This window comes from Sulfurimonas sp. NWX367 (genome assembly GCF_039667065.1).
Taxonomy (GTDB): Bacteria; Campylobacterota; Campylobacteria; order Campylobacterales; family Sulfurimonadaceae; genus Sulfurimonas; species Sulfurimonas hydrogeniphila.
The window spans coordinates 230687-287784 of record NZ_JALCZM010000001.1; the positions used below are offsets into that span (position 1 = coordinate 230687).

The 57098-nt window shown below is 38.0% G+C and carries 60 protein-coding genes (2 of these 60 running past the window's edge); 33 read left to right on the forward strand and 27 right to left on the reverse strand.

All coding sequences use genetic code 11. The annotated features are described in order from the left end of the window. On the forward strand, nt 1-496 hold the 3' portion of the coding sequence (locus MNY28_RS01130; protein ID WP_346388640.1) for a DUF695 domain-containing protein. It extends 278 nt beyond the left edge of the window; the window shows 496 of its 774 coding nt (coding positions 279-774); its start codon lies off the left edge, out of view; its stop codon occupies nt 494-496. Nucleotides 497-562: 66 nt separating this feature from the next. On the opposite strand, the gene MNY28_RS01135 is transcribed toward MNY28_RS01130, so the two are convergent. Next, nucleotides 563-1816 carry an NAD(P)/FAD-dependent oxidoreductase gene (locus MNY28_RS01135; RefSeq protein WP_346388641.1) on the reverse strand — a complete coding sequence of 418 codons (1254 nt, stop codon included), beginning with the start codon at nt 1814-1816 and terminating at the stop codon, nt 563-565. A gap of 26 nt (nt 1817-1842) precedes the next feature. On the opposite strand from MNY28_RS01135, the gene MNY28_RS01140 reads away from it, so the two are divergent. Further along, a complete protein-coding gene (locus tag MNY28_RS01140; protein ID WP_346388642.1) occupies nt 1843-2496 on the forward strand; it encodes a tRNA-uridine aminocarboxypropyltransferase in 654 nt (217 codons plus the stop codon). Here the strand turns inward: MNY28_RS01140 and MNY28_RS01145 are convergent. From MNY28_RS01145 to pgsA, 4 genes are all read right to left on the reverse strand, one after another. Beyond that, nucleotides 2493-2888: a DUF6858 family protein gene (locus MNY28_RS01145; protein ID WP_346388643.1), complete on the reverse strand. Its 396-nt coding sequence runs from the start codon at nt 2886-2888 to the stop codon at nt 2493-2495. The genes MNY28_RS01140 and MNY28_RS01145 overlap by 4 nt on opposite strands. Before the next feature lie 70 nt (nt 2889-2958). Continuing rightward, nucleotides 2959-3633: a YggS family pyridoxal phosphate-dependent enzyme gene (locus MNY28_RS01150; RefSeq protein ID WP_151900554.1), complete on the reverse strand. Its 675-nt coding sequence runs from the start codon at nt 3631-3633 to the stop codon at nt 2959-2961. A gap of 4 nt (nt 3634-3637) precedes the next feature. After that, nucleotides 3638-4690: an RIP metalloprotease RseP gene (gene rseP / locus MNY28_RS01155; protein WP_346388644.1), complete on the reverse strand. Its 1053-nt coding sequence runs from the start codon at nt 4688-4690 to the stop codon at nt 3638-3640. Beyond that, the gene (pgsA, locus tag MNY28_RS01160) at nt 4687-5241 is read right to left on the reverse strand and encodes a CDP-diacylglycerol--glycerol-3-phosphate 3-phosphatidyltransferase (RefSeq protein ID WP_346388645.1); all 555 of its coding nucleotides are present in this window, start codon (nt 5239-5241) and stop codon (nt 4687-4689) included. Before pgsA ends, rseP begins: the two co-directional genes overlap by 4 nt. 191 nt (nt 5242-5432) lie before the next feature. Here pgsA and MNY28_RS01165 point away from each other — a divergent pair, with 191 nt between their 5' ends. Next, nucleotides 5433-6062: a class I SAM-dependent methyltransferase gene (locus tag MNY28_RS01165; protein WP_346388646.1), complete on the forward strand. Its 630-nt coding sequence runs from the start codon at nt 5433-5435 to the stop codon at nt 6060-6062. Here the strand turns inward: MNY28_RS01165 and MNY28_RS01170 are convergent. Genes MNY28_RS01170 through MNY28_RS01185 form a run of 4 tightly spaced genes read right to left on the reverse strand, consistent with a single transcriptional unit; the run spans nt 6059 to nt 11488 of the window. Beyond that, on the reverse strand, nt 6059-7774 hold the full coding sequence (locus MNY28_RS01170; protein ID WP_151900538.1) for an efflux RND transporter permease subunit: 1716 nt from the start codon (nt 7772-7774) through the stop codon (nt 6059-6061). The genes MNY28_RS01165 and MNY28_RS01170 overlap by 4 nt on opposite strands. Beyond that, nucleotides 7774-9363 (reverse strand): efflux RND transporter permease subunit, encoded by a 1590-nt coding sequence (locus tag MNY28_RS01175; protein ID WP_151900537.1) that lies wholly within the window; start codon nt 9361-9363, stop codon nt 7774-7776. The genes MNY28_RS01170 and MNY28_RS01175 overlap by 1 nt, the downstream gene beginning before the upstream one ends. A gap of 12 nt (nt 9364-9375) precedes the next feature. Beyond that, nucleotides 9376-10122 carry an efflux RND transporter periplasmic adaptor subunit gene (locus MNY28_RS01180; RefSeq protein WP_346388647.1) on the reverse strand — a complete coding sequence of 249 codons (747 nt, stop codon included), beginning with the start codon at nt 10120-10122 and terminating at the stop codon, nt 9376-9378. A 1-nt stretch (nt 10123) separates the two neighbouring features. Then, the gene (locus MNY28_RS01185; protein ID WP_346388648.1) at nt 10124-11488 is read right to left on the reverse strand and encodes a TolC family protein; all 1365 of its coding nucleotides are present in this window, start codon (nt 11486-11488) and stop codon (nt 10124-10126) included. A 178-nt stretch (nt 11489-11666) separates the two neighbouring features. Here MNY28_RS01185 and MNY28_RS01190 point away from each other — a divergent pair, with 178 nt between their 5' ends. The 3 genes from MNY28_RS01190 (at nt 11667) to MNY28_RS01200 (ending at nt 12982) form a co-directional block, all read left to right on the forward strand. Further along, nucleotides 11667-12365, forward strand: coding sequence for a c-type cytochrome (locus MNY28_RS01190; protein ID WP_346388649.1), 699 nt, complete (start codon nt 11667-11669; stop codon nt 12363-12365). 62 nt (nt 12366-12427) lie between these two features. Continuing rightward, nucleotides 12428-12802 (forward strand): NifB/NifX family molybdenum-iron cluster-binding protein, encoded by a 375-nt coding sequence (locus tag MNY28_RS01195; protein ID WP_346388650.1) that lies wholly within the window; start codon nt 12428-12430, stop codon nt 12800-12802. A gap of 9 nt (nt 12803-12811) precedes the next feature. Continuing rightward, nucleotides 12812-12982, forward strand: coding sequence for a hypothetical protein (locus MNY28_RS01200; protein ID WP_346388651.1), 171 nt, complete (start codon nt 12812-12814; stop codon nt 12980-12982). 167 nt (nt 12983-13149) lie between these two features. Here the strand turns inward: MNY28_RS01200 and MNY28_RS01205 are convergent, their stop codons facing one another. From MNY28_RS01205 to MNY28_RS01215, 3 genes are read right to left on the reverse strand one after another with little or no spacing between them, the layout of a single operon-like run. Next, nucleotides 13150-14391, reverse strand: a complete 1242-nt coding sequence (locus MNY28_RS01205; RefSeq protein WP_346388652.1) for an NnrS family protein — start codon at nt 14389-14391, stop codon at nt 13150-13152. After that, the gene (locus tag MNY28_RS01210; RefSeq protein ID WP_346388653.1) at nt 14391-15137 is read right to left on the reverse strand and encodes an ATP-binding cassette domain-containing protein; all 747 of its coding nucleotides are present in this window, start codon (nt 15135-15137) and stop codon (nt 14391-14393) included. Before MNY28_RS01210 ends, MNY28_RS01205 begins: the two co-directional genes overlap by 1 nt. Next, nucleotides 15125-15907: an ABC transporter permease gene (locus MNY28_RS01215; RefSeq protein WP_151900529.1), complete on the reverse strand. Its 783-nt coding sequence runs from the start codon at nt 15905-15907 to the stop codon at nt 15125-15127. The genes MNY28_RS01210 and MNY28_RS01215 overlap by 13 nt, the downstream gene beginning before the upstream one ends. Nucleotides 15908-16049: 142 nt before the next feature. Between MNY28_RS01215 and MNY28_RS01220 the strand changes: the two genes are divergently transcribed. Beyond that, the gene (locus MNY28_RS01220) at nt 16050-17036 is read left to right on the forward strand and encodes an ABC transporter substrate-binding protein (RefSeq protein ID WP_346388654.1); all 987 of its coding nucleotides are present in this window, start codon (nt 16050-16052) and stop codon (nt 17034-17036) included. On the opposite strand, the gene MNY28_RS01225 is transcribed toward MNY28_RS01220, so the two are convergent. Then, nucleotides 17017-17301 (reverse strand): hypothetical protein, encoded by a 285-nt coding sequence (locus MNY28_RS01225; protein WP_346388655.1) that lies wholly within the window; start codon nt 17299-17301, stop codon nt 17017-17019. The two genes, MNY28_RS01220 and MNY28_RS01225, sit on opposite strands and share 20 nt — an antisense overlap. A 155-nt stretch (nt 17302-17456) precedes the next feature. Here MNY28_RS01225 and MNY28_RS01230 point away from each other — a divergent pair, with 155 nt between their 5' ends. Then, nucleotides 17457-17609, forward strand: a complete 153-nt coding sequence (locus MNY28_RS01230; protein ID WP_346388656.1) for a hypothetical protein — start codon at nt 17457-17459, stop codon at nt 17607-17609. Between the two features lie 205 nt (nt 17610-17814). On the opposite strand, the gene MNY28_RS01235 is transcribed toward MNY28_RS01230, so the two are convergent. From MNY28_RS01235 to MNY28_RS01265, 7 genes are all read right to left on the reverse strand, one after another. Then, complete coding sequence (locus tag MNY28_RS01235; protein WP_346388657.1) at nt 17815-18255, reverse strand: heme-binding domain-containing protein; 441 nt, start codon at nt 18253-18255, stop codon at nt 17815-17817. A 16-nt stretch (nt 18256-18271) separates the two neighbouring features. Continuing rightward, nucleotides 18272-18721 (reverse strand): hypothetical protein, encoded by a 450-nt coding sequence (locus MNY28_RS01240; protein WP_346388658.1) that lies wholly within the window; start codon nt 18719-18721, stop codon nt 18272-18274. Next, nucleotides 18721-19317 carry a hypothetical protein gene (locus tag MNY28_RS01245; protein WP_346388659.1) on the reverse strand — a complete coding sequence of 199 codons (597 nt, stop codon included), beginning with the start codon at nt 19315-19317 and terminating at the stop codon, nt 18721-18723. Before MNY28_RS01245 ends, MNY28_RS01240 begins: the two co-directional genes overlap by 1 nt. Then, nucleotides 19317-19709: a c-type cytochrome gene (locus MNY28_RS01250; RefSeq protein ID WP_151900521.1), complete on the reverse strand. Its 393-nt coding sequence runs from the start codon at nt 19707-19709 to the stop codon at nt 19317-19319. Before MNY28_RS01250 ends, MNY28_RS01245 begins: the two co-directional genes overlap by 1 nt. Before the next feature lie 111 nt (nt 19710-19820). Next, the gene (locus MNY28_RS01255) at nt 19821-20564 is read right to left on the reverse strand and encodes a sulfite exporter TauE/SafE family protein (RefSeq protein WP_151900520.1); all 744 of its coding nucleotides are present in this window, start codon (nt 20562-20564) and stop codon (nt 19821-19823) included. Continuing rightward, nucleotides 20565-21161: a flavin reductase family protein gene (locus MNY28_RS01260; protein WP_346388660.1), complete on the reverse strand. Its 597-nt coding sequence runs from the start codon at nt 21159-21161 to the stop codon at nt 20565-20567. A 1-nt stretch (nt 21162) separates the two neighbouring features. Further along, nucleotides 21163-21516 carry a NifU family protein gene (locus MNY28_RS01265; RefSeq protein WP_151900518.1) on the reverse strand — a complete coding sequence of 118 codons (354 nt, stop codon included), beginning with the start codon at nt 21514-21516 and terminating at the stop codon, nt 21163-21165. A 277-nt stretch (nt 21517-21793) separates the two neighbouring features. Here MNY28_RS01265 and MNY28_RS01270 point away from each other — a divergent pair, with 277 nt between their 5' ends. From MNY28_RS01270 to MNY28_RS01345, 16 genes are all read left to right on the forward strand, one after another. Next, the gene (locus tag MNY28_RS01270; protein WP_346388661.1) at nt 21794-23764 is read left to right on the forward strand and encodes a DUF255 domain-containing protein; all 1971 of its coding nucleotides are present in this window, start codon (nt 21794-21796) and stop codon (nt 23762-23764) included. Next, nucleotides 23765-25063, forward strand: coding sequence for an APC family permease (locus MNY28_RS01275; protein WP_346388662.1), 1299 nt, complete (start codon nt 23765-23767; stop codon nt 25061-25063). It begins immediately after the preceding gene. A gap of 48 nt (nt 25064-25111) precedes the next feature. Continuing rightward, nucleotides 25112-26365: a TolC family protein gene (locus MNY28_RS01280; protein WP_346388663.1), complete on the forward strand. Its 1254-nt coding sequence runs from the start codon at nt 25112-25114 to the stop codon at nt 26363-26365. After that, nucleotides 26362-27504, forward strand: a complete 1143-nt coding sequence (locus MNY28_RS01285; protein WP_346388664.1) for an efflux RND transporter periplasmic adaptor subunit — start codon at nt 26362-26364, stop codon at nt 27502-27504. The genes MNY28_RS01280 and MNY28_RS01285 overlap by 4 nt, the downstream gene beginning before the upstream one ends. Continuing rightward, complete coding sequence (locus tag MNY28_RS01290) at nt 27501-28646, forward strand: ABC transporter permease (protein WP_346388665.1); 1146 nt, start codon at nt 27501-27503, stop codon at nt 28644-28646. Before MNY28_RS01285 ends, MNY28_RS01290 begins: the two co-directional genes overlap by 4 nt. 1 nt (nt 28647) lies before the next feature. After that, nucleotides 28648-29361 carry an ABC transporter ATP-binding protein gene (locus MNY28_RS01295; RefSeq protein ID WP_346388666.1) on the forward strand — a complete coding sequence of 238 codons (714 nt, stop codon included), beginning with the start codon at nt 28648-28650 and terminating at the stop codon, nt 29359-29361. A 46-nt stretch (nt 29362-29407) separates the two neighbouring features. After that, nucleotides 29408-30946: a diguanylate cyclase gene (locus tag MNY28_RS01300; protein WP_346388667.1), complete on the forward strand. Its 1539-nt coding sequence runs from the start codon at nt 29408-29410 to the stop codon at nt 30944-30946. A 97-nt stretch (nt 30947-31043) separates the two neighbouring features. Continuing rightward, entirely contained in the window at nt 31044-31637 is a 594-nt protein-coding gene (locus tag MNY28_RS01305; protein WP_346388668.1) for a TetR/AcrR family transcriptional regulator, read from the forward strand. A gap of 2 nt (nt 31638-31639) precedes the next feature. Next, nucleotides 31640-32878: a TolC family protein gene (locus MNY28_RS01310; protein ID WP_346388669.1), complete on the forward strand. Its 1239-nt coding sequence runs from the start codon at nt 31640-31642 to the stop codon at nt 32876-32878. After that, nucleotides 32875-33582, forward strand: a complete 708-nt coding sequence (locus tag MNY28_RS01315) for an efflux RND transporter periplasmic adaptor subunit (protein ID WP_346388670.1) — start codon at nt 32875-32877, stop codon at nt 33580-33582. Before MNY28_RS01310 ends, MNY28_RS01315 begins: the two co-directional genes overlap by 4 nt. Nucleotides 33583-33584: 2 nt before the next feature. Continuing rightward, nucleotides 33585-36635 carry an efflux RND transporter permease subunit gene (locus MNY28_RS01320; protein WP_346388671.1) on the forward strand — a complete coding sequence of 1017 codons (3051 nt, stop codon included), beginning with the start codon at nt 33585-33587 and terminating at the stop codon, nt 36633-36635. Between the two features lie 10 nt (nt 36636-36645). Further along, nucleotides 36646-37803: an efflux RND transporter periplasmic adaptor subunit gene (locus MNY28_RS01325; protein WP_346388672.1), complete on the forward strand. Its 1158-nt coding sequence runs from the start codon at nt 36646-36648 to the stop codon at nt 37801-37803. A 6-nt stretch (nt 37804-37809) separates the two neighbouring features. Continuing rightward, a complete protein-coding gene (locus tag MNY28_RS01330; RefSeq protein WP_346388673.1) occupies nt 37810-39432 on the forward strand; it encodes an ATP-binding cassette domain-containing protein in 1623 nt (540 codons plus the stop codon). Further along, on the forward strand, nt 39429-40550 hold the full coding sequence (locus MNY28_RS01335; RefSeq protein WP_346388674.1) for an ABC transporter permease: 1122 nt from the start codon (nt 39429-39431) through the stop codon (nt 40548-40550). The genes MNY28_RS01330 and MNY28_RS01335 overlap by 4 nt, the downstream gene beginning before the upstream one ends. Continuing rightward, the gene (locus MNY28_RS01340) at nt 40550-41629 is read left to right on the forward strand and encodes an ABC transporter permease (protein ID WP_346388675.1); all 1080 of its coding nucleotides are present in this window, start codon (nt 40550-40552) and stop codon (nt 41627-41629) included. The genes MNY28_RS01335 and MNY28_RS01340 overlap by 1 nt, the downstream gene beginning before the upstream one ends. 55 nt (nt 41630-41684) lie before the next feature. Next, nucleotides 41685-42110: a hemerythrin family protein gene (locus tag MNY28_RS01345; RefSeq protein WP_151900502.1), complete on the forward strand. Its 426-nt coding sequence runs from the start codon at nt 41685-41687 to the stop codon at nt 42108-42110. A gap of 3 nt (nt 42111-42113) precedes the next feature. Here MNY28_RS01345 and MNY28_RS01350 read toward each other — a convergent pair whose 3' ends face one another. After that, nucleotides 42114-42434, reverse strand: a complete 321-nt coding sequence (locus tag MNY28_RS01350) for a hypothetical protein (protein WP_151900501.1) — start codon at nt 42432-42434, stop codon at nt 42114-42116. Between the two features lie 118 nt (nt 42435-42552). Here MNY28_RS01350 and MNY28_RS01355 point away from each other — a divergent pair, with 118 nt between their 5' ends. Beyond that, nucleotides 42553-43014, forward strand: coding sequence for a hypothetical protein (locus MNY28_RS01355; RefSeq protein WP_151900500.1), 462 nt, complete (start codon nt 42553-42555; stop codon nt 43012-43014). Here MNY28_RS01355 and MNY28_RS01360 read toward each other — a convergent pair. Beyond that, entirely contained in the window at nt 43011-44699 is a 1689-nt protein-coding gene (locus MNY28_RS01360) for a protein adenylyltransferase SelO family protein (RefSeq protein ID WP_346388676.1), read from the reverse strand. The genes MNY28_RS01355 and MNY28_RS01360 overlap by 4 nt on opposite strands. A gap of 162 nt (nt 44700-44861) precedes the next feature. On the opposite strand from MNY28_RS01360, the gene MNY28_RS01365 reads away from it, so the two are divergent. Then, the gene (locus MNY28_RS01365) at nt 44862-45236 is read left to right on the forward strand and encodes a YbgC/FadM family acyl-CoA thioesterase (RefSeq protein WP_346388677.1); all 375 of its coding nucleotides are present in this window, start codon (nt 44862-44864) and stop codon (nt 45234-45236) included. Between the two features lie 8 nt (nt 45237-45244). After that, on the forward strand, nt 45245-46399 hold the full coding sequence (locus MNY28_RS01370; protein ID WP_151900457.1) for an MFS transporter: 1155 nt from the start codon (nt 45245-45247) through the stop codon (nt 46397-46399). Here MNY28_RS01370 and MNY28_RS01375 read toward each other — a convergent pair. Together MNY28_RS01375 and MNY28_RS01380 are read right to left on the reverse strand one after the other, a co-directional pair. After that, nucleotides 46352-47623 carry a hypothetical protein gene (locus MNY28_RS01375; protein WP_346388678.1) on the reverse strand — a complete coding sequence of 424 codons (1272 nt, stop codon included), beginning with the start codon at nt 47621-47623 and terminating at the stop codon, nt 46352-46354. The two genes, MNY28_RS01370 and MNY28_RS01375, sit on opposite strands and share 48 nt — an antisense overlap. Further along, nucleotides 47620-48282 carry a uracil-DNA glycosylase gene (locus MNY28_RS01380; protein WP_346388679.1) on the reverse strand — a complete coding sequence of 221 codons (663 nt, stop codon included), beginning with the start codon at nt 48280-48282 and terminating at the stop codon, nt 47620-47622. Before MNY28_RS01380 ends, MNY28_RS01375 begins: the two co-directional genes overlap by 4 nt. Nucleotides 48283-48392: 110 nt before the next feature. On the opposite strand from MNY28_RS01380, the gene MNY28_RS01385 reads away from it, so the two are divergent. Both MNY28_RS01385 and MNY28_RS01390 read left to right on the forward strand, forming a co-directional pair. Further along, nucleotides 48393-49955: an EAL domain-containing protein gene (locus MNY28_RS01385; protein ID WP_346388680.1), complete on the forward strand. Its 1563-nt coding sequence runs from the start codon at nt 48393-48395 to the stop codon at nt 49953-49955. A gap of 15 nt (nt 49956-49970) precedes the next feature. Next, nucleotides 49971-50906 (forward strand): HD domain-containing phosphohydrolase, encoded by a 936-nt coding sequence (locus tag MNY28_RS01390; RefSeq protein ID WP_346388681.1) that lies wholly within the window; start codon nt 49971-49973, stop codon nt 50904-50906. 29 nt (nt 50907-50935) lie between these two features. Here the strand turns inward: MNY28_RS01390 and MNY28_RS01395 are convergent, their stop codons facing one another. Beyond that, entirely contained in the window at nt 50936-51322 is a 387-nt protein-coding gene (locus tag MNY28_RS01395) for a class II SORL domain-containing protein (RefSeq protein WP_151900453.1), read from the reverse strand. 145 nt (nt 51323-51467) lie between these two features. Continuing rightward, on the reverse strand, nt 51468-51860 hold the full coding sequence (locus MNY28_RS01400) for a DUF202 domain-containing protein (RefSeq protein WP_346388682.1): 393 nt from the start codon (nt 51858-51860) through the stop codon (nt 51468-51470). Nucleotides 51861-51969: 109 nt separating this feature from the next. On the opposite strand from MNY28_RS01400, the gene glyS reads away from it, so the two are divergent. Beyond that, entirely contained in the window at nt 51970-53988 is a 2019-nt protein-coding gene (gene glyS, locus MNY28_RS01405; RefSeq protein ID WP_346388683.1) for a glycine--tRNA ligase subunit beta, read from the forward strand. Beyond that, nucleotides 53989-55107, forward strand: coding sequence for an FAD-binding oxidoreductase (locus MNY28_RS01410; protein WP_346388684.1), 1119 nt, complete (start codon nt 53989-53991; stop codon nt 55105-55107). A 9-nt stretch (nt 55108-55116) separates the two neighbouring features. Here the strand turns inward: MNY28_RS01410 and MNY28_RS01415 are convergent, their stop codons facing one another. Further along, entirely contained in the window at nt 55117-55851 is a 735-nt protein-coding gene (locus tag MNY28_RS01415) for a hypothetical protein (RefSeq protein WP_346388685.1), read from the reverse strand. A 120-nt stretch (nt 55852-55971) separates the two neighbouring features. Here MNY28_RS01415 and MNY28_RS01420 point away from each other — a divergent pair, with 120 nt between their 5' ends. Together MNY28_RS01420 and MNY28_RS01425 are read left to right on the forward strand one after the other, a co-directional pair. Beyond that, a complete protein-coding gene (locus MNY28_RS01420) occupies nt 55972-56667 on the forward strand; it encodes an alpha/beta hydrolase (RefSeq protein ID WP_346388686.1) in 696 nt (231 codons plus the stop codon). Next, nucleotides 56664-57098 carry the 5' portion of an ElyC/SanA/YdcF family protein gene (locus tag MNY28_RS01425; protein WP_346388687.1) on the forward strand. Its footprint extends 315 nt past the window's final position, so the window shows 435 of its 750 coding nt (coding positions 1-435); the start codon lies at nt 56664-56666; its stop codon lies beyond the right edge, outside the window. The genes MNY28_RS01420 and MNY28_RS01425 overlap by 4 nt, the downstream gene beginning before the upstream one ends.

Sequence of the window (57098 nt, forward strand, 5' to 3'; positions counted from 1 at the left end):
TTATGCTCTGAAAATGGATTTTGAATGGAAAAATACAGTCGAAGATGCGATGAAACATTTTCCTGAGTACAGTTATGAGTTTGGATCACGCATAGACAGCGAATGGGAGGTTTATCAAAAACTTCTCTTTCCGACTGTAAAAGAGTGGCAGATCATCACCAACCATCATGCCTGCGACAACCTTAAAGAACAAGGTGATGACCTTCAGCAGGCAAGGGCAATAGAACATAAAAGCTACTTTACATGTAATGATGACAGAGAAGGATTTGTGCAAAAAATTCAGGAGATGGGATTTGCAGAGCAAAAAAGGAGTGAAGTGCCTTTTAGAGATGAAACAATGTATGGTATTTCTTTTTACAGAAAAGACAAGCCTTTTTATTATGACATAGATGCTTTGACTGTGGAACTTATAGATGTAAGTGAAGCTTATAATGGAAAATATGACGGTTGGGAGTGTGCTTTGGTAAAACCACTATGGCAGACTCAAAAAAAGTAAAGTTTGTATTTTCGATACTTTCTTGAAACCTGGGTTTCAACCTCACTGTCATTAAGTTAAGCTTTTTTATTTTAAAAGTTTGCCTGCAAGAAAGCCGCTGGCAAAGCTCCATTGCAGGTTGTAGCCTCCGCAGGGACCGTCAAGGTTCATAACCTCGCCGCAAAAATACAAACCGTCCATAATCTTACTCTGCATTGTTTTAGGATTGATCTCTTTGAGGGAGATGCCGCCTCTTGTTATCATTGCCATTTTGAAGCCGTCATGTCCTGTAACGGTGAGGGGTGTCCATGCCAAGAGTGAAATAAGTCTGTCCCGTTTTTTCCCTTCGAGTTTTTTGTATGGTGTGTCTGGCTCTATGTCTGCTAATCGGCACAGCTCAAGGCTAAGTGCTTCCGGCAAAAGAGTTTTAAGCAGTTGCAAGATGTTTGTCATATTTTCTTTTGCACTCTCTTTTTTAAAATGTTCGCGTATCTGTTCCTCATTTTTTCCCTTTGTCAGATTCAACAGCAGTGGCACTTCACCGTATTTTTTTAAAAGCGGTGTGACTTCTCTGGCAAAATCAAGCACAACGGGTCCTCGTATGCCGGAGTTTGTAAAAATCAAATCACCCTTTGCCCGCAGTTTTTTATGTTTTTTCAGATTGACACGCAGTTCAACCTTGGCAATGGTGTCAGCCCGACAGTTTTTGACCCAGCTCTCTTTTGTTTTTAAGGGCATCATGGCAGGGGAGAGGTCGGTTACTTTATGCCCGATTTCACTGGCAAGATTGTAGCCGTCACCCTCAGCACCAAGCACAGGGTAACCAAGCCCACCGGTTGCGATGATGACATTGGGTGCATAAAAGATATCTGTTTGTGTTTTAACCCCGTCTATGTGATTGCCGGTTGCCAAAAGCCTTGTGGCTCTTTGGTTACATGTAACGCTGACGCCGAGTCTGAGCATCTCTTTTTGGAGCCCGGCAATGATGGTGGCAGAAGAGTGTGATGTGGGAAAAATTCTAAATCCGTCAGGGGCATGGGTCTCTACACCGATTTCATCCATAAAAGTGACGAGAGCTTTGTTGTCAAAGGCTTTGAGTGCATCTTGCATAAAACGCCCCTCTTTTCCAAAACGTGCCATGAAATCTTCATTTGAAAGGGTGTTTGTAAGATTGCATCTGCCACCGCCTGTGGCTTTTAGTTTGGAAGCTATTTTTGAGAGCTTTTCCAAAAGGAGGACTTTTTTGCCTTCACGTGCCGCAACTATTGCTGCAATGATTCCGGCTGCACCGCTTCCGACAACGATGACATCATAATGTTTTTTATTCTCTGGTTCAATCATTCTGTAATTTTAGTATAATTGCATTAATGAAAACTTACTATGGTGATAGAGAAAAATGTTATAAGTGTTACAGACCAAAAAGTTCCTGCATGTGCGGGCATTTTGAGCATATACAGACACAAACAAAATTTGTCATTTTGATGCACCCCAAAGAGTTTAAAAAGGTCAAAAACAATACAGGGCACTTCACGCATCAGAGTCTTGACAATTCCGAACTTTTTGTCGGCATAGACTTTACATGTAACACCAGAATTAATGAGATCATTGCCACACATGAGAGTTACATACTTTTTCCCTCAGAAGATGCTGTGAACCTGACAACTGCAAATCCAAAAAGAAGCCAAAAGCCTCTGGCGATTTTTTTGATAGACTCTACGTGGAGCTGTACAAAAAAGATGTTTACACAAAGTAAAAACCTGCAAAAACTCAAACACATGAGCTTTACAACGACAAAAACGTCACAATATCAAATAAAAATACAGCCGGATGAAAATTATCTCTCTACAATAGAATCGACTTTGGTTGTTTTGGAGTTGTTGCAGGAGTGGAAAATAGAGCAGATTAAAGAAGAACAGTTAGCCGGTTTTTTAAAACCGTTTCATGCAATGATAGCGTACCAAAAAGAGCTGATACAAAATCCACGCTCTCACGCGGTACGCTTTAAGAGAAGAGTAAACTAGGCTTGAGTTTTTAGTGCCTGTACCCATTCATAAACAACGTTTTGGAGTTGTTCATTTGGAACTTCTAAAAAACTGATCTCAAAACTGTCATCCAATTCACAAACACCTATGCTTCTGGGACGCACTGCAAGTATTTTAGCATTTGGCAGCTGTTTTCCAAAACAAAATACAATGTTTTTTGCATCTTTGATTTCAGGGGCAATAGTAGCGTCCTGTAATGAGGATGTGTGTTGATAGTGATCGAAAATCGCTATAAAAGTAGCTACAGGGTGTTCTTGTATGCGTTCTTGAAAATATGCAATAATTTCATCTGCATTTTTGAAACTTGTTTCATTTTTCTTTACATGTAATGAAAAGACGGGATACTTATCCATAAAATTTGTTTTTGTCATCAGCTAATCCTAATTATAATTTTGCTTAAAGTATATCTTATAATAATTATAATTAGATTAGATAAAAAACTTACTTGGGAAACATAATAGAGCCAAGGCGAACCATATTTGACCCGCACTCAATAGCGAGCTCAAAATCCTGGCTCATTCCCATAGAACAGATTGTTGCATTTGGAAGCTGCTCATAGATTGCATGGGTCGTCTCAAAACTTTTTCTTACAAGCTGCTCATCATCACTGTGTGCGCCAATGCTCATAACACCTTTAAGGTGTATGTTCGGACACTCCTGCATAATCTGCTTGTAGGTTTCTATGGCATCCTCAGGCATAACACCGTGCTTGCTCTCTTCTTTTGCCGAATTGATCTGCAAAAGGCACTCAAGCGTCATCTCTTTTGCCAGAAGTCTTTTTTGCAGTTCATGGGCAAGTTCCAATGAATCAAGTGCCTGAAAAAGACTTGGATTAATATCTAAAAGGTTGTTGATTTTGTTTTTTTGCAGATTGCCTATAAAATGCCATTCAAGCGGCAACTCTTCAAGCTCTTTTGCTTTTGCTTTTAAATCCTGTACCTTATTCTCTCCAAAAGCACGCTGACCGATATGGTAAAGTCTTTTTATCTCATCAGCCGTTGAGTATTTGCTCACAGCAACAATTTTTACTATATGGTGCTCACTTACCTTTAGACGTGCCGTCTCAACCCGTCTGATAACATCATCTATATATAATTTGTATTCAATTTCGTCCATTTTCTTATCCTACCAATCTGTTAATATCGTTAAAAATTCCAAGTCCCATGAGACCAAAGAGTATGACCCATCCGGCTATTGTCAGGTTAATGACTATTTTTTCGCTTGGTTCCCGTCTAAAGAGCAGTTCATATAAATTAAACATGATATGTCCGCCGTCAAGTGCCGGAATAGGGAGCAGGTTCAATACTCCGAGGTTTACAGAAATCAATGCCGCAAAAAACAAAACGCTCATCCAGCCTACTGCCGTTGCATCGGAGGTGAGTTTTACAATGGAGATAACTCCGCCCATTTCAGAAGCCGGGACATCCCCCATCACGAGTTTCTTCAATCCGGTAAAAATCAAAGTAGAGGCAAAAACAGTCTGATCAGTGGCATATTTTAACTTGTCTGCGAAGTCGAGTTTTTGTTCATGCATGACACCCGCAGCCGATATGCCTATCATTTTGCGTTTGACATCTTCTCCGTACATGTTTTTGGCGGTTTGCAGTTTTGGTTTGAGTGTTATGAGTTTCAGGTAGCCGTTTCTGTCCACCTGCAGTGCAACAGAGCCTTTTGCCTCTGCAATCATTTTCGCCATCTCTTTCCAGCTCGTGATTTTTTTGCCGTTTATACTCATAATGGTATCATTGGACTCAAGACCCGCAACATAGGCAGGGGAGTCTTTGACAACCGTACCTACAACAGGGGCTAAAACCTGAGGATTGCCAAGTGCTATAATGAAATAGAGTATAAATGCAAGAACAAAATTTGCCGCAGGACCGGCTAAAAGAATTAAAATCTTTTGCAGAGGCGTTTTTGTATTGTAACTGTCTGCATCGTAACTTTTTTTACTCGGGTCCGCATCATCCTGACCTTTCATCTTGACATAGCCGCCAAGAGGAATGGCTGAAATACTCCACTCTGTGTCAAAAGCCCGAAAAGTAAAAAGACGTTTTCCAAAACCTATGCTAAATACTTCTACATAGACACCCATAAGACGTGCTACGGTAAAATGCCCAAGCTCATGGAAAAATATAAGTCCGGAGAGGACTAAAAGTGAAACGATCCAACTCATGCTTTGTGCTCCTTTACAATCGCTTGTTTAAATCCCCAAAGATACTCCAGGCCCGAATAAACAGTTAAAAATACGGCAAACCAAAGAAGTGCCGCTCCATATGGCCAGTGCATCAGTAAAAACCCTATGGCTATCATCTGTGCTACTGTTTTTACTTTTCCAGACCAGGATGCTTTTACGCTGATACCTTCACTGAGTGCAACAGTACGAAGTCCTGTGATGAAAAGCTCACGAACTATAATGATGTAAATTGCCCAGGGAGAAGCATCTCCCATAACCATAAGCCCCAAAAATGCGGCGAGTGTGAGCATTTTATCGGCAAGCGGGTCAAGGATGGCACCGAGCATTGTCATTTGATTCCACTCTCTTGCGATATAGCCGTCAAAAAAATCAGTCACAGATGCCAAAACAAATAAAAGTGAGGCAAAATAGTAGTTCCATGTTATATCAAACCCGTTGTCGGTAAAAATTTGGGGATTGAGTATAATCCAAAACATCACAGGCGCAATGAGAATACGCAAAGATGCTAATAAATTCGGCAAATTAAGCAAAAAGTTCCTTTTAATGTCATTTAAGTTCAGTATCCCTTTGGGAGCCGGCACTGAAGTACCGGTTCCGAATGTTATTGAGACTTTAGTCTGGGCTATATGTCTTTAAAGGCTAAAACCTAGGCTCCGAAAACTTTAGTAATGAGATTTTATCTATTTATTACTTATTAAAGCCTAATAGACTAAGATTAGGCATGAAGAAAATATGTCCCTTATGCCAAAACAGTGCAGGTTTGCTATACGAAGAGAATCAAAGATACTTTACATGTAAGGTCTGTCATGGAATATTTGTTGATGAAACAGACTTGCCGGATGCACAAAGCGAAAAAGAACGCTATGAACTCCATGATGATAATACCGAAGATGCAGGGTATCGAAAGTTTGTTTCTCCCATTACCGCAAATATTGAAAAAGACTTTTCAAAAGAGGAGAAAGGACTTGATTTTGGGGCAGGAACCTCACAAATCATTACAAAGGTCATGCAGGAAAAAGGTTATGATATAAGTCCTTATGATCCGTATTTTCATCCAAACAAAGAGCTTTTGGAAAACAAATACGATTATATTGCTTCGTGTGAGGTGATAGAGCATTTTTACCGTCCCGCAAAAGAGTTTACACTTTTAAAATCTATGTTAAAAGAAAATGCAAAATTGTATCTGATGACAGACATCTATGATGAGCGTGTAGAATTTTCTTCATGGTATTATAAAAATGATCCGACCCATGTCTTTTTTTATACAAAAAAGACCTTTGAGTGGATTCAGCACAGATTTGATTTCTCAAATCTCGTGCTTGAAAAAAGGCTGATAATCCTGTCTAATTAGACAGGATCTTCAACTGAAACGGCTTTTTTCTCATGGAAATGGAAATGGCTTTCCAAGTCTGACATGTAAAGCAGAACAGGGACTACGATAAGTGAAGCCACCACTGCCGCTACCGTACCAAATATAAGAGCAACACCGAGTCCTCCAAAGACGGCATCTTTTGCAAGCAGTGTAGAAGCGAGCATAATGGCGATGGCTGTCAGGAAAATAGGTTTTGCCCGTGTCGCACTTGCATAGGCAATCGCTTCGGCCTTGTGCATTCCCTTTTCACTCATGAGTGATTTTGTAAAGTCTATAAGCAGTAAAGAGTTACGCGAACTGATTCCGATTAAAGCAATAAATCCGATAAGGGATGTTGCCGTTAAAAAGAAGGTGTCTGCCGTGAAAATATCCATAATCCAGTGACCGAATATGACACCGATGATAGAAAGAAAAGAACCTAAAAGAATGATACCGCTGAGTGTATAACTTTTATAATAGATAACCATCAGTAAAAAGATAAGGATAAGAGCCGCAATAAAAGCACCGCCCAGGTCTCTAAACGTATCCATTGTGACTTTCATTTCACCGTCCCAAATGAGTTTATAGACTTTTCCTGTTGCTTTGTCTGTAAGTTGCAAATCAAAAAGACCTGTTTTTTCGACTTTGTATTCATCACCAAAACTGTTGATAATTGTATTTCTTGCATCAAGCAGAGGATAAACCTGAGAAACCATATCGGTTTCGGCTAAAACATTGGTCATCTGGTGCAAATCCTTACTCATGATCATCGGATTTGATTTTTTAGGAATTACGGTAACAAGTTCCGTGACAGGTACCATCATGCCTTTGTTGTTCATGAGTTTGAGTGAAGCCAGTTTTGCTTTTACAGAATCCAAATCTTTTTTGCTAAATCTTCTTGAAGAGTCCGACAGGCGTAAAAAGAGAGGAATCTGATCGCTGTATTTGTCTGAATTTTTTACAGATATATCCATCCCTTCAAAAGCAAGGTATAAAATATTGTTGAGTTGCTTGACAGTGAGACCTGATTTTGCGATTTTTGTTGTATGGACAATTATTTCAAAACTATCGTATATATCATCTTCCATAATGTCAATGTCAACAAGCCCCTGTGTATTTTGAAAAACTTTTTCAACACGTTTTGCCAGCTTTCTTATGCCCTGTGCATTGTCACCGTATATTTCAGCAACAATAGCCGAGAGTGTCGGAGGACCGGCAGGCGGTTCTACAAAAGAGATATGTGTATTTGGATAGAGCTTTTCACAAGCATCTTGAATAACAGGACGCAGACGCTGTACCATCAAATAAGAAGGCTCTTCTCTGTCATGTTTTTTTGTGATATTTACGACAATTTCTGCAACATTTTCAGAGTTTTTAAACTGACTGCCTTTAATAAGTCCGGCAAAATCAAGAGGTGCACCCATGCCTAAAAATACTTCGGTATCACGCACTTCTTTTTCTTGAGTAATATAACTGCTGACACATTGTGTCACTTGCTGGGTCTGTTGTATCGAACTGCCTGTTGGCAGTTTCACATAGATGGTAAAAGTATCATTGTTTTTTCCCGGCAACATCTTTGCTTTGACAATTTCAGTCGGTGCTATCATTAAAATAGAGATGATAAATGCTATTAATGTACCGATAAGTATCAATTTTCTCTGCGCAGAACTTTGTATGCCTTGCAGTACAAGTTTTTCAAATTTCTTAAACATTAATGCGCTCCTTTGTCATGTTTTGGTCGTTTTAAAATTCTCACGGCAAGGTAAGGTGTAAATATATAAGCTACAAAGAGCGAAGCAATGAGTGCTACGGGAACATTCTCAGGAATAGGTTTCATAAACTGTCCCATCATGCCTCCGACAAATGCCATAGGCACCATTGTCATGATGATGGCAAGTGTGGCGATATTTGTCGGTGCACCGATTTCATCTGTTGCCTTGATCATAATTTCATCATTGCTTTCATGGGCAGATTCGACAGAATGGTAGTGTCTGTGAATATTTTCAATAACAATAATAGCAGCATCAACCAAAAGCCCCAAAGAAAGCAAAAATGCAAAAAGAGTAATACGGTTAATGGTCTGACCGCTCAAATAGGCTACAAACAGAGTAATTGCCAAAATTGCAGGAACCGTAAAGGTTACGATGAGTGATTCTCTCCAGCCAAGTACAAATATAAGAAGAATCGCGATAATTACAATAGATAAAACCAGGTGCATTACAAGTTCGTTTACTGCATCATTTGCACGTTCTCCGTCATTTCTGGTAATGACATAACTGATGCCTTTTTTGTCCAGTTCGCTTTTGTAATTTTGCAGTTCTTTTTTGACTTCATCTGCAATAATGACGGCATTCGTTCCCTGCAGTTTTGAGACTGTAAGTGTCACCTGGTTTTCAAAAGGCATAAATTTTCCGTTTTTTTCTCGTTTGCTGATAAGTGCCGATTTGAAGTTTTGAATATCATAAGAGTTTGTCACTTTTGCAACCTGTCTCAAATAAATTGGAGAACCCATATACTGTGCGACAATGATGTCCCCGACATCTTTTGCATCTTCTATGGCATTTTTTACGCCAACCATGACAATTTCATTCTCTTTTGTTTTGTTTTTAATCGCAGGGACATTATAGGAAACTGCCTGTACAGCCTGTGTGATTTGTCCCATAGAGAGGTTATAGCCTGAGAGTTTGTTCAAATCCACTTCTATGTTGAACTGGTGTTTGTGACCGCCTTTGAGTGCTGTAACGGCAACATTGTTCAAACCGTTTATATGGTGCTGGATTTGCTTGACTTTGTCATAGAGTTCTGTTTGAGACATGTTTTTGTCATGGGAATAAAAGGCAACACTTACAATGGGAATATCAATGTCAATATCCAAAGGCTTGATAATCGGTTTCATGGCCCCTTTTGGAAACATGTCGGCATTTTGCATGATTTTGTCGTAGATTTTGAGATTTGAATCTTCTTTTTTCTCTCCGATATAAAAGGCTGCATTGACAATCCCGACATTGTCCATAGCCGTGCCGTAAATGTGTTCTACTCCTTTGATCTCTTTGAGCTTTCGTTCTAAGGGTTTGACTATGATTTTTTCTACCTCTTTGGCATTGGCACCCGGCAGAGCTACTATGACGGTAGATCCGCTGACAACCATTTGCGGATTTTCTTCACGAGGCATAATCATTAAGGCGAGGTAACCGATAACAAGCAGTGAAATTCCCAAAACAGAGGTCAGAGGATTTCTTAAAAATGTTTTTGCCAGTTTTCCTGCGACATCTTTAGGTGTATATGGCTTATGATGATTCATATTTTTCCCCTTTTAGTCAATGGTTACAGTGGCATACATACCAGGGTAGACTGATTTGTTCAGTGTCTTGAATGATACTTTGATTTTAAATGTGTGTGTCATCGGATTGGAATTTGGTATGATCGCCGTAATCGTTCCGATTGTTTTGACACCGACAGAAGGAATCTCCACTTTTACTTTTTTCCCGTGATGAATGAGATTTAAATTACTTTCCGCAATCTCTGCCGAAATTTTTAAATCACTCAAATCCGAAAGCACAATTGCAGGCATACCGGGCATTGCCATCTCTCCGACTTTGATGTTTTTGGCAACAACAACACCGTCGTTTGGAGCCTTTACATGTAAGTATTTGTATTGATTTTCCACTTCCTGGAGTCTTGCTTTGGCTATGTTTATCATATCCTGCAGATTTTTTGCCGCAAGTTCCATATTTTCCACTTCATATTTTGAGACCATATCTTTTTTCAGCAGTCTTTTGTAGCGTTCCAGATTCAGTTTGACATTCGTGTACTGGTTCTGATACATTTGCAGTGAAAGCTCTGCCTGACGTTTTGCCGAATCAATTTCACGTGAATCTATACTATAAAGAATTTGGCCTTTTTTTACCTTTTCCCCTTCGCTTGTGTTTACATTGGTAACAAAACCCATAAATCGGCTTGTGATCATCTTCTGATTATCCGAAATCACACTTCCCGAAAGTGTTAAACTCTCCGCTAAAAGTGAAACGCCCAGTGCTAGTAATAGTAGTAGTTTTTTCATGTTAGTCTTCTCCGTTTGCTAATTTTTCAAGTGCAAGTATTTTTTCTGTTCTTTTGTTCTTTGCTATCTGCAGCTGCAGTATCTTTTCAATCTGTGCAGACTGTTTTATGATAACATCACTCATGGAAACAAGTTTTTCTTTATATCTGCCTTCATAATTTTCATAAATGGCATTTGCAAGTTCCAGTTCTTTTTTCAGTGAGGCAATTTCGACATCAACCCCTTCTATCTGTGTCCGGATTTTTGCAATTTTTAAAAGAATTCCCTGTTTTGCAAGTTCCAGCTGTGACTGCATTTTAAGTTTTTCGATTTTTGATTTTTCGATTTTTGCCGCATCGATTCCGCCGTCAAAAAGGTTCCAGCTCAGGCGTGCACCTATGGTATAGGCTTTGTGTTCGTCGGCATTTCCTAAAAAGCTATTGTCCGCAGTGGAGACTTCTCCAAAAGCTCCAAGCGTCGGATAGTAGGCTGCCTGAGAGACCTTAAGCATATCTTTTGTGATTTTGAGTCCTGTTGCCGCTTTTTGCAGGTCAATATTGCGCGCTAAAATCTCTTCATCACTTATATGTGGCATGCGCACTTCTGTTGCAGGTGTCTGAATATGTTCAATTTTTTGATTGAGTAAAAAACTGATGTAGTGGTATAACAGTTTTTTGTTGGACTGCATCTGTACCAAGAGTCTTTCAACATTTCCCTTTTTTGCCTGTACTTCAAGCAAATCTACTTTTTTAGCATAGCCTACCGCTATCATCTCTTTTGTTGTCTCTTCCAATATATGGATATTGTCCAGAATTTTATTGAGATTTTTTATAGAAGAATCAAGCAGTGCCATGTCATAAAAGCTTTTTTTAAGTTCATATTTTTTCTGTTTTTCTATTTTGTGTTTGTCCAAAGATTTCAGTTCTTTGACTTTTTGCATAATGTCAGTGTAAGAACTGAGCATAAATCCTGTAAAAAGAGGCACTTCATATTTGAGTTTGCTCTGAAAAAAGTTTCGGTAACCCGGATAGTTTAGATTTTGTGGAGGTGTAATATATGGATTTACGCCATTGTTTAAATTCGTCATAAATTCTTCAGCACCAAAATCCCCAAAAGTTGCCTCACGCGAAGTCAGTTTAAATCCAAAGACATTTCCCGCATCATTTGAACGTGCCACATCTTGTATAAATGTCAGTGTTCCCCAGTTTTTTCCTGACACTGCATCAATATCCTCTTCTGCAGAGCGTTCATCAAATTTGGCTGCCTTAATTTCCAGATTTTTTGCTTTCAAAAGCTGTAGTGCTTGATCCAGTGTCAATGCCTCGGTCGCTGACGCTGATACATGTAACAGCAAAGAAAACGCAAAAATACTTATCAGTCTATTCATTTTCCAACATCCTTTTCATAGTTATAATAATTTTAAGTTTAAATTATAACATATATTTCATTTTCATATATCACATTTATATCACATTTATTGAAATATGGTCTGTTCTGCAACAGAAGATGCTTCTAATATTTACAAAAATGATATATAATACTTATGAAAATCATAAGGATAATTAATGTATAGATATATATATCTAATTAGTATACTGTTTTTTACTGCATGTGAGCCAAAATCTCATTCAAATCTTAACGGTAAACAACTTTTAGAGCAAAAATGTAGCAAGTGTCACAATACTGACCTGCCTCCAAAAACTTTTCAGGATGAAAAAGCACCGCCGATGATGGCGGTTGCATTTCATATAAAAGATTTTATAAAAGCAAGCAGTGAGAGTGACAAGATTCCAAAAGCTGTAGAATTTGTAAAAGACTATGTTGTGAATCCAAGTGCTTCAAAATCTTTTTGTGATAAAGAGAGCTTAAAAACTTATGGAGTAATGCCTTCACAAAAAGGTAAAGTTACGCAAGATGAACTTGAAGCGATTGCTGAATATATGTTTGAACATTTTACAATAAAAAATTTGACAGCAGCACAAGATTTGCAAAACAGGTTGAATGCAATGCCAAAAGGAAAAAGAATTGCTTTAAAACATAACTGTCTGTCTTGTCATAAAATAAACAAAGATTTAGTGGGACCATCTTTTAATAAAATTGCTAAAAGATACAAGGAAAATATTACGCAGATAGCACAAAGCATTAAAAACGGTTCTGCTAAAAAGTGGAAAGGTTACAGAAATGCGATAATGCCGGCATTTGGTGAAAAGATAAGCAATGATGATATTGAAACATTAAGTAAGTGGATTGCTAAGGAGACTTGACATTATGCACATATGTTCTATATGATTCCAATATAACATTATAATAATTATAAGGAATATTGATGAAAATAGTTTTAGCAGTAGATGAAGACAAACAAACCATAGTAAAAAGAACAGGGCAAAGTGCTTATTTTGCAATATATGATGATGACAAAATGGTTGATTTGGTACCAAATAAGCATCACGACGGTGGACATCATGCGCACAGACACAATGAAGAACATAAGCATTCAGAAATGGAACATGAGGAGCATACAAATTCTCATAGAAAAGATGTAGAGGCTTTAAAAGATTGTGACATTATTTTAGTACAGGCTGTTGGTGAAAATATGAAAGAAGCTTTAGAATCCATAGGTTTAAAGGTAAAAAAAATCAGACAAAAACATGGTACAACTGCTGATGAGGTTGTAAAAAACTTTTTAAGCGGTGCTATCTAAGGCAGAAGAATGGTTGGAAGAAGAAAACTACGAAATATCGGGGCAGATCACAGTGATGTTTGTTTTAAGCCTTGTGGTATTTGTGGTATTGATTTGGAATATATTGAACTCTGCGAAGATGAAATGGAGGCTATTCGTTTGTCTGATTATGAGGGACTCTACCAACTTCACGACTTGTAGAGTCGGCAAGAAAAAAAACAGCAGATGCTTTGATACATAAAAAAGCCTTAAACATAAAAACAGATAAAAAGTAAGAAAAAAAATAAAAAGAACAATACAAAAAACTGCTGAATTTAACTCCGCCGATGACATAGGTTACGGACTTGACATAAAACCGTCAAATCCTTTTAGCCTTTGATTCCATCGGCTCTTGGATTGAGCAAAAAACCGAAAAATACTTTGATATAAAGCATAAACGGAACACTCCAAAGAAGAGCAGACCATAAATAGAGTTGCATTGCGTCTGCTTCGTAAAAAGGTATAAGTGAACGCATCAATGTAGCAATAATGATGAAAAATACCATTAAATGGGTATAAATGTTTGAAGTCAAATGCCTTCCCGTGTGAATCCATCCTATGGTTATCATGACCATTAAATAGGCAAGTCCAAGCCCACCGGCTGTTATAAAATGCCTAAAACTCGAGATACCGACTCCGTCATTAAACAAAATACTCCATCCCATAAAAGCATATCCTAAAGCAAGCATAAGAAAAATCAAAAACAGATAAATAACATAAGGTTGATTGAGTATAAACTTCTCTTTGAGATGATAATCACTCGTAATCGCCAAAACAGCAGCACCGGCAGCCAATCCTATCCATCCAAGTGCAGAGTTTGCAGGGTATAAAAATTCAACAATACTAAAGAGCGTGACACAAAATATAGCCAAGTTTGTAAGTGGCGGTCGTGATATATAAATATCATCAATTGCTTTGTCTTCCATCAGTTCATTGACTGCTTCCATGTTTACACGACGCATTGCAAGTAAAACAAGTACAACAATCGCACCAAGGGAAAGCTTTAAAATTTTCATCGGGTCACTTTGCACTAATTCTGCCATTGTTAGAAAAAACCAACTCTCAAGACCAAAAATAACAAGTAAAATGTAGCCCAAAGAGGCATGTCGTTGGAGCTTATCTAAAACAACATCTTTTGCAAACCAGATAAGCCAGGCAAGCATGGCAAGATTTAAAAATCCAGCAAGATAGACGCCTGTAACATCTATAAACCAAAAGCTCACGCGACCGGCTATCCATAAAAGCATAATATATTTGAGTCGTTTGCCGACAAAAGGTACCATTCCGGGGAAAAGTTCCGGCAAACCGGTTGTTAAAAACGCCATGACTCCGGCAGTAAGTACTCCAAAAAGCATCTCGTAGACATGCCAAACAAGAACATTGTCCATAAACGGGATACTCAAATACCCACTCCAAACCAACCCCCACAATATCATCGAAAGTATAAAATAGGGAGCCAAAAGTAAAAAGACAGGGCGAAATCCATAGGCTAAATAGGACGGAATATTCTCTTCATCAGGATAATAGAGGTAGTGGTTCGTCGCATGAAGTTTTTCTTCTTTATGTTGCATTATTTTAACTCCAAAGAATTTAGTTCAAATGTTTCTATGATATCTTTGTCTTGCAGTATTTTTACACTCTGCTCATATACAAAGGCATCATCTCTTTTATCTTGAGGAAGTTCAAAGCTGAATTTTTTGACTATATGTCCAGGATCGGCTTTGAGTAAAAGTATCTCATCACTCAGACGAATAGCTTCCATCATATCATGCGTTATAAAAAGTATAGAGATATTTTCTTTTTGACTTATTTCTATAAGATGTGTTTGCAACTCTTTTTTCAGACCTATATCCAATGCTGAAAAGGGCTCATCCAAAAACAGAAGAGAGGGTTTGACAACCAAAGCACGGGCAAAACTGACGCGTTGTTTCATTCCGCCGCTTAAATCTTTTGGAAATTTTTCAAAATCTTCTTCTTCGAGTCCAAATTTCAGTGCAATTGCCCTGGATTTTTCTATTGCGGTACTTTTTTTCTCACCACGGGCAAGGAGTCCAATGGCAATATTGTCAAGTACATTTTTCCAAGGAAGCAGTCTTCCTTCCTGAAAGGCAAAAGAGGAACTTTTAAAGGTGTTTGTCACTTCTCCCTCTTGCACATCCAAAAGTCCGGAGCATAAATGCAGAAGTGTAGTTTTTCCACCTCCGCTTGGCCCTACTATTGAGAGTATCTCCCCTTTATTGAGTGTAAAATTTATATCTCTTAAAATCTCTGTAAACCCGAAATGATGTGTTAAGTGTTTTACTTCTAGCTTCTCCATAACTCTACCTCTCTTTTTATCGGTTCTAAAATGATATACTCTATAAACATCAGCGAACCTATCATTATGGTTACAAGCGCCAATGCCGTTGGAGTGTCCAACTGGCTTCTGGCCACTGCCAAGGAAGCACCAAGCCCATCGCTTGTAGCTAAAAGTTCCGCCATGATGACAATCTTCCAGGCCATACCAAGTCCGCTTACCCAGGCAGGAAAAATGTAGGAAAAAATATGAGGAAAATAGACATCTGTAAACTTCATGTGCCATGGCAGATGAAAACTCTCAGCCATCTCTTTTAAAGTACCGTCAAGTGTTCTTGTACCTTGCAGGGCACCTACAAATATAATGGGAAAAGAAGCAACTATGATGGTAAAAATAACTGTTTCATCTCCCATTCCAAACCAAATCATCGCCAAAACTATCCAGGCAATTGGAGGCATGCCTACAAGGATGGTGACAACCGGACGACTCATCATAGACGCCGTTGCAAAGAAGCCGGCGATGAGTCCCAAGACAGAGCCAAACAACAAAGAGAGCCCAAAGCCAACAGAAGCGCGGTAGAGGGTAATGTCAATCTGCTCCCATACCTCTTTGTCATGCAACATGGTATAAAGTGTCTTAAATGTTTCAAGAGGTGATGGCAACACTAAGTTGCCATATACCTGATTGCCAACATCCCACAAAGCTATAAAGAGCAGAATGGAAGCAACAGCTCCCCATCCGCTCCATAAGTAAGCCGGAAAATCTTTCAGTATTTTAAGTAAGAATTTCAAACAAGACTCCTTTAAATGATAATTAATATTAAAGTGTATGATAATTAAGCTTAAAGTAAGTATAATGAAAGTAATTATCAAATTCAGTTGTGGTTAAAGTCTTTTTTGATAAAATCTATAAACCAGTTAAGGAGATTTTATTATGATTAAAAAAATATTACTGACAGTTTCTCTCGTACTTTTTCTACAGGCAAACGGGATAAAAAAAGTAGATACTTTGGTTTTAAGCGGTCCTATGGCATCTGTAAGCCACCCGCTTTTAAGGATGATTGAAACAGGTGCATTAAACGATGTGGCAACAAATGTCAAATTTATTATGTGGAAATCGCCCGATGAACTGCGTGCTCTCACACTTCGCGGCAGTGCTGACTTTATAGCAATTCCTACCAATGTAGCAGCAAATCTTTATAACAAAGGTGTAGATATAAAACTGCTCAATGTCTCTGTGTGGGGTATTTTGGGAATGATAACAAGAGATAAAACCAAAAAGACTCTTGCAGATTTCAAAGGGTGTGAAATAGCAATGCCTTTTCGTGCCGATATGCCTGACATTGTCTTTGAAGAGATTGTAAAAAGAGAAGGGCTTGATCCGAAAAAAGACTTTACACTTCGCTATGTAAACTCACCGATAGATGCTATGCAGATGCTTGTAATGCGCAGAGTCGATCATGCACTCTTGGCTGAACCTGCCATCTCTATGGCACTGAGAAAAACAAACTCTTTTCCGTTGAAACTTATAGCGCCTGACCTTTACAGAAGTGCAGATTTACAAAAAGAGTGGGGAAAAGTTTTTCATATTGAAGCCAAAATTCCACAGGCCGGCATGGCGGTTATTGGCAAAAAAGATCCATATCTCATCAAACGTTTCAATGAGGAGTATGCAAAAGCGCTTCAATGGTATAAAACACATCCAAAAGAAGCTGGAGAGTTGGTTCATAAATATATTCCAATGCTGGTGCCTGAAGCTGTAGCAGACAGTCTGGACTATGTTCAATTGAATGATGTTAATGCAAAAGATGCACAAAAAGACTTGGAATTTTTCTTTGAAATTTTGAAAAACAACAATCCTAAAACTATTGGTGGTCAATTACCACAGAATGGTTTTTATTTTAGTCCGAAGAGTGAGTAGATAAATCTAATTTTTTTGTTTTTGCAAACCCTGCACCTTTTTTTGTTTTTGCTTTAAGCTCAAGAGCCGTGATAAGTTCTTTGTAATCTATACGGTTCTGATGCATTGTTGCAAAACATTGCGCTACTACTGCTATTGCATTAGGCACTTCACCTTTTTTTTTATATGCCTGTATATTTTTTTCACTGACTTTTATAAGCTTTGAAAATTTTGGAAGGCTGATCTCCGCATCTAAAAGTAGTTTTTTAAATTCTATAAATGTCATGTGGAAGTATAGTCTTTTATAGCTTAACTCTATATTTTATTGACATGTAGTCTGAAATCATATATAATAGCTATAATTTATTACTAATAGTAATGAAAAACTGCATAAAGGGTCAAACAATGGCAAAAGATACAAAAAAAGAGTTAGAGAAAAAGTTGGCAAAAAAAGCTGAAAAGAAAAAGGCAAAGAAAAAAGCTCAAAAAAAGAAAGCTGTGAAAAAAGATACAAAGAAAAAGAGCAAGAAAAAAGCTGATAAAAAGAAAGCTAAATCCAAAGCAAAGAAAAAAGCTCAAAAAAAGAAAAAATAGTTTTCTTATCTAACGAAAGAAACTACTTTCAGTTTCTTTCGTAAATCTTTCCAACTCTTTTTTTAAATTATCCACCTGTATAACCATCAACAATCATATGAATACTTACTTTGTGTATATTGTTGCAAGTCCATAGCAGAAGCATCTACACTATCCATGCTGATAACTTTATCATACGTTTGTTAGCGTAATGTTAAGAGGGCAATTACTCTTCATCTTCATCTTTTTCATTTCCAAAAGTGTTTTTAAGCCCTGCAATAAGTGCTTGTTTTTCCTCTTTTGTAAGTCTTGCCTCTGGATGTGCTATTAGATAAGATGCTAAAGGCATTTCTCCCTCTTCAACTTCTTCGGCTGCTTCATCACCTTTGTTCTTTTTCTGAACACCCCACATGGAAACATTGAAATGTTCACGACCTTCATCAACATGGTGATAGATACTCCATGAAAGCGGTGCTATATTACTGTACCAAGGCCATTTTGTTTCATTGGAATGACAATCTGCACAGGCTCTTTGAAAAAGATCCTGTGTCTCTTGAGTGTCCCATTGCACTTGAGCAACTACAGGCGGATTTGTGTGATCTCTTCCGTACGGTATAAATTGTATTGCAATAAATAATCCAAATCCGATTAATAAGATTTTTTTCATTTGTGATATCTCTATACTATTTATGCAAAAGAGTTTTTAACTGTTTGGGGGTTAAAATCTTTTTTGTCTCATAGATGCACTTAAGATGTGTCATTGTTGCCTGAGCTTTGTATCTGGCTACTTCATCAACAAGTTTTTTCATTTTTTGCGGTGAAGCCCCTTGTTGTGAAAGTTGGACAATTGTTTGCTCTAATGGCATAATCTTCTGTTTAAGATTCATAACACTGCGCAAGGTTTCTTTGCGTACCTGTAAAAGTTCTTTTTTTTGTTTTTTGGTTAAGGCAAGCTTTTCTGAATTCCACATTTTTTTGACCAACATTGTTAAATGCGGTAAACCAGGGTTTTGAACCAAGAACGGTTTGCTGGCTTTTTTCACAGGAGCCGCTTCAAGTTGAGAAGCAGGTGCAAAACTGACAAGTAAGCCTAAAAGTGCAGCGCTGAGTATATATTTTGATTTTGTAAACATTAGATATCCTTTTTTGTAATTGTAATCACTTCGTCTTTATGTTCAAAAACAGTTTTCACCATCTCTTGAAAACGCTGAGGAAAGCTTTTTATATCTTCTTCTTTTGCATTAGGCATTATAGCACTTTTGAGTATTGCCATAGGATTGACAACTTTTTGAGGTGTGTAGGTTACATATACTTTTTCATTTGTGTCTAGTCGGGTAAAACAGACATCAGCATCCATCGCTACACCATAAAAAAGTGTGTTTCTTCGATTGTATTTTCCTGTTGGAATGCCACCAAAACCATAGTCTGTGGTTGCTCCTGTAATGTTTGAAAGTACGCATCCGACAGCACCGGTATTTTCAACAGTCGGCTCTTTTGCAAGTTCTACTTTTATGTAGCCTCTTTGTGGCAACTCAGCGCCATAGAGTGATTTTAAGCCCTTAAGTGCCATGAGATAAGCCCCTGCAACAGTTGCACAACTATGTCCTGCACTTTTGACAATGTCGGCGTAGGAAAAATCAAGTATGCCGTCATTTACACCTAAAAACCGGCTCAAGTCATCATACAAAACTATTTTGTCAATAGTATCAAAAAATTGAGGATATTGCATTACATACCACCTCCCATTCCCATCCCTTGTCCGCGACCCATACCGCCACCTTTGCCCATCATCCCTTTTGCTTGAGAAGATTGTGCCAAGATGTAATCAGCTACGGTACTTAACTGCTCTTGTGTCAGATTTGCAAACGAGGGCATAGCAGTATCAGAAAATCTTGGATATTTCCCTTGAGAGCCGTTTTTGATACTTGCCATAATCACTTCTTTCGCATTTTCGCCTTCAAAACGTTTGTTTCGCATTCCTATTCCTGCAAATGCGGGAGCCGCTTTTTTGCTTGCAACTGCGTGACAAGAGAGACAGCCATTGTCTTGAATAATCTCCTGCGCACTTTGTGCAAAAAGACTTCCTGTTAGGAACAGTGTCGGTATAAGTAATCTTTTCATAATATAAACTCCGTATGTAAAATTTTACTGTTAGTATAAAACGTTTGTGTTAGGGGAATGTTAAGGAAGAGGGCTGACAAAAGTGAAAGCAGAGATGTTTATTGTCATTATTTATAGGATTACTGTAAAATACCAAAGCATTTTAAATGCCAGGAGATACAAAAGTCCTGCCATAATTTTTTTAATGTGAGACTGCTCGAGTTTAAAGTGCATAAGATAGTTTCCAATGTAGCCACCGATGACGGCACACAGAGCAACCACCGTCAAAAGAATCCAGTCCAAAGGTACATAACTGGCATAGGTAAAAAAGGAACCGAGTGCCGAAAAAGGCACTACAAAACTTACCGCAACGGCTACTTTTTTGGGAGCAAATCCAAGAAGAGTTAAAAGCGGAATGAGGATATTGCCTCCGCCTACACCTAAAAGTCCGGCAATAAACCCAATCACAGCACCGACAAGCAAAAGTATGAGTTTTGAGTGGGCGGAAAAAAGAGCTTTTTTCTTGCCAAACATCATCATGCTTGCAGAGTAAAAAAGCAAGAGCATAAAGAAAAATTTGACTATGTTTTCATTGATAAAACTGCTGGAATATGCGCCAAGAGGTGCAAAAAGGAGCATTGTCACAGCAATAGGCAAGACAAAGGTATACTCAACAGCTTTGCGTTTGATATTCATAATGCTTGCTGTCACAGTGGTAGATGCTCCTGCAAAAAGTCCGACCGCTTTAGCCACAGTAAAATCAAGTCCTAAAAAATGTAAAATCGGAATAAGCGCTATACCCGAACCCGCTCCTCCCATAGAAAAGACTGTAGAGAGTATAAGGGTGATAGAACCAAAGAGAATATAGTCATGCATTTATGGTATTTTTGGAGGATTGATTCTTTTGCCGAGCAGGGCGTAGCTTTTGCCGACACGGGCGAGCGGTTCATAATCAAGCGTGAGTTTCTCTTTGTCTGTAATGATTTCATCATCAATATACTGGGACTTTATCTCTACGACAAGCGGGATGGTTTTTGAGCCTTTGAGGTCTATCTCCTGGTAGAGTTCACAAAAAAAGGCACTCGGTATGCCAGTCACTATTGGAGGGAAGTCTTGGATTATGCTTTTTGTCTCAATGCCAAAAATTTCTGCTTCGCTTTGCGTGTTATCAAGTTCTTTGGAGCTAAAATGCATCTGTTGTAAATGTGCCTCATCTACCATGCATATTGTGCATTTTTTGTGTTCACGCAGATTTTTAAGCGTGTCTTTTTGGCTGCCGTCATTTTTATGCCCTATACTGACTATCATTGTAGGAGGTTCAGAGCTGAGCCCCATGAAATAGCTAAAAGGAGCAATGTTAAGAGTGCCTTTTGCATCTTGCGTACAAATCCAGGCAATTGGCCTTGGGATGATGGTCTGCGCCATAAGTTGATAGCGTTGTGTAAGTGCTTTGTCTGCATAATCCACCACCATTTTAGAGACCTACCATATGTTTTACATTATCCAAAAAGCCGTGTTTTTCAACTGTTGGCTCTTCTTTTTTTGGACCGGTGTAGGCATCTTTTGGCATTTCGTTTTCAGGAGTTCCGTCTACATTGACAACCTGCAGTTCGGGATGAATCAGTTCACGCAACTTTTTTTGTACGACCATTTTTGTTGTCATCAGACTCATAGAACAGCCTCCGCAAGCTCCTGTCAGTTTGATGTAGACAACACCGTCTTTTGTGCCGAGAAGTTCTATACCGCCGCCGTGTGAATTGACATATTCGCTTACTTTTGGCAGGTAATTTTGTACTGCATTATAAATATCTTCATCTAAAAACTGCATGATAAAACCTTTTTGAGTATTTTTATAATTATAGTTGCTTATAATTAAAATTATCTTAGTTTATATAATTATATATCTGTAAATAATTTCAAATTTAGCAAAGACACACAGTCGGCACTAAAGTACCGATTCCGATGAATAGGCTTTTCGGAACCCGTACTGTAGTGCAGGCTGTGCGTTTTTAAAGACTAAGACTCCGGTTACAGAAAAAAAATTTAGTTTTTCTCACAAGTCACGCTAAAAGCATTTTATTTCCAACATTATTGTACAATAAAATATGAAAATATTATTTCTTTTGTTTCTGAGTGTTGCTTCACTGTTATGCGCAAAAAATGATTTACAATACGAAACATCACTCTATTTAAAACAGCATGAGAACAATCCTGTGCACTGGCATGCCTGGAAGAAAAAAACATTTTTGCAGGCACAAAAAGAAGACAAACCTATATTTCTCTCTATTGGCTATTCCACCTGTCACTGGTGTCATGTGATGGCGAGAGAATCCTTTGAAAATAAAAAAATCGCACAGCTTTTGAACAAATATTTTATATCTGTAAAAGTTGATCGTGAAGAGATGCCGCAGGTTGATGCTTTGTACCAAAATATTTTTGCGCATGTGCATAAACGGACCGGCGGTTGGCCTCTGAGTGTTTTTATGACACCGCAAAGAGAGGTTTTTTATATAACAGGATATATTCCTCCAAAAAAAGAGTTTTATTCTGAAGGATTTTCGGATTTAATACGAAAGTTGTCAAAATTATATACCGACAAAAAAGCGCTCCGACAAGAAACAGACAGGATTCAAAAGGCAGTGGCAAGCAGAGTAAAACTCTCAGATACAGAAGACAAAAATGTTTCCCTGACTACACTGAAAAATTCTCTCAAAAAATCTTTTGATGATATTTATACCGGTTTTGGAACAGGAAGAAAGTTTCCCGAGGCCTCCAAACTTGCTTTGATGATGGATATAGCGGATATAACGGCAGACAAAACATTGAAAAAATACTCTTTTGCAATGCTTGACACAATGGCACTGCGGGGTTTGTATGACCATGTAGGCGGCGGATTTTTCAGATACAGTGTGGATGTAAACTGGGAGATTCCGCATTTTGAGAAGATGCTCTATACGCAGGCGGAGCTTATTGGTCTGTATGTCCGAGCTTATGAAAAAAGTCATAAAAAGCTTTATGTAAGCGTGGTGCAAGAGACGATAGCGATGGTACAAAAACGTTTTTTGCACCATGACCTTTACTGGAGTGCAAGCAGTGCAGAGAGCCAGGGCAAAGAGGGAGCATACTTCACATTCAGCCCAGATGAAATAGACAGGGCGCTCAAAAAAAATCCTCATGCCGACGCCATAGAGGATGCTCTTGGCTTTAGCACAGAGGGAAACTTCAACAACCGCGTACATATAAATTTTGATACAGACAAAAGACCTCCCGGTTTTGCATCTTTTAAGGAGATGCTGTACCATGTAAGGAAAAAGAAAAAATACCCTTTTATAGATACAAAAATAAACACGGCCTGGAACGCTATGATGATAGAAGCACTTTACAAGTCTTCACGTATTGATAAAAAATATGCAAAACTGGCAGACAAAAACTTAACAGCTTTGCAAAATCTGATGTTTGTGCGAGGGGAGTTGTATCATCAGACCATAGAGGGAGCTGTGCCCAGACAAAAAGCTTTACTGGAAGATTACAGTTTTTTGATTGGAGCGCTTATCAGCGGGTATGAAGTTGATTATGATACTGCCAAACTTGATTTTGCCGAGTATTTGGCAGCACAGGCAAAGTACAGGTTTTACAAAAACGGTATATGGTATCTCTCAAATGACGCTTTACATGTAAAGGCCGGGATAAATGACAAATATTATACATCACCGCTCTCAAAGATGCTGCAAAACATAATCAGACTGGCATCGCTCAAAGCCTCTTTTCAATATGAAAAACTGTTTCAAAGCAGTATGGAAAAACTCAAAGAAGAGCTTATAAGAGAAGAGTCAAATGCACCGGCACTGGCACAGGCGTATTTAATGCAGAAGCTGGGTGTTGTCGTCGTGAAAAGTACAAAAGGAAATTTGCTCAAAAATGCTAAAATACTGCAAACGGTACAATATCCTTATCTGCTGCGTGAAGCAAAAGAGTATAAAGATTTTTTGGCATGTACCTTGAGAAGATGTTTTGTAAAAGATAAAAATATCAGCAGGATAATAAAAACAATAGACAGAGATTTCATAAGGAGATAAATGAGAAGTATAGGACTTTTAGGCGCGATTTCAATCGGTATAGGCGGTATGGTAGGCGGCGGTATATTCGCTGTTTTGGGAGAAGCGGTCTCTTTGGCACACGGGGCAACGGCAGTTGCCTTTGCCATAGCCGGTGTTGTAGCAATATTGACGGCATATTCGTATGCGAAACTTTCTGTAACATATCAAAGTGAGGGCGGAACGGTTACTTTCATAGACAAAGCCTTTGGCGACAATATCCTCTCGGGGAGTGTCAATTTGATGCTGTGGCTGAGCTATTTGGTGACAATATCTTTATATGCCACAGCTTTTGCCTCGTATGGAGAGACTTTTTTTACACACAAGTCGCAATGGCTCCATCACGGGCTTATTGTTGTTTCTATCATCATCCCGGCAGTTATCAACCTGGTCAGTGCTTCGTTTGTCGGTAAAAGCGAAACTGTTATCGTTGTTATTAAAGTTGCCTTGCTGGTTTTAGTCATTGCGGCAGGTTCTTTTTATGTAGATACAGAGCGTATGTCTCCTGTGCATTGGGGTTCTGCTCTTTCCATTGTGACAGCAGGTATGATTATTTTCGTTGCGTATGAGGGGTTCGAGCTTATAGCAAATTCTGCCCAGGATATCAAAAATCCGGATAAGAATCTGCCTCGGGCCTTTTATGCGTCTGTTATTATCGTGATAGCCTTGTATATTTTGATTGCGGTCATCACAGTAGGGAATGTTCCGGAAAATATTTTGATGCAGGCAAAAGATTATGCCCTGGCAGAAGCGGCAAAACCCTCTTTGGGGCAGATGGGCTTTACGTTGGTGGCATTTGCGGCACTGTTGTCAACATTTTCTGCAATCAATGCTACAATTTACGGCAATGCAAGACTCGGATACATAATAGCAAAAGACGGCAAGCTGCCAAGAGCTTTAATGGATGAGGGCAAAAAATCGGGTGTCCCGTTTAAAGGTGTTTTGTATACCACTCTTTTGAGTCTGGTTTTGGCAAACAGCATTGATCTGACAGAAATTGCCATTATAGGCAGTGCAGGGTTTTTGTTGATATTTTTGCTTGTCAATATCAGTGCATTTAAGCTCTCTCAAGAGATCAAGGCAAACCGTTTTGTTTTGCTGACATCATCTGTATTGAGTTTTTTGGCGCTTTGCACCCTGCTTTTTCATACATACACATCAAACCCGAGAGCAGTTGTTATTTTTATGGGCTTTATCATTATTTCCGGTCTCTTTGAACTGATCTACGGACGATATGTAAGAGGCCACTTTTTTAACAGGAAGTATAAAATCATTCAATAAAAAAGCGCTCTTAACATTGTGCTAACACGAAAAAGCTATACTTTGTGTATGAAAAAGTTAGCATATATAAATTTATTGTTCCTGGTACTCTCTTTGCAGGGAAAAACACTTACTTTACAAGAAAGTATAGACAAAACACTGCAAAACCATCCTGATGCAAAATCTTTTGCGTTGAAAATAAAACAGTCGCATACAGGGTATACATCTGCACGTGCAGAATACCTGCCCCAGGTGAATCTGTCTGCGCAATACAACCCGACACAGACCTATATTTTCCCTGTCAACGGACAGTTTAATACAATTAATGATACAGGATGGAATATAGGAGTAAATGTCAAACAGAAAATTTGGGATTTTTCCAAAACAAGTTTGCAGATAGATGCAAGCAGACTTGATGAAGATATCTCGAAACTTTCTTTGAAAGATTTTCAGGCATTGCTTGCTTCAAAAGTAAAATCTTTGTATGAATTGATGGTTGTCCAAAAAGAAGCGATTGCTGTACGAGAAGCGGACTTACATGTAAAAGAGGCCTATTATGCCCAGGCAAAAGCACTTTTGCAGCAGGGACTGAAGACCGAAGCAGATACAAGCCGTTTTTTGTCAGCGGTATATGCGGCAAAAGACAATCTGGCCATTGCAAAATCTCTTTATGCAAAAGCAAAAAATTCTTTGTCTCTTTACATGGGAGAGACAATAGAAAAAAATGTCGATTTGGAAGCTGATGTTTTAAAAAAAGAGTTTGACAGTACTCAAAATACTGTACAAGAGATACTTGAAAGAAATACCGAATTGAAGATCTATGATGAAACCATACAGAAAAATGCTTTGTTGCATAAATCTGCAAGAGCCTCCCATTATGGTTCGCTTGATGCCGTCGCTTCGTATAATCGTGTCAGCTCTTTAAATCTGTATGATGCGCATCTTGTCGGTGTTGTACTGAACATTCCTCTGTATGCCGGAGGAAAACTGACGGCGCAGACACAAAATGCGGAAATAGGACTGCAGGTCGCCAAAGAGCAAAAAGCTTCAAAAATACTCGCTTTAAAAGAAGAAATAAGCAATCTTGTTTTGGATATACACAGATATGATGAGACCATAGCAGCAAAAAAAGCACAGCTTGATTCGGCAAAAAAGACAAAAAGAGTGCTTGACGGCAGATACAAAGAGGGACTCTCTACCTATATAGAAGTTTTGGATGCGAGTTCTCTGGTATTAGAGGCAGAACTCGGACTGCTTGAGGCCTATTACTCAAAAACGCTGAGTATAGACAGAATTGATTATTTACAAGGAAAAATAAAATGAGTACAAAAATGAAATATATAATTTTTACTGTTTTGGGTGTGGTAGCCGCAATTGTATTTTATAACAAAGTTTTTATTCCAAAACATACATTTGAAACCGTGCATCCGACTCGGGGTGATTTAAACAAAGAGGTCTTTGGAATAGGAGAAGTAGGAGCAAAAAATATTTATGCCATTACCGCACAGACAGGCGGGAAAATTGTGCAGATAAATACAGATGAGGGAAAATGGGTTGCAAAGGGTGATCTGCTTGCCGTCATAGACAGTGTAGATCTGCCCCAGTTGATTGAAGAGGCAAAAATGTCGGTATACAAAGCAAAGTCTGAACTCAAAGCAACACAAAAAGAGCTCAAATCCCTGGCTGCACAGAAAATTTTGGCAAAACTGACCTATGAACGGTATAAAAAATTAAAAGAAAAGGCTTTTGTCTCCCAATCAGAGTATGACAAAGCCAAGGCGGACCTGGACAGCATTGAGGCAAATATACAGGCAACACAGGCGCATATAAATTCTTCAAAAACAGAAGTGGTCCGTTTACAAAAGGCTGTAGAGGCTTTACATGTAAAGCTCTCACGTTATGAAATTTATGCGCCGGTTGACGGCTATGTCATTGCCAAAGAGGCTGAGGTTGCACAAAATGTTCTGCCGACACAGCCTATACTGAAAATAGTTGACCCGAAAACTGTATGGATTAAAGCATATATAGATGAAAAGATAAGCGGAGATGTCAGAACAGGACAGCGTGCAGTTGTGACATTGCGTTCTCAAAGCAATAAGAAGCTTGAAGGGTATGTAAGCCGCATTGTCGCACAGAGTGATGCTGTGACACAAGAGCGAGAAGTTGATGTCAGTTTTTATGCTGTGCCGACTCCCTTTTATATCAATGAACAGGCAGAGGTACTCATTACAACACAAACACTGAAAAATGTGATTAAAATACCTGCTTACTTGATTGTCTATAAAGATAAAAAGGCCGGTGTCTGGATAGAGAAAGAGGGACATGCACACTTCTTACATGTAAATATAACGGCTATAACAGACAAAGAAGCAGCTGTGAAAAATCTGGATACGACTCTTGGACTCTTGGTCCCGGATAAAACCAAAAAATCGTTCAGTGAAGGTATGAGAATTTACAAATGATAAATCTAGCACAAAAAGAGATAGCCCATACTTTTGGAAAGTTTATCGTCACTGCGATAGGTGTAGGCATGCTGCTTGGCATTGTTTTTGTTATGATGGGTGTTTACAGAGGAATGATTATAGATGCGCAGGTACTTTTGGATGATGTGGGTGTTGACTTCTGGGTAGTACAGGAAAATACCCTTGGTCCTTTTGCCGAATCCTCACGGATACATGAAGACTTCAAAGATACAGTAAAGGTTATTGAAGGAATAGACAAAGCAGAAGGAATGACATTTCAAAATTTGCAGCTTCCGTCAAAAAACGGCGCTGTCCGTGTCTTTGCAGTGGGATTTGATCCTTTTGGTGACATTGACCCTGTTAATCCAAAGCGTTTAATAAGCGGACGAGGACTTCGCAGAAATCATTATGAAATGGTTGTCACTGACAAAACAGGTTTTAAACTGGGCGACACTATTCGCTTAGGACGGGATATTTACCATGTGGTCGGTGTAACACACGGAACCGTCTCCTCAGGCGGCGATCCTTTGGTGTATATCAGTCTCAAAGATGCACAGCAGTTACAGTTTTTATATTCCAATGCCCGTATACGAAATGACAGAGCAAGAGGTGTTTCCGGTGTGAATTCACACATGGTCAATGCTGTGATAGCAACGAAAAAAAATGGTTATGATGTTGATGTTATTGCACAGCAGATAAGAAAATGGAAACATAAAGCAGTATATACGGCTGCCCAAGAGAAGACAATACTGACACAAAACCTTATTGAAAGGGCGTCGAAACAGATAGGAATGTTTACGGTTATCTTGGTAATTGTGTCGACGATTATTATTGCGCTGATTATCTATACGATGACGCTGGAAAAAATGAAAGAGATAGCTATAATGAAGCTTATCGGTATACCAAACAGTATGATTATCAAAATGATTGTACAAGAGACACTCATTATGGGAGTATTGGCATTTATTACTGGTAACATTTTTGCACATCTTATTTATACAAAATTTCCAAAAAGAGTGGTATTGGAAACGCAGGATGCTGTAGCACTTTTTATCGTTGTTGTTATTGCATCCATACTGGCTTCCTTAATAGGGGTAAAAAAAGTAATTGCAGCAGATCCTGCACAGGCAATAGGCGGTTGATATGAGTAAACAGGCAATTAGAGTAGAAAATCTGGTGAAGAATTTCGGCAAGGGAGATTCTCTTGTTGAGGTCTTGGACGGTGCATCTTTCAGTGTAGACAAAGGAGAGCTTGTAGCACTTGTTGCCCCAAGCGGTGCCGGAAAAACAACACTGCTCATGATGATCGGCTGTGTGGAAGAACCGACGAGTGGAAAAATATGGCTTGGTGAAGAAAAAGTCTATGACAATGAATGGTTAACAAAAGAGACGCGAAAAATAAGACGCGAAAAAATCGGTTTTATTTTTCAGGCACACTACTTGATTCCGTTCTTGAATATTTTGGAAAATATCACTCTGGTTCCACAGGCAAATGGTATCTCAGACAAGGAGAGTGAAAAAACAGCGATGGAACTTTTAGAGTATTTTGATATTGCTGATAAGGCGTACTCTATGCCTTCACAACTCTCAGGCGGACAGAATCAAAGAGCAGCCATAGCACGGGCTCTGGCAAACAAACCCCAGATTATACTGGCAGATGAACCGACAGCAGCACTTGATTCCAAGCGTTCTGTTGATGTTGTAAAAATGCTCAAAAAGATAGCTATAGAACAGAATGTGGCGGTAATCATGGTGACACACGATGAAGCGATGCTGCCGCTGTGTGACAGAATCTTGAAAATAGAAAACAAAAAAGTTGTCTCTTCAAAAAGTTTCCAGGAAAATACGATACTTTGATATTTTTGTGAGATTAGATATACTTATTCAAACGAAATGGATAGGTATGGATAATAAAAAACTTATAATTACTGTATTTATTATTGTTTTATTGAATATGCTGTTTTTTTTGCAGTTTAACAGAATGCAGATGAAAAATATTTTTAGAAATGCAAATGAGATGGCATTGAGTATTGAACATAAAATGCGTATGAGTATCAATGCGGTAGAGTATTTACATGTAGCCGCAGAGCAGATTTTTAAAAATAAAGAAAATCTCAAGCCAAATGAGGCTTTACATGTAAAGTATGTTAATGAAAACGGCACCTATGCACTGGATGAAAACAAAGAAGTAAACTTATTGGGTTTTGGCAAAAAAGCACTTTCGGACAAAAGACTGCTCCAGGAGATGGAGGCGGCACTGCAACTCACTCCGTTTTTTCAACTGGTTGCTGAACAAAATAAAAATTTTGCCTGGATTTATTACTATTCCAAAAATCATTTTACGGTTCTTTACCCTTATGTTTGTTCTGCAGATTTTCAGTTTACCCCTGTGGTTGAGAAAAAACCTTTCTATCATGATGCAACTCCCCAAGCCAATCCTCAAAAAAAACTCTTTTTGACACCTTTGTATATGGATGCCATAGGCAAAGGGCTTATGGTGACTGTCGGCAAGCCTTTGTATTACAAAAATCATTTTTTGGGGACACTTGATGTGGATATAACATTGAACAATTTTGACAATCTGCTTTCACGTTTGGATTATTTTAATAATCAAAGTGTGATTTATAACAACAAAAACCAGATAGTGGCAAGTCATAATCTGATACAGGATTTCAACCGAAGCAAGATATACAAGATAGATGATTTTCTGGATTTCTCTATACGAAATATGAATGAAACTTTAGAATCTCTGCAATACAAAGACTCTCAATATATTTTTGTCAAAAGACTCCCGTATGTACATTTGCACTTTGTTTATAGAGTACAGGCACACACTCTTTGGTTTAAATCTTTTTTATATACTTTTCCTATTTTTCTTTTAATGCTTTTGAGCCTTTATTTGGTTTTTTTGTATCAAAAATCAAAAATTATCAATCAGAAACTCAAGATGCAGACTATACTGGATTATATGACCGGTGCTTATAACAGAAGATATTTTTTTGAAGTTGCCAGGGCAATTTTTTCCAAAGCGCTGCGAAAACATACCAAACTGGCTGTAGTGATGATGGATATTGACGATTTTAAGAGTGTTAATGATACTTATGGTCACGATGCAGGTGACTTGGCTATCATAGAAGTTAAAAAGATTTTAGAAAAAAATCTGCGAAGATATGATCTGTTTGCACGGTTTGGAGGAGAAGAGTTTTGCGTTGTTCTTGATGATATTTCCAAAGAGGATGCCGAAAAACTTTTTGAAAAAATAAGAAAAGATTTTGAAAACAACATCATTACATACAACAATATGAAAATCAGATATACAGTTTCTTTTGGCATAGCATACGGGATGGCGGATTCTTTGGAAAAATTGATAAAAGTGGCAGATGAAGCACTGTACAAATCCAAGAAAAACGGAAAAAACCGGGTTACACTCTACGAAGTCTAATATATTGAGGGTACCTCCATTGCCCTTAAGAAAAAATTAACAATAATACTACTATAATAATTGAACGACAGTCGGTCAAAAATATTTTCGGAGGGTTATGTTGGCAATTATAGTTGACAAAGAACAGAAAAAAAAAGATATTGCTCTTGGAACAAAAGCGTTAATTCTTAAAGACGGAATTAACAATATAACGATTGCTCAGATTGCAAAAGCTGCCAACATAGGCAAAGGCACTGTGTATGAATATTTCAAGAACAAAGATGAGATAGTCTTTGAACTGGTTGAGATTTTGATGCAGGAGCATAACGAGAGAAAAGAGAAACAACTCTCACTACATGTAAGCACACGGGAAAAAGTCAAAAGTTTTTTTAGCTTTTTTTATGCCGATGAAGATCAGGAACTGCGTGAAATATACAAGCAGTTTACTGCCATTGCTCTGAGCAGTACAAATGAAGAGATGGTGGCTTTTCAAACAGAATGCTATACGCTTTATGAAAAATGGATGGAAAATATCATAGAAGAGGGCATAGAAAAAAACGAGTTAAAAAGTGAAGCAAAAGAGTTGGTTATGGGTATTTTTGCTTTTGCTCAGGGTACTTTTATTATGAGTGTCACCACAAGTGCCATAGAAGATTTAAAACAAAAAATAGATACGCAAATAGATATTTTATTTGATTTAATGGAGAAATGATTATGAAAAAACTACTTTTACTCACTGTTGTCCCTGCTCTTTTGTTTGGAGATGACCTGAAATCACTTTTGGAATTTGCAAAAGAGAATAACAATCTTGTCAATGCCTCCAAAATAGCAGTACATGCAAAAGCAAAAGAGGTACAAAGTGCCGCAAGCAATTACTTCCCTACGGTAGATGTGAGTGCTTTTTATAAAAGAGATGATAAACCGAGTCCTTTTTACCCGGGAACAACATACGGAGCAAGGACGAAAATCGGGTTTGACATATATGACGGCGGAAAGAAATCAAATACAAAAAAACAAAAAGAGAATGAAAGAAAATCTGCTTCTTTCAGTTATAAAGAGACAAAAAAATTGACACTTCTTGCCATAACAGAGGATTATTATAATCTCAAAAGTCTGCAGGCCTCTTTGGGTGCAACGATAGAAGCTTCCAAAGCAGTCAAAGCACAACTTGAAAGAGTGCGACATTTTTATGAAGCTGATCTTGCTACAAGTGATGATGTGGACAGACTCCAATCTGCATACGACAGTACTTTGTATGCAATAGAATCTACAAAATTTCAAATTACAGCGCTGCATAAAGCACTTGAACTCAAAGTCGGAAAAAAAATAAACACTTTGGAAAATTCGCAGTTTGACAAAAGAGCAGCACAAAATGAAGAACTCCTTGACAGTATTCAGTCACTCAGGTACAAAAAAGCAGCATTGCAAAATTTAGGCGAAACGGTTGAGAGCTATTATTATCCTACTCTGCGTATAGAAGATACCTATTCGTTTTATGGGTATCAAAATAAGCCGACTTTTGGGGGAGTTCCCATTGCCTACCTTGACAAACAAAATGAGCTGATGGCTACAGTCGGCTTGAGACTTTTTGATTTTGGAACACTCAAAGAGCAAAAAGAGGCACTCAAACTGCAGGCTGATGCACTGAATCAACAGATTATTTACAAATCAAAAGAACAACAGATGCAGCAAGAGTTGGCACAAGAGAGAATTCATACAGCCAAACTCAACATTAAAAGTTCAAAAAGTGCACTCAAAGCGGCAAAAAGTGCTTTAAAGACTATCACAGAAAAGTACAATGCAGGCATTGTGGACAATGTCGTCTATCTTGATGCGCTCTCGGCAAAAACAGAGGCAAAAGCAAGGTATGAAAAAGCACGCAATGATTTGGAAATAGCCTATGGCATTTATTACTATTACAACAATAAAAATTTAGAGGAGTTTGTTAAATGAAAAAAATATTTATAGCTTTAATCACCCTGGTGAGTCTCTCTTATGCGCAAAAGATTTATGCAACATTTGATGTGACAGCACAAAAAAGTGCCAATCTGGCTTTCACTGCGAGCGGAATTGTAGAAAAAGTCAATGTCGATATCGGCTCTATAGTGAGCCAAAACCAAATACTGGCAAAACTGGGAAACAAAGATATAAAAGCAATGCTTGAAAAAACACAAATAGTTTTTAAGTTTGCTTCAAGAGAACTCAAAAGACAGGAAAAAATCAAAAAGCTTATAGATGCAAGCAAATATGACAAAATACTCAGTAATTATGAAAATGCCAAAGCATCGGTTGCCTATCAGCAGGCTTTGTATGAAAAAACTATTTTAAAAGCACCCTTTGCAGGTGTCATTTATGATAAAAGCATAGAAGTAGGCGATGCTGTAAGCGGTTTAATGCTTAAAACTGTTTTTAAAATACAAAGTATTCATGCAAGAAAGCTGATATTGGAATTTGATCAAAAATATCATGATATTGTAAAAGTCGGACAAACCTTTGAGTATAAAGTCGATGGGGATAACAAAAAATACAAGGGTGTTATTTCAAAGGTCTATCCGTATGCAAATTTTGACAACAGAAAGATAAAAGCGGAAGTAGAGGCAAAAGATTTTACAGTCGGGCTTTTTGGTGACGGTATGATACTGGTTGACGGAAAATAACGATGTACAAATTAGCGATTAACAGACCAATTGCAACACTGATGTATGTCATTACATTGGTGATTTTTGGCTATATGAGTTTTAAAAGCATGCCCTCGGCACTCTATCCGAATGTTGATTTTCCTATAGTGACAGTCAAAACAATCTATCCGGGTGTTGAAGCAGATACGATAGAATCACAGGTCACAGAAAAAATAGAAGAGGCCATCTCTCGTATAGGCGGAGTGGACAGCATCACATCCACAAGCAGTGACGGCGCATCTGTTGTTATGGTGAAATTCTTCCTGGAACGCAATATTGATGAAGCGACCAATGATGTACGAGACAAAGTCTCAGCTGTTATCTTGCCAAAAGATGCACAAACGCCACTTGTCAGTAAACTCGATATCGGCGGGGCTCCTGTTATCAATGTTTTTTTAACAGCAAAAAAAGATACCTTGCAAAACCTGATGGTATTTGCCGATGAGAAAGTAAAACCGGCTATTCAAAAGATTAACGGTGTCGGTGCTATAAATATCATCGGTTACAAAGACAGAGAGATAAAAATTTTCCCAGATATTTATAAACTCAACAAGTTTGGCATTACAATCAAAGAGTTGAATGATATTATTGCCGAAGAAAATGTCAAAATCGGTGGCGGAAAGCTTATCACCAAAACAAAAGAGATTATCTTAAAAACAAAAGCGGATGCTCTGAGTGTGAAGCAACTCCAAGACATTATAATAAAAGATGATTTAAGGCTCAAAGATCTGGCAACGGTAACAGACTCTTTGAGCGATGCAAAAAGCTACTCGTCATACAACGGTATACCGGGTGTTATGCTTGAAGTGCAAAAAATTTCAGGAACAAATACGATAGATATAGTAAAACGCGTCAAAGAAGCCGTGCCGCAGTTAAAAACAATGGCTGGCGAAAAATATGGTGTAGAACTGCTCCAGGATACAACGCCTTTCATCATTCACTCACTTGAAGATGTGAAATTTGACCTTATTTACGGTGCAGTTTTGGCAGTTATTATCATCTTCGGTTTTTTGAGAAACTTTACTATTACGCTGGTTTCGGCACTCTCTATTCCAATCTCTATCCTGGGTACGATTGCTTTAATGAATCTGATGGGGTATAACCTGAATAAAATGACACTCATCGGTTTAACGCTTGCTATCGGGATTATCATAGATGATGCCATTGTTGTGTTGGAGAATATCTACAAAAAGATGGAAGCAGGCATGGGCAGGTTTGAAGCGGCACTCTATGGTGTGAAAGAGATGGCATTTGCTATTCTTGCGATTTCGGCAATGTTGCTTGCTGTTTTTCTTCCGGTTGCGCATATGAGCGGAATTGTCGGAAAATTCTTTGAAAGTTTTGCGATGACGGTAGGTTTTGCGGTAATTATTTCCTATACGGTTGCGATGAGTTTTATGCCGAGTCTGAGTGCAAGAGTATTGCATAAAGGAGAGAGCAGGTTTTACAATATTACAGAACCGATTTTTCAGCGTATAGACAAATTATATGCTGCAACACTGAGTTTTGTGCTTCGTTTTAAATTTTTTACACTTGTTTTTGTTCTTGGGGTGTTTGTTGCCTCGCTTTCTCTCTTTCCGAAAATCGGTATGGATTTTCTGCCAAAAGAGGATAAAGCAGAGTTTGAAGTAAAACTCAGAGCCGATGCGGGCATCAGTTTGGATGAAATGATACGGGAGTCCAAAGTGATTGAAAATTTAATCAGAGCTGACAAAAATGTTGTTTTTACAACCTTGAGTGTAGGCTATAACAGTGTACACGAGAAAAACAAAGCGCTCATTTATGTCAAACTTACGCCTAAAGGCAGCAGAAAAAAGAATCAAGAAGAGATTATTCAGGAATTTCGACAAAAGCTCAAACCCTTTTCCAAAGAGATGTTTATTACAGCAGCGGCAATTCCAAACATCAAAGGTGCCGGGGTGAGTGTACCGTATCAAATTGTACTGACATCGGATTCTTTTGCTGACCTTGATGTGGCGAGAAAAAACCTGATGGAGTATCTGGCGAAGAAAAAAGGCTTTGTTGATATTGACAGTAATCTTGATGAAGGCAAACCGCAGATTGACATCAATATAGTACGTGAAAATGCCAACAGAATGGGGATTAGTGCAGCACAGATAGCAAAGGCTGTCTCCATTGCCTTTTCAAGTGATTTGGAAATTTCCTATTTTGAGCAAAACGGAAAACAGTACAAAATTACCCTGCGACTGCCTGACAAGGACCGTGTAAGCATAGATGATCTCAAAAAAATCCAACTCAGAGCCAAAAACGGAAAGTTGGTTTTTCTTGACGGTCTTGTCACATTTGACAAGGCAAGGTCTCTGGCTTCTATTTATCACTATAACAGACAAAGACAGGTGACTATCTATTCTGATCTGTTTGGGCTTGATCTGGGCGGCGCTGTCAAGTATACACGTGCAAAAATAGACACATTGCTGCCATCGGGTGTAAACTATAAATTTACAGGCTTTGCCGAAGAGATGGAAAAAACAGCCAAAGCCTTTGGCGTGGCTCTTGGTTTGTCTGTAATTTTAATGTTTATCATTCTGGCAATTTTGTATGAGTCGCTTATTCAGCCTGTTATCATTATGATGGCATTGCCACTGAGTATTATCGGGGTTATGCTGGCTTTGTATCTGACACATTTGCATTTCAGTCTTTTTGTGATGATAGGATTTATGCTGCTTATGGGGATGGTCGGTAAAAATGCCGTACTGCTTGTTGATTTTGCCAATGAAGCAGTAGCGCGGGGAAAAGATGCCAATGCAGCACTGCTTGAAGCGGGAGAAAAAAGACTGCGCCCGATTTTGATGACAACAATTGCGATGATATTTGCGATGCTTCCTTTGGCACTGAGCAACTCTTTGGGAAGTGAAACAAAAGCACCGATGGCAATAGCCATCATAGGCGGTCTTTTAAGTTCAATGGTGCTAACATTGCTTGTTGTGCCTGTAATTTATAAAATGATAAATCCGATTGATGCGTGGCTTCGAAAGTGGTATGAGAAAAAAATACAGAGTGATACTGAATAAGGAGTAGATTATGCAGGTTCTGAAAAAATATTGGTTGGGTGTTGTGATAGCTGTTTTATTGGTTACAGCAGGCGGAATGATCTATAAAAAACTGCATCCAAAAACACTTCCTGCAAATTTGGTTGAAGGGACAGGCCGCATGGACGGTGATCTGGTAAATCTCAATGCAAAATATGCAGGAAGGCTGGAAAAAATATCTGTTGATGACGGTGTACCTGTGAGCAAAGGAATGGTTGTGGGTGTCTTGAAGAGCAAAGAACTTGCAGCACAAAAAGCAGGGCTTGATGCACAGATTCAGGCAAAGAAACAGCAACTCGCAGCACAAAAAATTGAAGAAAAAATTGCACAGAAAACAATTCCGCTTTTGGAGAAAAAAGCAAAAGCACAGCTTGTCTCAGCCCAAGCCTCGCAACAGGCATTTGAAAAAAATATTTTGATACAAAAAGATGTCGTTGCCCAGGCAAAAAGAGATTTCAAACGCTCTCAACGATTGTATAAAAACAAAAGTATTGACAAGCACAAATTGGAACTTGCGCAACTCAAAAGGGATACAGAAAACAAAAAGCTTTCCGCACTGCAGCAACAGCTGAAAAAAATAAAATCAGCAGTAACTCTGGCTCGTATTGCACTTTTGGATGCGCAGGCATCACAGAAAAAACTTTTTGCCATTGCCGCAAATATTCAGGCCCTGCAAGATGGTATTGAAGCCCTCAAAGCATCCAAAGCACAGATAGAAGCGATGATTCAGGAGATGACACTTGTTTCACCTGTTGATGGAATTACGGTAGAAAAAATCGCCAACGAGGGAGAGGTAATAGCTCCTGGTATGCCGGTAGCCACACTTTTGGATCCTCACTCGTTGTATCTGAAAATATTTGTCGACACACTGCAAAACGGAAAAATAAAACTGGGTGACAAAGCGGTAATATTTCTTGATGCCTATCCAAATCATCCGATACAGGCAAAAGTAGTGCGTATTGCCCAAAAAGCGGAATTTACGCCCAAAGAGGTCAGTGTGCGTTCAGACAGAATTCAAAGAGTGTTTGCCGTACACCTCAAACCACTGGCAATTGACCCTTTGTTAAAACTCGGTATACCGGCTGTGGGAGTTGTGTCACTTGATGGCAAAGGTCTGCCAAATTCACTCAATGACATTCCGGTACTCTAAAACAAGATGTCTCTTCTTGAAGTAAAAAATATCCGGGTCTCTTACAAAAAAAGAACAGGCATAGACAATGCCTCGCTCACAGCAGAGAGTGGAGAGATTATCGGTTTTATAGGAGCGGACGGTGCAGGTAAAAGCTCCCTTATGCATGCTGTAGCCGGTGTTATCCGTTTTGAGGGTGAGATTGTTTATGATGGTATCGCGTACCATTCACCCAAAGAGGCAGAAAAAGTAAAACCTTTTATGGGATTGATGCCACAGGGAATAGGGCTTGTTCTTTATGATACTCTGACAGTAGGGGAGCATTTGGAGTTTTTTGCCGATATTCGCAATGTTGCAAAAGATGAACAATTTCTTGCATATAGAGAAAAACTGCTGCATATGGCAGGACTGAGTGCTTTTGTTGAGAGAGAAGCCGGTAAACTCAGTGGCGGGATGATGCAAAAACTCTCACTCATCTGCACACTGCTGCACCGTCCGAAACTTCTTATTCTGGATGAACCGACAACCGGAGTGGATCCTTTGAGCCGTTTGGAACTGTGGGAGATTTTGGACAGCATACGCAAAGAAGAAGGAACAGTAATTTTAGTGAGCACCGCTTATATGCAAGAAGCCTCCAAAATGGACAAAATTTTTCTTTTTGACGAAGGAGAAATCATTGCCAGCGGAACAAATGAAGAGCTTATAGACTCTATTCGTCCGTATGTGTATGAAGAGGTTACATGTAAAGAAGAGTGCCTTGGTTTTAACAAGCGAACATATTCGCTGCAGCCTTTACATGTAAAGCAGGCAGAACCTACTCTGGAGGGACTCTTTTTTGTGAACGCGCTGCAAAAGAAAAAGCTCCTGCCTAAGGTTGTCATAGCAAAACGAGACAAAGAAATTGCAATACCGCCTGTTGTGATGCAGGCATATGGCATTACAAAAAGATTTGGCAGTTTTACGGCAAATGACCATGTAGACATAGAACTCAAACGGGGTGAAATTCTGGGTCTTCTGGGTGCAAACGGCGCAGGAAAAACCACATTTATCAAAATGCTTTTGGGTCTGTATCCGATAGACGAGGGCACACTTACCCTGCTTGAAAAAGTCATCCGCAGCGGAGATGATCGTCAAACGCTCAAGTCCAAAATCGGCTATGTAAGTCAGCATTTTGCACTCTACAATGACATGACTGTAAGAGAAAATCTGATTTATTTTGCCAATATGCATCAGATTCCTCTCAAGACTGCCTTGAAAAGAATAGAGCAGTATGCCAATGAACTCGGCTTTAAAGAGTATATGGATGAATTGCCAACTGCGCTTCCTCTGGGTGTCAACCAGCGTTTTTCCATAGCTGCGGCACTTTTGCACGAACCGCTTGTGCTGTTTTTGGATGAGCCTACAAGCGGCGTGGATACCATTGCAAGAGCACAATTTTGGGAGATACTTAAAAAGCTTAAAGAGCAGTGGCATATATCTATTTTGATAACCACACACTATATGAGCGAGGCGGAGTACTGTGATCGAGTGGTACTCCTCAAACAGGGAAAAAAGATTGCAGACGATACCATAGAAAATTTTTATAAAACACATCCCGATGCAAAGAATTTTGAAGATATTTTCTTGACATATTATAAGGATAGACAATGAAACTAATAACCATTAAAGCCTATATATTGAAAGAATTTATGGAGCTTTACAGAACGCGTCTGATTGTGATGGTATATTTGATGCCGAGTATGATTGTACTGCTTTTTGGCTATGGAATCCGTATGGATGTAACGCATGCAAGAATTTTGATTATTGATAATGACCAGAGCAAATTTTCACAAATGCTGATTTCAAAATTTGAACATAGCAAATACTTTAATGCAAAGGTGTTACATGTAAGTGAAAAAGAGGCACTGCGCTCTATAAAACAGGCTAAAACCGATGCAGTTTTAATCATTCCCTCTTCTTTTGAAAAACAACTTTTACACGGACAAAAGAGTGAGATCGGTGTTTTTGTGGATGCCTCTTTTCCGACAAGGGCTACTACTATTGAGGGGTATATCAAGGGGAGTGTGCTTGATGGGGCAAGCGAAGTGGCACAAAGAAGCGGTTTGTCTGCAAAAGGGCTTATAGTGTTAAATCAGCGTACGCTTTTCAATCAGGCAATGCGGGATGAAGATGCCATAGTTCCAGGACTCATAGGGCTTGTGCTTTTGGTGGCTCCTGCAATTTTGGCAGCACTTCTTATAGTAAAAGAGAAAGAGCGAGGGACCATTTTTAATTTTTATGCTTCGCCTTTGAGTAAAGGAGAGTTCCTTCTTGCAAAACTTTTTCCTGCTTTTTTACTGCATTCTGTGAATATTTTTATACTTTTTTTGCTTGCAGTTTATCTGTTTGATGTTCCTTTTCGGGGAAGTTTTATGCTCTACTGGCTCAGCAGTGAACTTTATATTCTTATCAGTCTCTCTATCGGTATGCTTATTTCTATCATTACAAGCAGACAAATTGTTGCCGTTGTTTTGACAATTATTATCACCATAATTCCCGGATTTTTATACTCTGGTATGCTGATGCCGATATCTTCCATGAGTGGCGAGTCATATATTGAAGCGCATATGTTTCCGGTTATGTATTATACGCATATTCTTTATGATACATTTTTGATAGGACAGGGTTTGGCGTCTGAAAAAATTATCATGTATCTGCTGATACTTGTCGGGTTTGTTGTGGGACTTTTTACTGTCGGCACCTTATTGTTGAAAAAGGAGATGAGATAATGCGAATATTTGCGATGATTGTCTCCAAAGAACTGCTGAGTTTTTTACGCTCTATAGGATTAGTGGCTGTTGTACTTTATTCGTTTACACTGGATGTTTACATAGCCGGTTCCGGCATACAGATAAAACCGCGCAATGTTGTTGTCGGATATGTTGACAAAACAGGAGGGGGAGTAAGCCAAAAAATACTTGCACGGTTACATCAACCGGAGTTTAAACCACCGGTTGCCTTTCTTTCGCAAAAAGCACTCTCCAATGCTATTTTTAATAAAGAAGTTATGGTCGGAATACTCTTTGACTCTGATTTTGAAAAGAACTACAAGAGCGGGAAAAAAGCACAGATCAATCTTTTGCTCGATGCTACTGCAGCATCGCAAAGTCTCACGACATTTATGTATCTGCAAAATATTGTATTTGACTTTCAATCTGTAAACTTTCCGCTTGAATTAAAGTCACATAAACTTTTTAATCAAAATGCTGACAATCACAGTTTTATGGCACTGACAGAACTGCTTTCAATTATAACCCTGTTGATAGTCATTTTGACGGCCATTGTTTTTGTCAAAGAAAAAGAGGACGGTACCTGGGATATTATGCTGCTTACTCCGATAAATCCCAAAATCATTATTTTGGCGAAAAGTTTTTCGCAGGTACTCATTGTCATGGCAGGCGTTGTTCTCTCTTTGGGATTTGTGCTTTTTGGCCAGTTTGATGTACCGCTTAACGGTTCATTTTGGGCATTTATGCTCCTGACATTTTTGTATTCTGTTTCGAGTGCCGGCATAGGACTTTTTGTAGCGGCTGTGTCCAAAAATGTGATGCAGGTGGCACAGCTTTCTATCATTATTATGATGCCGTTGATTTTTCTCAGTGGTGCATGGACCCCTGTTTACGCTATGCACCCGGTATTTCAGACACTCTCTTTGTTTTCACCGCTTCGCTACTACATAGAAGCAACAGAGAGCATCTTTTTCAGAGGAACGGAGTTTATAGATTTGTGGCCATATTTTAGCGGAGTTCTTCTTCTTGGAACGCTGCTGTATTGGTACGGTTTTAAAAAAATCGGAAAATTGTTTTAAATTAAGGCTCTGTTTTTATTTTTTTACTATAATAAAAGAAAAAGAGGGATTTTTTATGGCATTGGTATATATTGAGCAGGTTGAAGATATGGATGTGGAGGAGATGCAAAAAACTCATGAAAATGAGATTAAAATTTTAAATGCAATAGATAATCTTGCGATCTCTTACGATCGGGGGGAAGCGACACTCGAAGAACTTGAAGCAAAAATCGAGGAGTATGTAAAGCATGTTCATGAACACTTTGCAAACGAAGAACGTCTGATGCAAGAGTATAGTTTTCCTTCCTATGACATGCACAAGACTGCACATGACATGTTTTTGGAAGAACTGAATATGGCTCTTAAAAATTGGAAAAACTATAAAAAGGTTTCAAAAATTACTGATTTTATCCGCAGAGCACCCGAATGGATAGTCTTACATGTAAACACAGTGGACTACCCGACTGCAAATTATCTTGCAAAAAAGATGAAAGGTTTGTAAAACCTATTCATCATCTTCGTCGTCTTCAAAATCACTCAGATCAAATTCAATTTTTACAGGTTCTTCTACAACCTCTTTGATATCAGTGATGTTTTGGGGCGAAATATCAAGAGCCATTGCGACAAATGTTGCCAATGCGTTATCCTTTATAATTTCCTGGCATGTTTCAGAAGTATTGTAAATCGTAAGGATTTGATTTTTTGTAAGTACGTCACCTGGGTTTACCCCTAATTCTGCCGCAATATTATGCAAGTCCGGACGATTCAGCAAAACACCCTCAATTTTCATACAAAAGCCTGTTCTTAATTTTTTATTTGGATACATTGTTACTCCTATTCTTAAAATGTTTCTTTTGGTCGATTATAGCCAAAAAATTCAAGAAAAATATTTTGTTTGAATGGTATAATTTGACTTTAAAATAAAAAAGAGAAAAGAGAAAACAATGCACACATACCAAATTGCAGAATCAGTATTGGATGGCTATAAAAATGAAAAACTGACAGATGAAAGAGTTGGTTTTTTAACAGCACAGGTTCATGAACAGCTTGATGAGATAGCCAAAAATAAAGCACTTTATGAAGATTTTTCAGCTCGGGCGAATGCACCAAAAAAGGTAGATAAAATTATTCTCTGGATACTTTTAATGTCAAATGAAAGCATATGCGACGATTATATAAGTGCGTGCAGCAAAAATTACAGAGAGATAATCCCTATAAGTGATTTAGCCGACTTGTTACTCTATGTAATACATTTGAAAAAAGTGCAAAACACTGAACTCGACGGTTTTGATTACTTGGTAGAGTGTGAAGAAGCAGGCATAGAGGAAGTAGACCAGTATGCCTTTACAAATGCTCTGCTCTACATTCAAAAACTCAAAGAAAAAGAAGTGGAGATGCAGTTTTAGGAAGAACAGCTTACATGAGATATTCCTGCGACATCAAACAGTTCAGCAGGCTTCTCTCTGTAGTATTTGTCTTCTGTCTCCGATGACTGTTCGCTGTAGGGATCATTCATCACTTCCTGCAGCTCTTTTATAAGTGAATAATCTCCCTCCTGGGCCTTTTTGTATGCCGGAACAAGGAACCATTCACGGAGAATATATTTCGGATTGGTTTGTTTCATCTCTTTTGAGAGTTTTTTGCGGGACTCCGGAGTATCAATGTTAATGTTTGCTTTCCATTTTTCCAACCACTCGGTCCAGCTTTTTATAATCTTTTGATCATATAGAGAGTCACCGTAAAAGCTTTTCGCAATTGCGGAAATATTATCAGGTATGTCAGAGAGTTCACGAAAAAAGAGGGTATAATCGACCGAAGTCTCCATCATCAGTGTTATCAGTTCGTTAAACAAGGCTGCGTCAAAGGTTTTTAGACCCAGTTTGGCAGTCCACATCTGTATCATTTTAGCCTGCATGACTTTGGAAAAACCGTTCATAATTTCATCCAATTGTTTACTCTGCTTTTCATCTGCCTTGAGCAAAGGCTGAAGTGCCTTACAAAACATTTTGAAATTTTGTTCCCCGGCCTGAGGTTGATTCAAAAATGAAAAGTGTGCTCCGCCACCCGTCCAGGGTTGATAGCTTGGATCAAACATGTCTATAAATCCAAACGGACCGTAATCAAGGGTAAAACCGCCTGCAGCACAGTTGTCACCATTGAAATTTCCCTGGCAGTATCCGACACGAATCCAGTTTACTACAAGTGAAGTAAGGCGGGAGCGAAATTCACGGGCAAGCAGCACTGTTTTTTCTTCCAGAGGTAAATTTTTGTCTATTACATCACTGTATTCTCTTTCAATCAGGTGCAAGACAAGCATCTCAAGTTCCTCCATCGCCTTTGGATGTTCATTTTTACGTGCCCTTCTGGCGAAAAGTTCAAGTTGACCCACACGAAGAAAAGAGGGGGCAACACGTGTTGTGATGGCAACATTTTCTTCTATCATGACTTCCGGATCCCTTGAATAGGAACCGTTCATAAACCAGGGCCGTCTTACTGTTTGGGTTTTTGACATATATAAACTTAAAGAGCGTGATGTGGGAACACCGAGGGCATACATGTGTTCTTGTGCCAAAAATTCTCTAACACTTGAACGCAGTACCGCACGACCGTCAGCTCCACGGCAGTAAGGGGTTCTCCCTCCGCCTTTGAGCTGCATTTCCCAACGTTTGCCATTTATAACCCCTTCAAAAACAGATATTGCGCGTCCGTCACCATACCCGTTTCCTGTTTTAAAAGGACACTGCTCATAATACTCCGTACCGTAGATGGAAAGGGCATACCCCGTTGCCCAACCGGTACGACGCAAAGGCTCTTTTAGATGTGAAGTGTCACCCGAAAACATGCGTATAAAATCCTCAGATGCAGCCAAGTCATCATGCAGTCCAAGTTCCTTAAAGAAGGTTTTGCTGTGCGCAATGTAAACAGGATTTTCTATAGGAGTGGGTTTTACAGGAACATAGTGCCCGCTGAATACCTGTCTTGGTGCATGATCTGCACCGTCTGCTGTAGCATTTGGATCAGGATTAAGTCTGTCCATTAGAGAATACTCAGCTAACTGTGCCAGATCATTGAGTGTTTTTATATCTTGCATATATTGTCCTTCATTTAAAATATAATATTTTATATCCCAAATAGCTTTGTAAGAGATAAATTATTAAAACTATTCTTTTCTAATAATAAACAGTGTATGTTTTGAGTACAATATGAACACTGATTTTAGAGATTTTTTTAGCCATATATGAAGGAATATTGAGTGAAAATACGAGTCTATTACGAAGATACAGACACCGGTGGTGTCGTGTACCATTCAAACTATTTAAATTTTTGCGAAAGAGCACGCAGTGAAGCTTTTTTTAAAAAAAATATGACACCTGTTTTGGAAAACGGGCATTTTGTGGCCCGTAAAGTTACCGCAGATTTTTATAAAAGTGCTAAACTTGGTGATATGCTTGAGATATATACAAAACTTGTTACAATGAAAGCAGCTTCCTTTACACTGAGTCAGGAAATTTATAAAGAAAATGAAAAAATATTTGAATTGGAAATTCTTTTGGTATATATTGATTTTGATGGGAAAGTACAGAAATTAGATAATGAAAGCAAAGAACTCATTCTCTCTTTATTTTAGGAAATTATATGAAAAGTATAGATAAAAATGTAGTATATATAGGCTGGGTCAGTTTTTTTACAGATATGTCCTCAAACATGGTTACTACTCTTTTACCTGTTTTTGTCGTCTATGTTTTGAATGAAGGGGTTGATAAGCTTGGAATTATTATCGCTATTGCAACATTTATATCCTATGCTTTTCGAATTCTTTTTGGATATTTAAGTGATAAATATCAAATAGTGAAACCGTTTCTTGTTGCAGGGTATCTTTTATCGACTGTTTCTAAACCATTGTTGGGTTTTTCACACAGTTTTATAAGTGTCGCATTATTGCAGGGGGTAGAGAGAATGGGTAAAGCCATACGAAGTGCTTCAAAAGACTCGCTTATCAGCAGTTATGTTAAAAACAATGCGCATGGCAGAACTTTTGGTTTTCATAAAATGCTCGATATTGCCGGAGAATTGAGTGGAGCATTTTTAATTTTTGTCATTTTTATGTTTATTGCGCAAGATGAAAAATCAATAAGATTCATTTTTGAACTGACGATCATACCAGGGTTGATTGCGGTTGCCATAGTAGTCTTTCTTGTAAAAGATGCACCAAAAAAGATAAAAAAAGATAAGCAGGTTATTAACAAGGAGGATTATAAGTTACTTCCGGTCCTGTTTATCTATTTCGGATTTTTGTTTTTTATTATGAGTGACCAGTTTTTTATTTTAAAGGCGAGAAATGAGGGTTTTTCTTTGGCAACTATTCCGCTTCTTGTAATGATGCTGACGGCTGTACAGACTCTTATGAGTTATTATGGCGGAGTTTTAAGTGACAAGATAGGTGTTATCAGAGTGTTGTTGCTTTCTTTTGTTTTTGGTATTGTCTCTATATCTATGTTAAATATAAATCTATGGCTGGCATTTGCTTTTTTGGGTCTATTTACTGTTTTTAGTTTAAATGCTACCCGTGCATACATTTCTGAATATGCAAATTCCAAAGGATTTGTTTACGGTATTTTTTATGGCGGCATTGCTGTTTTTAGTGCTTTGGGAGCAATTGTTATAGGGTATATTTGGAAAAATTACGGTTTTGAAAATGCAGTGATAGTAAGTGAAGGAGGCATGGGAGTAATGTTCTTGACACTACTCGTCTGGAATATATTTGAAAAATCTCGATATTCCAGGGCGTAAAAGTTCTATATCATACATCATTTGATTGTCCAGAAGGTTGATATTGTATTCTCTTTCTTCACCGGTGATTTGTGCATAAAAGTAGTCTATTCCGACAGTTGTAGTGTAGTTAATCCAGTCATACACAATGTCATTTCCCAACAGCGAATTTGTCTCAATCAAGATATTATTATCTTTGGTTATAGAATTTGCTACAATCATGTTTTTTCTGTCATTGTACTGCGTCATAGAGAGCAGCAATGGGTCATAATTGATCTGTGTTGAGAGGATGTTTGTAGCATTTACATCGTAAAGTGTCAGTTGTGATAATATCATTCCTGTTTTAATGATTGGGGTATTGACAAAAAATGAAGCATTGACAATGTCTTTATTTTCTTTTAAATATCTTTCAAGATTGGTTGTTCTTCGTGAAATAAAATAGGTAAATACTTTTTTTTCTTCTGAAAGATTGACATCTTCGTTATAAACACTGATTTCATCATTATAATACATAGTATCGTTTATATCAGCGCAAGGGTGCAAAAACTCGTCTTCTTGATAAAATGCCAACTTTCTGCCTGTCTGTGACTTGTCAGAAAAAATAACCAGAGGTGAAACTGCTTCATGAAGTAGCATTTTGCTTTGCTGTTTGTAGTCAATACCTCCAAAAAGAAGAGAAGAAGAGACAGTATGAACATCTTTTTTATTCATAGTAGGAAAATATATATTTACATTTGGATCAATCTCAATAATGTTGTTTACTCCCTGTGCTGTAAGCGGTGCTATGACATACTCAAATCCATCCGATTCTATTTGCGTCAGAGCTTCTTGCAAATCTGATATGTTTTCTGTCGGAATTTTGTAGCTTTTGAGCATAAAAGAGTTACTTTTTGTCATCAGATAGGCAAAAGTCGCATTTGTGGTGGTGGATGCGTATTTTCCTATTTTCTTGTAAGGCAGGAGCAGGGCTATTCTTAATTTCATGCCGGCGTTTGATGCGCCAAGATTGAGTACGGCAATGTTAATAATGCGTGCCTCATCCAACTCTTTGTCTGTCAGTTTCTTGTTTGCATGGGAGAGAAAAGAGAATATCTGCCCGTTTTGTAAAAGCTCTTTCATACATTTGTCGTTACATGTATAAGGATCAAGGTCCTGAATGTATATCTTTGGAATAGGAATATTGGATATCATAAAACTTTGTGCAAAAATGATACAGGGCGCAAGCAGAAATAGTAGTTTTTTCATAGGCAACTCTTTATGGTTTTTAGATCATTTAATGTGATTTTTTTCAACTCGGGGTTTCTCAAAAGATACTGGGGATGATAAACAGGGATGAGTTTATACTCTTTGTAGTCTATAACATGCCCTCTTACATTTTCAAAATTCACATCACCTGTCAGGTGAGTATAGGCATCTTCTCCAAGTGTTACAATGACCTTTGGCTTTATAAAATCCAGCTGAGAAAACAGATAGTTTTTACAGGAATTGAATTCGGAGGCAGAAGGCTTGTTTGATTGCAGGGGTTTGCATTTGACAGCATGTGTTATAAAAACATCTTCTATACTGAGATGTACAACTTTTTCTATCATATTTTTTAATGTTTCTCCGGATCGTCCTGTATAGTATGCATTTGCACGGTCCTGTGCCTGTGAAACACTGAAATCTATTATAAACAAGCTTGCATTCCGGTTTCCGTATCCGCTCATGCTTTGCGTTCTTGATTTGCTCAAATCACACAGATGACATGAGGATATATTTTGAGACAGAGCCGCTAATGTTGTTGGCGTTTCATAGTTTGTTTTATCATTTATATTAAAGTGTTCTATATATTCAAAACCGATAGCTTTTAAGCGGTACAGGTTTTGAAGTAAAACAAGATTTTGATAGGATTTCAATACTGCCACCATTTCTGAAAATATGACAAGAGTATAGTCAAACTGCGGTTAAATTCTACTTTATGGATTAAAAATATGTTATTATACACATGAAACACAGGTATAAAGGCAAAGACAGTATGAATAGTGATACTTTTGAAGTTGAAAATTTTACATTAAGTTCATCCGCTGAAGTTCCAGATGTAATATATGAAATTGGGCTTTTGGCGAAACATAAAGTATTGATTCATATCCTCTCATATATACACAATACTGTATTGGTTCAAACTCTAGTACGAGAAATCAACAAGACAGTACCGGATGCAAAAATAGTACTTTTAAAGCATGATGACAAGCAAAAAACTTCTGTTGTAGTTTTTACGATAGATACGGATGATACAGAGCATATAAGTGATGAAGTGCTCAAAGAGCTTTATGAAGACCATTCAAGCAAAAATTTGAGTATTCAAGAGTACAGGAGAGAACTTTTTAAACGTTATTTTACAGACCACCTGACTAATCTTCCAAACTTGTATCAACTTCGCAAAGACCTGGAAAACTGTGAGCAGTGCGGTTTGATTCTCTTGAAAATTGATAATTTTCAGACAATCAATAATTTTTACGGATTTGTAGTTGGCGATTATGTTTTGGAATATGTCGGAAAATACTTAAAAAAAGTCCTTTCGCCAAATCAGGTTTATCGTCTTTCAGGCGCAGAATTTGCCATTTCACTGGATGAAAATCTTGGTTTTTATCATTTAAAGAGTTATCTGAGTGAACTTTACGAAAAGATAAAAAACATAAAAGTCACTTATCAGGAAACACAAATTTTTGTTGATTTTACTTTAGCATCGTCATCAGACAGAATAAACAATAATATTTTTTCCAAAGTTTCCATGGCCTTGATGTATGCAAAGAAAAAGGGTGTTCCCTTTTGGATTTATGAAGACAAAATGCATTTTGAAGATGAATATCGGCGTAATTTACAACTCTCTTCAATTGTTCGCGAAGCGGTGCAAAATGACAAAATCATTCCATATTTTCAGGCGATTCGTGACAACAAAACGAAAGAAATTACAAAATACGAGTGCCTGGCAAGACTCGTAGATATGAACGGAAAGATTCTTTCTCCTTTGTTGTTTATTCCTATTGCTAAAAATATTAAAATTTATAATGAAGTGACAAAAAAAATAATCAACAAATCCTTTGCTGTTTTTGAAAAGAATGAGTTTGAATTCAGTATTAACCTTTCCATAGAAGACATCATGAGCAGCGAAATATTTAATTTTATCCTGAATAAACTGAAAAACTCTCACGCAGCTTCAAGAGTAACATTTGAGCTTTTGGAATCAGAAGCCGTGCAGGATTTTAAAAGGGTAGACAGGTTTGTCAGTGAAGTTGTCAGGTATGGCGCGAAAATAGCGATAGATGATTTTGGAAGCGGCTACTCCAATTTTTCATATATAACAAAAATTGATGCAGATTATATAAAAATCGACGGTTCACTTATAGAAAATATTGATGTGGATGAGGCTTCAAAAATTGTTGTCGATACAATTGTTCAGTTTGCTAAAAAACTGGGAATAAAAACAATAGCAGAATATGTGCATTCAAGTGTTGTTATGGACAGAGTGTGTGAATTGGGTATAGACTATTCACAAGGATTTTATATAGATGAACCATCTGTGAAATTAAATTTATAATAACAGGCAGTATGTTTGAAGTCAACTAAATATATTTCAATAGACAAAGATATCATAAAAGAAAATGCAGTATTTGAGTTTAATCTTTTTATTCCTTCAGAGAAAGAAAAAAAGATGCACTATTTTAAACATGCAGGCACTTTGGTGACTACAGAGGATGTAGAAAAGCTTAAAGATATCAACGCTGTTTATATCAATGAAAAAGAGCGGGCATATTATCTCAGATATTACAACCAAAGAGTTGCACATGCTCAAAAAAAATACATAAACTTTGAAGAAAAAGCAGCTAAAATATATCATAAAGCGACTGTTATCCTTCATACTCTGTTTTCAAATCCGGAAGATCTCGAGACTTATAAAACATCCAAACATGTGATATATGAGCTTGTGGAAACTGTTGCAGATAAGAATTTTTCTATTGACTCTATTATAAATATAGCTGAACATCAGTATACAATAATGACACACTCTATTAATGTCTGCATTTACGCATTAAATCTTGGCACTTACTTGAAATTTTCCAAAGAAATGCTTGAGGCATTGGGAGAAGCGGCACTCTTGCACGATATCGGAAAAAGTAAAATCAATCCTGAAATTGTTGAAAAAAAAGGACGCTTGACAGAAATAGAATTTACTGAAATGAAAAAGTACCCGATGTTTGGCTATGCCATCGGATTAAAACTGGGAATAAAAAACAAAGATATTCTCATGGGTATCAAGTATCATCAGGAAAGAATGGACGGTTCAGGGTATCCTGCAGGACTCAATGGAGAAAATATTCCTTATATAGCAAGAATTATAGCTGTATGTGATGTTTTTGATGCGTTAACGAGCAGAAGATCCTATAAAGAAGCAATGGGAGTCTTTGAAGCATTGTTGTTGATGAAAACGAAAATGAGTAAACAGCTGGATGTGAAGATTTTAAATAAAATGATAGAAATGCTCAGATAGAATTAAAAATTCTATCTGAAGAATTTAAGTTATTCTGTAACTTCTACGATTTCAGGCGTACTTTCCCAGATGCCGTGCTTAGTACAGTAACCATGTGCTACAAGAGTAAGTTTTTTCTTCATCGGTCTGATGTTGAAAGTTACTTCAGCATGAGATTTTTCATTTCCTAAAGTTCCAGGAACAAAAGTAGCCGTTGCCAATTTAGTGTCACCGTCATAAAGAGTGATAGACTCGATGTAGTGATCGAAATCATCCGGGTGAGTATATTCGTTACCCATTTTTACGTTTACTGCAAGCATTTCGCCTTTTTTAGCAACACCAGGTACGGTAATGAATGGTGAGTGACGGTCAATTAAATCTTTCTTTGCTTCTCTTTCTACTGTGTCAATGTCAACGTATTTGTTAATCTTTGGCATATTAAATTCCTTGTGTTAATTTATTTAACGTTATTGTATCTATAAAATCTTTAGCATTATCATAAATCAGAGCATATTTATCTTGTCTAAGTTTATACTAAGATTATTTGTTTTTTTTAACACTCTTTTTAACTCGGATTCTATTTTAAATAAAGATCATACTGAGTAAAAGTACAAAACCGACAAGTGAAACTGTCAATGAAAGATAAAAATAAATGTTTTTGTCGGTATCTATTTCTCCTTTTTCCAGATGTGTGATCCATGTGAGGTAGTATTTATAGGTGTATCCAGCCAGAAGCATACCGCATATCGTGATAAATATACCCAGATAATTGTAAAAGGCAATATGTGTCAACTGCGGTATGGTATCATGTTTTTTTCCTGTTAGCTCGACAGATATAATATGCAGAAACAGTTCAAATTTTTCAATAATAAAACCGAGAATAATAAGGGAGATAGAGGTTCCGATAAGTGCGGTAGTCGCTCTTTCTACTGCCATTAAGTCTTTCGGGTCGATAGAAGATTTTTTTTCTTGCATACTTATATTTCCTAACTGAAATTTATTTAAGACATATGTGAACCATTTTAAGAGTTTTTAACCAATAAAGAGATAAAATCGCGTTAATTAATACATAAAGAGTCTAAATATGTTAAAACCATTACTAATTGAAATCGGTGTTGAAGAGCTTCCTGCGGTTCCTCTTTTAAAAGAGATGAAGAATATTGAAAAAAAATATGCCGATATTTTAGAAAAATATGCTCTCTTGAGTGAATTTGAATTTTATTATACGCCTCGCCGTTTGGTAATGTGGCACAGAGAATTTCCAATGCAGCAGGCTGACAGTGTAGAAGAATTTTTTGGTGCGCCTTTGGCAGTTGCCTACAAAGATGGCGTCCCTACCAAAGCAGCTGAGGGATTTGCCCGTAAATGCGGAGTTTCACTAGACGAACTCAGTACGGCAGAAAAAGGCGGTAAAGAGGTACTTTACTATAAAAAAGATGTTGCAGGAAAACCTTCGGCGGAACTCTTGCCAGAGATTATACATGCATGGCTCAAGTCGCTTGATTTTGGCAAATCTATGCGATGGGGCAGTTTGCATGAGAGTTTTATTCGTCCTGTACGATGGATAAATGTGCAACTGGATGATACGCTTGTTCCTATGCACATGTATGGCATCGATGCTGCCAAAACTACACGTGTTCACCGTATAGCAAATTTTAATCCTGTAGAAATAACAGGGACAAAAGAGTATTTTGAAACACTCAAAAATGGTGGTGTGACACTTTTTCAACAGACAAGAGAAGAAAAAATACTTGCTGACATTAAAACAATTGAAGATGAGAACAGTGTCAATGTTGAGATAGATGAAGATCTTTTTGCGGAAGTGGTTGCTATTACGGAAAATCCGACGGCGTTGTTAGGCTCGTTTGATGAAGCATTTTTACGATTGCCTCCTGAGGTTATTATCACTTCTATGAAAGAGCATCAGCGTTATTTTCCTGTATTCAAAGAGGGCAGACTTATCAATAAGTTTGTAGTTGTCTCCAATGCCCTGACAGATGATTTTTCTGAAGTAATAGCCGGAAATGAGCGTGTGCTTCGTCCTCGTTTGGCAGATGCGCTTTTCTTTTATGAAAATGACTTGAAAAACGGTTTGAGTACAAAAGGGCTGGAAAAAGTTGCCTTTTTTAAAGGGTTGGGCAGTGTTTCGGACAAAATAAAGCGTGAAGAAAAAATTGCCAGTGCTTTATATGATATGTATCAGCCTGATGTAAAAAAAGAGGATTTGCAAAGAGCTGTAGAGCTTGCAAAGGCCGATCTGATGAGCGAAATGGTGTATGAGTTTACAGAACTTCAGGGACTGATGGGCTACTACTATGCAAAAGAAGCAGGTGAAAACGAGGCTGTTGCCTTGGCTGTAAAAGAGCAGTATCTGCCTGAGGGTGAAGAGAGCGAACTCCCTTCTGCACCTTTAAGTGCCATAGTGGCGATGAGCATCAAGCTTGATACACTGCTTGGACTTTTTTCTGTCAATGAAATCCCGACAGGTTCTCGAGACCCTTTTGCCCTGCGTCGTGCTGTAAACGGCATTATCCGTATTGTCAATGAGTACGGTTTTGAATTTGACATTGTGAAGACTTTAAAAGAGTTGTCCGCAAATTATGATGCAATTGATTTGGAAAAACTTGAAAACTTCATTATAGAACGCATCAAAAGATACTATAAAGTCAATCCGTCTATTATTGAAGCGGTTTTGGCTTCCGGTGAGAGAGAACTCCTGGCACTCGGTAGAAAAATAGAAGCACTCAATACTTTGGTCAATTCGGAAGGTTTTGATGAAGTCTCATCTACTTTTAAACGTGTGGCAAATATCACGAAAGATATTGACCTAAATGCTGATTTACATGTAGATGAAAGCCTGTTTGAAGAAGAAGCTGAAAAAATACTATACAAAAGATACAAAGAAGTGATATCAAAAACTTATGAAAGCTATGAAGAAGAGTTGGATGCACTCCTTGGGCTTAAACCTGAATTGGATGCATTTTTTGACAATGTTATGGTCAATGCAGAAGATGAAAAACTGAAAAACAACCGTAAAGCATTGGTCGCATCCATCTATAAAAGTATTCTGAAGATTGCCGACATTAAAGAAGTAAGTATATAAATGTATGATGTAGCCATTATCGGAGCCGGTATAAACGGCTGCTCTGTGGCGTATGAATTTATAAAAGAGGGTAAGCGTGTGCTTCTTTTGGACAAAGAAGGCATAGCAAGTGGAGGAAGCGGTGCTGCAGGTGCTTTTATATCTCCAAAATTTTCCAAAGCCGGCGAGCTTAAAGAGCTGCTTCAAGAAGCCTTTGTCTACTCTTATGATTTTTACGATAAAAATTTCCCTTTAACCTTCACAAAAGCACAGCTTGTTCACATTGCAAAAGAGGAAGCGGATGATGCAGGCTTGGATGTATATAAACAAAGTGCACCGCTGCCACTGCAAAACATTCCGCTTGATTTATACTCGCAATTGAGTGCAGAGGCAAAAAAAAGAGAGAGTGTTTCTATAGATGCCGGTGTCGTCGATGCCCAAAAAGTATGCAGTGATATGTCCTGCGGAGCGACATTTGTTCAAGAAAAAGCAGAGACACTGGTGTTTGATGATGAGTATTGGGTCATCAATGAAAGTTACAGCGCCAAAAATGTTGTGTTGGCAACAGGAGCATATGATATGCTCATTAAAGAGCCATACATCAAACTCCGTGGTGTTTGGGGACATCGCATAGATGTCACAACAACAACGCAAAACTGCTGTTCTGTGCATCAGCATGTCTCTATCTCGCCTTCAAAGAATGGAAAAATAGCCATAGGTGCCACACATAATGTGCATTATCATCCCGAAAAAAATAAAGAAGCGTATGACACTGAGCAGGGCAGAGCAGAGCTGTTGCAAAAAGCTTCACAAACTATGCAGTTGGAAAATGTGGAAGTCATAAAAGATTATACGGGACTGCGTTCGGGTTCTTTTGATTATCTGCCGATGGTCGGTTCTTTGGTACTTTCAAGCGAAACACTGCTTACATGTAAAGGCTCTTTGCATACGAAAAAGCCTGATTATTCAGAGTATGTCTATTATCCAAATCTTTTTATGATAAACGGAAGCGGCGGATACGGTTTTGTCTTGGCACCGTATCTGGCAAAAATATTGACAGAGCATATACTGCACGGAAAAAATATCAGTGAGAGAATCAGCCCGGCAAGGTTTTTTGCGCGTTGGGCTAAAAAGAGATAATCAGAGAGATTAGATTTTTACGCGTTGCGGCGGGAGCGTTTTGAAAATTGCTTTGACTGCATTGGCACGGACCTCTCTTGCTTTTCCGCTGGCAAAAGGAGAAAGATAGTAGGCTCTCTCTATACACTCGTCCGGGTCATAATTGTTGTCATACATAAAGACCACGTTTTTATCGAGTTTGTTTACATGTAAAGAGAGTGCTCTTGCATAGGCGATGATGGCTTTGTGGTGTCTGTCGTATTTGTTTCCTATGCCGAAAAAGACAAATTTTCCGCTGAGTCTGATGTTCGGTATATCAATATAGTTCAGCTGCTTGTCATATCGTGTAAGCTGAGAAGAGGTGATTTTGTCCAGGTCAGCATCAAACTCTTCTAAAATAGGAGTAGGTTCGATGTTTTCCCTGTTATAATTAAACAGATATCTGATCTGGACAAGTTTGCCTTTGTAGTGTTCTTTAAAGCCTGCGTTTAAAACATAGTCTTTTGGACTTTCATTCAGAGGGACAAATTCATCATACTTGTCAAATCCTTCTTCTTGCAAAAAACGGCTCATTTTATAACCGACTGGACTGACTTCAGGGTTATACAAAAAAACAGTTCCTGCGACAGTTTTGCGTTTTTTCTTAAGCATGTTTTCTAAATCATCAACGGTGATTTTTTCCTCTTCGTTCTCATTGATATACATATACTGTTCGACTAAATAGTCCATATCAAAGTTTGTTGAAAATTTTCCAAATACTTGCATTTATTATCCTCTGGCACTTATTAGGCGAATTATACTATAATTCTTTTCATGATTTATATAGCTTTTTTAATTTTCACTTTTTTAATATTACTGTTTGCTTTTTATCAATGGCAATATTTTATGATTTTTCGTCCTACATATATAAAAGAGAGGCGTTTGTGCCAAGACTGCTCCCTTTTAAGTGCGAAAATGGATGATGGTATAGAACTTGAGGGTGCTGTGTATGAGCCGAAAAATCCGAAAAGCACCCTGCTTATGTTTGTTGGTCGGAGTCATGACGGTGTGGCCCTTTTAAACAGGCTATCCCAGGTTTATCCAAAATCACGAATAGTAGTCTTTAATTATCGTGGTTACGGTAAAAGTGAAGGTGTGGCAAATGAGAAAAATATTTTGCAAGACAGTCTGAAAATTGCAGAGTTGGTGCAGAAAAACTATGGTGATTTTTATCTTTTGGGCTACTCTTTGGGTTCGAGTGTTGCTGCGTATGTTGCTTCAAAACATAATGTATCAGCACTCTTTTTGATAGGGGCCTTTGACTCCATAGGACAGCTTTTGCGCCAAAAATATTCTAAAATTTCTTATATGGCAAAGCTTTTACGGTATAAGTTCAAAACGATGCATTATATTGAAAATGTAAAAGCTGATACTTATTTGTTTGTGAGTCGGGATGATGAACTTATTCCTTTGCAAAATTCCAGAAATCTAAAAAAGCATATAAAAAATTTAGTGCATTATGAAGAGTTCAAAGGACTTTCGCATACGGAACTGTTTTGGGATCCGCGTGTTACAAATAAAATCAATGAAGTTATCACATGAGTGCAGGTTTGTATCTGAAAAAATTTCTAACATTTTTTGTAGAACCGCTTGGCTTGATTGTTACACTGTTGGCAGTCGGGCTTTACATGTTACATGTAAAGAAGATTCGTGTTGCAAAGATACTGTTTTTTTCGGGTCTGTTTTTACTGTTACTTTTTTCCTATCCGCCTTTTGCAAACTTTTTGGTACAGAATCTGGAAAACCAGTATCCGAAATTTGATTATAAACAGCAGGTTAAATATATACATGTACTCGGCAACGGACATAATACGGATCCGTCTCAGCCACTCTCTTCCCAAATCAGCAGTACCGGCACAAAAAGAGTTTTAGAAGGAATACTCATACATAAAAAGATGCCGGAATCAAAATTGATTTTTACAGGATACGAGGGAGATACAAATACAACAAATGCAGCGATGAATGCAAAACTG

What these genes read in the sequence shown, in the direction of transcription:
- MNY28_RS01135 (WP_346388641.1), bottom strand. Translation starts at nt 1,816, where the DNA reads ATGATTGAACCAGAGAATAAAAAACATTATGATGTCATCGTTGTCGGA.
- MNY28_RS01140 (WP_346388642.1), top strand. Translation starts at nt 1,843, where the DNA reads ATGAAAACTTACTATGGTGATAGAGAAAAATGTTATAAGTGTTACAGA.
- MNY28_RS01145 (WP_346388643.1), bottom strand. Translation starts at nt 2,888, where the DNA reads ATGACAAAAACAAATTTTATGGATAAGTATCCCGTCTTTTCATTACAT.
- MNY28_RS01150 (WP_151900554.1), bottom strand. Translation starts at nt 3,633, where the DNA reads ATGGACGAAATTGAATACAAATTATATATAGATGATGTTATCAGACGG.
- rseP (WP_346388644.1), bottom strand. Translation starts at nt 4,690, where the DNA reads ATGAGTTGGATCGTTTCACTTTTAGTCCTCTCCGGACTTATATTTTTC.
- MNY28_RS01165 (WP_346388646.1), top strand. Translation starts at nt 5,433, where the DNA reads ATGAAGAAAATATGTCCCTTATGCCAAAACAGTGCAGGTTTGCTATAC.
- MNY28_RS01170 (WP_151900538.1), bottom strand. Translation starts at nt 7,774, where the DNA reads ATGTTTAAGAAATTTGAAAAACTTGTACTGCAAGGCATACAAAGTTCT.
- MNY28_RS01175 (WP_151900537.1), bottom strand. Translation starts at nt 9,363, where the DNA reads ATGAATCATCATAAGCCATATACACCTAAAGATGTCGCAGGAAAACTG.
- MNY28_RS01180 (WP_346388647.1), bottom strand. Translation starts at nt 10,122, where the DNA reads ATGAAAAAACTACTACTATTACTAGCACTGGGCGTTTCACTTTTAGCG.
- MNY28_RS01185 (WP_346388648.1), bottom strand. Translation starts at nt 11,488, where the DNA reads ATGAATAGACTGATAAGTATTTTTGCGTTTTCTTTGCTGTTACATGTA.
- MNY28_RS01190 (WP_346388649.1), top strand. Translation starts at nt 11,667, where the DNA reads ATGTATAGATATATATATCTAATTAGTATACTGTTTTTTACTGCATGT.
- MNY28_RS01195 (WP_346388650.1), top strand. Translation starts at nt 12,428, where the DNA reads ATGAAAATAGTTTTAGCAGTAGATGAAGACAAACAAACCATAGTAAAA.
- MNY28_RS01200 (WP_346388651.1), top strand. Translation starts at nt 12,812, where the DNA reads ATGGTTGGAAGAAGAAAACTACGAAATATCGGGGCAGATCACAGTGAT.
- MNY28_RS01205 (WP_346388652.1), bottom strand. Translation starts at nt 14,391, where the DNA reads ATGCAACATAAAGAAGAAAAACTTCATGCGACGAACCACTACCTCTAT.
- MNY28_RS01210 (WP_346388653.1), bottom strand. Translation starts at nt 15,137, where the DNA reads ATGGAGAAGCTAGAAGTAAAACACTTAACACATCATTTCGGGTTTACA.
- MNY28_RS01220 (WP_346388654.1), top strand. Translation starts at nt 16,050, where the DNA reads ATGATTAAAAAAATATTACTGACAGTTTCTCTCGTACTTTTTCTACAG.
- MNY28_RS01225 (WP_346388655.1), bottom strand. Translation starts at nt 17,301, where the DNA reads ATGACATTTATAGAATTTAAAAAACTACTTTTAGATGCGGAGATCAGC.
- MNY28_RS01235 (WP_346388657.1), bottom strand. Translation starts at nt 18,255, where the DNA reads ATGAAAAAAATCTTATTAATCGGATTTGGATTATTTATTGCAATACAA.
- MNY28_RS01240 (WP_346388658.1), bottom strand. Translation starts at nt 18,721, where the DNA reads ATGTTTACAAAATCAAAATATATACTCAGCGCTGCACTTTTAGGCTTA.
- MNY28_RS01245 (WP_346388659.1), bottom strand. Translation starts at nt 19,317, where the DNA reads ATGCAATATCCTCAATTTTTTGATACTATTGACAAAATAGTTTTGTAT.
- MNY28_RS01250 (WP_151900521.1), bottom strand. Translation starts at nt 19,709, where the DNA reads ATGAAAAGATTACTTATACCGACACTGTTCCTAACAGGAAGTCTTTTT.
- MNY28_RS01255 (WP_151900520.1), bottom strand. Translation starts at nt 20,564, where the DNA reads ATGCATGACTATATTCTCTTTGGTTCTATCACCCTTATACTCTCTACA.
- MNY28_RS01260 (WP_346388660.1), bottom strand. Translation starts at nt 21,161, where the DNA reads ATGGTGGTGGATTATGCAGACAAAGCACTTACACAACGCTATCAACTT.
- MNY28_RS01265 (WP_151900518.1), bottom strand. Translation starts at nt 21,516, where the DNA reads ATGCAGTTTTTAGATGAAGATATTTATAATGCAGTACAAAATTACCTG.
- MNY28_RS01270 (WP_346388661.1), top strand. Translation starts at nt 21,794, where the DNA reads ATGAAAATATTATTTCTTTTGTTTCTGAGTGTTGCTTCACTGTTATGC.
- MNY28_RS01275 (WP_346388662.1), top strand. Translation starts at nt 23,765, where the DNA reads ATGAGAAGTATAGGACTTTTAGGCGCGATTTCAATCGGTATAGGCGGT.
- MNY28_RS01280 (WP_346388663.1), top strand. Translation starts at nt 25,112, where the DNA reads ATGAAAAAGTTAGCATATATAAATTTATTGTTCCTGGTACTCTCTTTG.
- MNY28_RS01285 (WP_346388664.1), top strand. Translation starts at nt 26,362, where the DNA reads ATGAGTACAAAAATGAAATATATAATTTTTACTGTTTTGGGTGTGGTA.
- MNY28_RS01290 (WP_346388665.1), top strand. Translation starts at nt 27,501, where the DNA reads ATGATAAATCTAGCACAAAAAGAGATAGCCCATACTTTTGGAAAGTTT.
- MNY28_RS01295 (WP_346388666.1), top strand. Translation starts at nt 28,648, where the DNA reads ATGAGTAAACAGGCAATTAGAGTAGAAAATCTGGTGAAGAATTTCGGC.
- MNY28_RS01300 (WP_346388667.1), top strand. Translation starts at nt 29,408, where the DNA reads ATGGATAATAAAAAACTTATAATTACTGTATTTATTATTGTTTTATTG.
- MNY28_RS01305 (WP_346388668.1), top strand. Translation starts at nt 31,044, where the DNA reads ATGTTGGCAATTATAGTTGACAAAGAACAGAAAAAAAAAGATATTGCT.
- MNY28_RS01310 (WP_346388669.1), top strand. Translation starts at nt 31,640, where the DNA reads ATGAAAAAACTACTTTTACTCACTGTTGTCCCTGCTCTTTTGTTTGGA.
- MNY28_RS01315 (WP_346388670.1), top strand. Translation starts at nt 32,875, where the DNA reads ATGAAAAAAATATTTATAGCTTTAATCACCCTGGTGAGTCTCTCTTAT.
- MNY28_RS01320 (WP_346388671.1), top strand. Translation starts at nt 33,585, where the DNA reads ATGTACAAATTAGCGATTAACAGACCAATTGCAACACTGATGTATGTC.
- MNY28_RS01325 (WP_346388672.1), top strand. Translation starts at nt 36,646, where the DNA reads ATGCAGGTTCTGAAAAAATATTGGTTGGGTGTTGTGATAGCTGTTTTA.
- MNY28_RS01330 (WP_346388673.1), top strand. Translation starts at nt 37,810, where the DNA reads ATGTCTCTTCTTGAAGTAAAAAATATCCGGGTCTCTTACAAAAAAAGA.
- MNY28_RS01335 (WP_346388674.1), top strand. Translation starts at nt 39,429, where the DNA reads ATGAAACTAATAACCATTAAAGCCTATATATTGAAAGAATTTATGGAG.
- MNY28_RS01340 (WP_346388675.1), top strand. Translation starts at nt 40,550, where the DNA reads ATGCGAATATTTGCGATGATTGTCTCCAAAGAACTGCTGAGTTTTTTA.
- MNY28_RS01345 (WP_151900502.1), top strand. Translation starts at nt 41,685, where the DNA reads ATGGCATTGGTATATATTGAGCAGGTTGAAGATATGGATGTGGAGGAG.
- MNY28_RS01350 (WP_151900501.1), bottom strand. Translation starts at nt 42,434, where the DNA reads ATGTATCCAAATAAAAAATTAAGAACAGGCTTTTGTATGAAAATTGAG.
- MNY28_RS01355 (WP_151900500.1), top strand. Translation starts at nt 42,553, where the DNA reads ATGCACACATACCAAATTGCAGAATCAGTATTGGATGGCTATAAAAAT.
- MNY28_RS01360 (WP_346388676.1), bottom strand. Translation starts at nt 44,699, where the DNA reads ATGCAAGATATAAAAACACTCAATGATCTGGCACAGTTAGCTGAGTAT.
- MNY28_RS01370 (WP_151900457.1), top strand. Translation starts at nt 45,245, where the DNA reads ATGAAAAGTATAGATAAAAATGTAGTATATATAGGCTGGGTCAGTTTT.
- MNY28_RS01375 (WP_346388678.1), bottom strand. Translation starts at nt 47,623, where the DNA reads ATGAAAAAACTACTATTTCTGCTTGCGCCCTGTATCATTTTTGCACAA.
- MNY28_RS01385 (WP_346388680.1), top strand. Translation starts at nt 48,393, where the DNA reads ATGAATAGTGATACTTTTGAAGTTGAAAATTTTACATTAAGTTCATCC.
- MNY28_RS01395 (WP_151900453.1), bottom strand. Translation starts at nt 51,322, where the DNA reads ATGCCAAAGATTAACAAATACGTTGACATTGACACAGTAGAAAGAGAA.
- MNY28_RS01400 (WP_346388682.1), bottom strand. Translation starts at nt 51,860, where the DNA reads ATGCAAGAAAAAAAATCTTCTATCGACCCGAAAGACTTAATGGCAGTA.
- glyS (WP_346388683.1), top strand. Translation starts at nt 51,970, where the DNA reads ATGTTAAAACCATTACTAATTGAAATCGGTGTTGAAGAGCTTCCTGCG.
- MNY28_RS01410 (WP_346388684.1), top strand. Translation starts at nt 53,989, where the DNA reads ATGTATGATGTAGCCATTATCGGAGCCGGTATAAACGGCTGCTCTGTG.
- MNY28_RS01415 (WP_346388685.1), bottom strand. Translation starts at nt 55,851, where the DNA reads ATGCAAGTATTTGGAAAATTTTCAACAAACTTTGATATGGACTATTTA.
- MNY28_RS01420 (WP_346388686.1), top strand. Translation starts at nt 55,972, where the DNA reads ATGATTTTTCGTCCTACATATATAAAAGAGAGGCGTTTGTGCCAAGAC.